The 57,671-nt window shown below is 42.0% G+C and carries 53 protein-coding genes and 1 riboswitch (2 of these 54 running past the window's edge); of the genes, 37 read left to right on the top strand and 16 right to left on the bottom strand.

From position 1 onward, the window contains the following. Nucleotides 1-470, bottom strand: the 5' portion of a protein-coding gene (locus AC3ISE_RS19905) for a DUF6944 family repetitive protein (RefSeq protein WP_489222317.1). Its footprint begins 64 nt before the window's first position; 470 of the gene's 534 nt are visible here — the first part of the coding sequence; it begins with the start codon at nt 468-470; its stop codon lies off the left edge, out of view. A 208-nt stretch (nt 471-678) separates the two neighbouring features. Between AC3ISE_RS19905 and AC3ISE_RS19900 the strand changes: the two genes are divergently transcribed. The 9 genes from AC3ISE_RS19900 to AC3ISE_RS19860 all read left to right on the top strand — a co-directional run bounded on the left by AC3ISE_RS19900 (nt 679) and on the right by AC3ISE_RS19860 (nt 10,284). Continuing rightward, nucleotides 679-1,293, top strand: a complete 615-nt coding sequence (locus AC3ISE_RS19900; RefSeq protein WP_489222316.1) for a PH domain-containing protein — start codon at nt 679-681, stop codon at nt 1,291-1,293. Between the two features lie 312 nt (nt 1,294-1,605). Continuing rightward, nucleotides 1,606-2,799, top strand: a complete 1,194-nt coding sequence (locus AC3ISE_RS19895; protein ID WP_489222315.1) for a hypothetical protein — start codon at nt 1,606-1,608, stop codon at nt 2,797-2,799. Nucleotides 2,800-2,878: 79 nt separating this feature from the next. After that, nucleotides 2,879-3,826: a GDP-mannose 4,6-dehydratase gene (locus AC3ISE_RS19890; protein ID WP_489222314.1), complete on the top strand. Its 948-nt coding sequence runs from the start codon at nt 2,879-2,881 to the stop codon at nt 3,824-3,826. Then, a complete protein-coding gene (locus AC3ISE_RS19885; RefSeq protein WP_489222313.1) occupies nt 3,780-4,733 on the top strand; it encodes a lysylphosphatidylglycerol synthase transmembrane domain-containing protein in 954 nt (317 codons plus the stop codon). The genes AC3ISE_RS19890 and AC3ISE_RS19885 overlap by 47 nt, the downstream gene beginning before the upstream one ends. Beyond that, nucleotides 4,721-6,199, top strand: coding sequence for an alkaline phosphatase family protein (locus AC3ISE_RS19880; protein WP_489222312.1), 1,479 nt, complete (start codon nt 4,721-4,723; stop codon nt 6,197-6,199). The genes AC3ISE_RS19885 and AC3ISE_RS19880 overlap by 13 nt, the downstream gene beginning before the upstream one ends. Further along, entirely contained in the window at nt 6,196-6,960 is a 765-nt protein-coding gene (locus AC3ISE_RS19875; protein ID WP_489222311.1) for a glycosyltransferase family 2 protein, read from the top strand. Before AC3ISE_RS19880 ends, AC3ISE_RS19875 begins: the two co-directional genes overlap by 4 nt. Nucleotides 6,961-7,033: 73 nt before the next feature. Continuing rightward, nucleotides 7,034-7,786, top strand: coding sequence for a hypothetical protein (locus AC3ISE_RS19870; protein WP_489222310.1), 753 nt, complete (start codon nt 7,034-7,036; stop codon nt 7,784-7,786). Between the two features lie 28 nt (nt 7,787-7,814). Then, the gene (locus AC3ISE_RS19865) at nt 7,815-8,738 is read left to right on the top strand and encodes an FTR1 family iron permease (RefSeq protein WP_489224394.1); all 924 of its coding nucleotides are present in this window, start codon (nt 7,815-7,817) and stop codon (nt 8,736-8,738) included. Between the two features lie 103 nt (nt 8,739-8,841). Beyond that, nucleotides 8,842-10,284, top strand: a complete 1,443-nt coding sequence (locus AC3ISE_RS19860; RefSeq protein WP_489222309.1) for a hypothetical protein — start codon at nt 8,842-8,844, stop codon at nt 10,282-10,284. Between the two features lie 263 nt (nt 10,285-10,547). Here AC3ISE_RS19860 and AC3ISE_RS19855 read toward each other — a convergent pair whose 3' ends face one another. Beyond that, a complete protein-coding gene (locus AC3ISE_RS19855) occupies nt 10,548-11,213 on the bottom strand; it encodes a haloacid dehalogenase type II (RefSeq protein ID WP_489222308.1) in 666 nt (221 codons plus the stop codon). Between the two features lie 187 nt (nt 11,214-11,400). Between AC3ISE_RS19855 and AC3ISE_RS19850 the strand changes: the two genes are divergently transcribed. From AC3ISE_RS19850 to AC3ISE_RS19840, 3 genes are read left to right on the top strand one after another with little or no spacing between them, the layout of a single operon-like run. Then, nucleotides 11,401-12,207: an SGNH/GDSL hydrolase family protein gene (locus tag AC3ISE_RS19850; RefSeq protein ID WP_489222307.1), complete on the top strand. Its 807-nt coding sequence runs from the start codon at nt 11,401-11,403 to the stop codon at nt 12,205-12,207. Then, nucleotides 12,200-13,117: an ABC transporter ATP-binding protein gene (locus AC3ISE_RS19845; protein ID WP_489222306.1), complete on the top strand. Its 918-nt coding sequence runs from the start codon at nt 12,200-12,202 to the stop codon at nt 13,115-13,117. The genes AC3ISE_RS19850 and AC3ISE_RS19845 overlap by 8 nt, the downstream gene beginning before the upstream one ends. Next, nucleotides 13,110-14,090, top strand: a complete 981-nt coding sequence (locus AC3ISE_RS19840; protein WP_489222305.1) for an ABC transporter permease — start codon at nt 13,110-13,112, stop codon at nt 14,088-14,090. Before AC3ISE_RS19845 ends, AC3ISE_RS19840 begins: the two co-directional genes overlap by 8 nt. Nucleotides 14,091-14,548: 458 nt before the next feature. On the opposite strand, the gene katA is transcribed toward AC3ISE_RS19840, so the two are convergent. Beyond that, nucleotides 14,549-16,006, bottom strand: a complete 1,458-nt coding sequence (gene katA, locus AC3ISE_RS19835) for a catalase KatA (RefSeq protein ID WP_489222304.1) — start codon at nt 16,004-16,006, stop codon at nt 14,549-14,551. 266 nt (nt 16,007-16,272) lie between these two features. Between katA and AC3ISE_RS19830 the strand changes: the two genes are divergently transcribed. Beyond that, a complete protein-coding gene (locus AC3ISE_RS19830) occupies nt 16,273-17,193 on the top strand; it encodes a cation diffusion facilitator family transporter (protein ID WP_489222303.1) in 921 nt (306 codons plus the stop codon). 753 nt (nt 17,194-17,946) lie between these two features. Here AC3ISE_RS19830 and AC3ISE_RS19825 read toward each other — a convergent pair. Continuing rightward, nucleotides 17,947-18,267 carry an ArsR/SmtB family transcription factor gene (locus AC3ISE_RS19825; RefSeq protein ID WP_489222302.1) on the bottom strand — a complete coding sequence of 107 codons (321 nt, stop codon included), beginning with the start codon at nt 18,265-18,267 and terminating at the stop codon, nt 17,947-17,949. 147 nt (nt 18,268-18,414) lie between these two features. Between AC3ISE_RS19825 and AC3ISE_RS19820 the strand changes: the two genes are divergently transcribed. Further along, entirely contained in the window at nt 18,415-18,798 is a 384-nt protein-coding gene (locus tag AC3ISE_RS19820) for an ArsR/SmtB family transcription factor (protein ID WP_489222301.1), read from the top strand. Beyond that, the gene (locus AC3ISE_RS19815) at nt 18,776-20,917 is read left to right on the top strand and encodes a heavy metal translocating P-type ATPase (RefSeq protein ID WP_489222300.1); all 2,142 of its coding nucleotides are present in this window, start codon (nt 18,776-18,778) and stop codon (nt 20,915-20,917) included. Before AC3ISE_RS19820 ends, AC3ISE_RS19815 begins: the two co-directional genes overlap by 23 nt. Before the next feature lie 203 nt (nt 20,918-21,120). On the opposite strand, the gene AC3ISE_RS19810 is transcribed toward AC3ISE_RS19815, so the two are convergent. Next, on the bottom strand, nt 21,121-22,071 hold the full coding sequence (locus AC3ISE_RS19810; RefSeq protein WP_489222299.1) for an L-lactate dehydrogenase: 951 nt from the start codon (nt 22,069-22,071) through the stop codon (nt 21,121-21,123). A 271-nt stretch (nt 22,072-22,342) separates the two neighbouring features. Between AC3ISE_RS19810 and AC3ISE_RS19805 the strand changes: the two genes are divergently transcribed. The 10 genes from AC3ISE_RS19805 to AC3ISE_RS19760 all read left to right on the top strand — a co-directional run bounded on the left by AC3ISE_RS19805 (nt 22,343) and on the right by AC3ISE_RS19760 (nt 33,254). Further along, a complete protein-coding gene (locus AC3ISE_RS19805) occupies nt 22,343-23,608 on the top strand; it encodes an ammonium transporter (RefSeq protein ID WP_489222298.1) in 1,266 nt (421 codons plus the stop codon). A gap of 27 nt (nt 23,609-23,635) precedes the next feature. After that, a complete protein-coding gene (locus tag AC3ISE_RS19800) occupies nt 23,636-24,616 on the top strand; it encodes a DUF294 nucleotidyltransferase-like domain-containing protein (RefSeq protein ID WP_489222297.1) in 981 nt (326 codons plus the stop codon). Continuing rightward, entirely contained in the window at nt 24,613-25,344 is a 732-nt protein-coding gene (locus tag AC3ISE_RS19795; protein WP_489222296.1) for an exonuclease domain-containing protein, read from the top strand. The genes AC3ISE_RS19800 and AC3ISE_RS19795 overlap by 4 nt, the downstream gene beginning before the upstream one ends. Before the next feature lie 113 nt (nt 25,345-25,457). Next, on the top strand, nt 25,458-26,348 hold the full coding sequence (locus AC3ISE_RS19790) for a YegS/Rv2252/BmrU family lipid kinase (protein ID WP_489222295.1): 891 nt from the start codon (nt 25,458-25,460) through the stop codon (nt 26,346-26,348). A 12-nt stretch (nt 26,349-26,360) separates the two neighbouring features. After that, nucleotides 26,361-26,672, top strand: a complete 312-nt coding sequence (locus AC3ISE_RS19785) for an iron-sulfur cluster biosynthesis family protein (RefSeq protein WP_489222294.1) — start codon at nt 26,361-26,363, stop codon at nt 26,670-26,672. 137 nt (nt 26,673-26,809) lie between these two features. Beyond that, nucleotides 26,810-27,829, top strand: a complete 1,020-nt coding sequence (locus AC3ISE_RS19780) for a LacI family DNA-binding transcriptional regulator (RefSeq protein ID WP_489222293.1) — start codon at nt 26,810-26,812, stop codon at nt 27,827-27,829. A gap of 102 nt (nt 27,830-27,931) precedes the next feature. Beyond that, nucleotides 27,932-30,046: an amylo-alpha-1,6-glucosidase gene (locus AC3ISE_RS19775; protein ID WP_489222292.1), complete on the top strand. Its 2,115-nt coding sequence runs from the start codon at nt 27,932-27,934 to the stop codon at nt 30,044-30,046. A gap of 71 nt (nt 30,047-30,117) precedes the next feature. Next, complete coding sequence (locus tag AC3ISE_RS19770) at nt 30,118-31,368, top strand: ABC transporter substrate-binding protein (RefSeq protein ID WP_489222291.1); 1,251 nt, start codon at nt 30,118-30,120, stop codon at nt 31,366-31,368. 143 nt (nt 31,369-31,511) lie between these two features. Next, nucleotides 31,512-32,411 carry a carbohydrate ABC transporter permease gene (locus AC3ISE_RS19765; RefSeq protein WP_489222290.1) on the top strand — a complete coding sequence of 300 codons (900 nt, stop codon included), beginning with the start codon at nt 31,512-31,514 and terminating at the stop codon, nt 32,409-32,411. A 15-nt stretch (nt 32,412-32,426) separates the two neighbouring features. Continuing rightward, complete coding sequence (locus AC3ISE_RS19760; RefSeq protein ID WP_489222289.1) at nt 32,427-33,254, top strand: carbohydrate ABC transporter permease; 828 nt, start codon at nt 32,427-32,429, stop codon at nt 33,252-33,254. Nucleotides 33,255-33,442: 188 nt separating this feature from the next. Here the strand turns inward: AC3ISE_RS19760 and AC3ISE_RS19755 are convergent, their stop codons facing one another. Both AC3ISE_RS19755 and AC3ISE_RS19750 read right to left on the bottom strand, forming a co-directional pair. Next, nucleotides 33,443-33,883 carry an SRPBCC family protein gene (locus tag AC3ISE_RS19755; protein WP_489222288.1) on the bottom strand — a complete coding sequence of 147 codons (441 nt, stop codon included), beginning with the start codon at nt 33,881-33,883 and terminating at the stop codon, nt 33,443-33,445. 179 nt (nt 33,884-34,062) lie between these two features. Then, nucleotides 34,063-34,386, bottom strand: coding sequence for a hypothetical protein (locus AC3ISE_RS19750; RefSeq protein WP_489222287.1), 324 nt, complete (start codon nt 34,384-34,386; stop codon nt 34,063-34,065). A 109-nt stretch (nt 34,387-34,495) separates the two neighbouring features. Here AC3ISE_RS19750 and AC3ISE_RS19745 point away from each other — a divergent pair, with 109 nt between their 5' ends. After that, nucleotides 34,496-34,975, top strand: a complete 480-nt coding sequence (locus tag AC3ISE_RS19745) for a TlpA family protein disulfide reductase (RefSeq protein ID WP_489222286.1) — start codon at nt 34,496-34,498, stop codon at nt 34,973-34,975. A gap of 33 nt (nt 34,976-35,008) precedes the next feature. On the opposite strand, the gene AC3ISE_RS19740 is transcribed toward AC3ISE_RS19745, so the two are convergent. The 3 genes from AC3ISE_RS19740 to AC3ISE_RS19730 all read right to left on the bottom strand — a co-directional run bounded on the left by AC3ISE_RS19740 (nt 35,009) and on the right by AC3ISE_RS19730 (nt 38,104). Next, nucleotides 35,009-36,022, bottom strand: coding sequence for a YeiH family protein (locus AC3ISE_RS19740; protein ID WP_489222285.1), 1,014 nt, complete (start codon nt 36,020-36,022; stop codon nt 35,009-35,011). A gap of 419 nt (nt 36,023-36,441) precedes the next feature. Continuing rightward, nucleotides 36,442-37,665, bottom strand: coding sequence for an MFS transporter (locus tag AC3ISE_RS19735; protein ID WP_489222284.1), 1,224 nt, complete (start codon nt 37,663-37,665; stop codon nt 36,442-36,444). Nucleotides 37,666-37,669: 4 nt separating this feature from the next. Then, on the bottom strand, nt 37,670-38,104 hold the full coding sequence (locus AC3ISE_RS19730) for a MarR family winged helix-turn-helix transcriptional regulator (RefSeq protein ID WP_489222283.1): 435 nt from the start codon (nt 38,102-38,104) through the stop codon (nt 37,670-37,672). Between the two features lie 137 nt (nt 38,105-38,241). Here AC3ISE_RS19730 and AC3ISE_RS19725 point away from each other — a divergent pair, with 137 nt between their 5' ends. After that, on the top strand, nt 38,242-38,544 hold the full coding sequence (locus AC3ISE_RS19725) for a hypothetical protein (protein ID WP_489222282.1): 303 nt from the start codon (nt 38,242-38,244) through the stop codon (nt 38,542-38,544). 37 nt (nt 38,545-38,581) lie between these two features. Here AC3ISE_RS19725 and AC3ISE_RS19720 read toward each other — a convergent pair whose 3' ends face one another. Continuing rightward, the gene (locus tag AC3ISE_RS19720) at nt 38,582-39,931 is read right to left on the bottom strand and encodes a GntP family permease (RefSeq protein ID WP_489222281.1); all 1,350 of its coding nucleotides are present in this window, start codon (nt 39,929-39,931) and stop codon (nt 38,582-38,584) included. A gap of 149 nt (nt 39,932-40,080) precedes the next feature. Beyond that, complete coding sequence (locus AC3ISE_RS19715) at nt 40,081-40,926, bottom strand: MurR/RpiR family transcriptional regulator (protein WP_133312592.1); 846 nt, start codon at nt 40,924-40,926, stop codon at nt 40,081-40,083. Between the two features lie 144 nt (nt 40,927-41,070). Between AC3ISE_RS19715 and gnd the strand changes: the two genes are divergently transcribed. The 3 genes from gnd (at nt 41,071) to AC3ISE_RS19700 (ending at nt 44,838) form a co-directional block, all read left to right on the top strand. Next, nucleotides 41,071-41,970, top strand: coding sequence for a phosphogluconate dehydrogenase (NAD(+)-dependent, decarboxylating) (gene gnd, locus AC3ISE_RS19710; protein ID WP_489222280.1), 900 nt, complete (start codon nt 41,071-41,073; stop codon nt 41,968-41,970). Between the two features lie 98 nt (nt 41,971-42,068). Continuing rightward, nucleotides 42,069-43,601: a gluconokinase gene (gene gntK, locus AC3ISE_RS19705; RefSeq protein WP_489222279.1), complete on the top strand. Its 1,533-nt coding sequence runs from the start codon at nt 42,069-42,071 to the stop codon at nt 43,599-43,601. 430 nt (nt 43,602-44,031) lie between these two features. Then, nucleotides 44,032-44,838, top strand: coding sequence for a 6-phosphofructokinase (locus tag AC3ISE_RS19700; protein WP_489222278.1), 807 nt, complete (start codon nt 44,032-44,034; stop codon nt 44,836-44,838). Nucleotides 44,839-45,113: 275 nt separating this feature from the next. Here the strand turns inward: AC3ISE_RS19700 and AC3ISE_RS19695 are convergent, their stop codons facing one another. Next, on the bottom strand, nt 45,114-45,551 hold the full coding sequence (locus AC3ISE_RS19695) for a GNAT family N-acetyltransferase (RefSeq protein WP_489222277.1): 438 nt from the start codon (nt 45,549-45,551) through the stop codon (nt 45,114-45,116). A gap of 238 nt (nt 45,552-45,789) precedes the next feature. Between AC3ISE_RS19695 and AC3ISE_RS19690 the strand changes: the two genes are divergently transcribed. The 5 genes from AC3ISE_RS19690 to corA all read left to right on the top strand — a co-directional run bounded on the left by AC3ISE_RS19690 (nt 45,790) and on the right by corA (nt 50,028). Then, nucleotides 45,790-46,425 carry a lysozyme family protein gene (locus AC3ISE_RS19690; RefSeq protein ID WP_489222276.1) on the top strand — a complete coding sequence of 212 codons (636 nt, stop codon included), beginning with the start codon at nt 45,790-45,792 and terminating at the stop codon, nt 46,423-46,425. Between the two features lie 286 nt (nt 46,426-46,711). Beyond that, the gene (locus AC3ISE_RS19685) at nt 46,712-47,263 is read left to right on the top strand and encodes a DUF3231 family protein (RefSeq protein ID WP_489222275.1); all 552 of its coding nucleotides are present in this window, start codon (nt 46,712-46,714) and stop codon (nt 47,261-47,263) included. 124 nt (nt 47,264-47,387) lie between these two features. Continuing rightward, nucleotides 47,388-48,305: an ABC transporter ATP-binding protein gene (locus AC3ISE_RS19680; protein WP_489222274.1), complete on the top strand. Its 918-nt coding sequence runs from the start codon at nt 47,388-47,390 to the stop codon at nt 48,303-48,305. Continuing rightward, nucleotides 48,289-49,056 carry an ABC transporter permease gene (locus AC3ISE_RS19675; RefSeq protein ID WP_489222273.1) on the top strand — a complete coding sequence of 256 codons (768 nt, stop codon included), beginning with the start codon at nt 48,289-48,291 and terminating at the stop codon, nt 49,054-49,056. The genes AC3ISE_RS19680 and AC3ISE_RS19675 overlap by 17 nt, the downstream gene beginning before the upstream one ends. A gap of 15 nt (nt 49,057-49,071) precedes the next feature. After that, on the top strand, nt 49,072-50,028 hold the full coding sequence (gene corA / locus AC3ISE_RS19670) for a magnesium/cobalt transporter CorA (protein ID WP_489222272.1): 957 nt from the start codon (nt 49,072-49,074) through the stop codon (nt 50,026-50,028). A 50-nt stretch (nt 50,029-50,078) separates the two neighbouring features. Here corA and AC3ISE_RS19665 read toward each other — a convergent pair whose 3' ends face one another. Continuing rightward, entirely contained in the window at nt 50,079-50,963 is an 885-nt protein-coding gene (locus AC3ISE_RS19665) for an ABC transporter permease (RefSeq protein ID WP_489222271.1), read from the bottom strand. Further along, nucleotides 50,960-51,892, bottom strand: coding sequence for an ABC transporter permease subunit (locus AC3ISE_RS19660; RefSeq protein WP_489222270.1), 933 nt, complete (start codon nt 51,890-51,892; stop codon nt 50,960-50,962). The genes AC3ISE_RS19665 and AC3ISE_RS19660 overlap by 4 nt, the downstream gene beginning before the upstream one ends. A 224-nt stretch (nt 51,893-52,116) precedes the next feature. On the opposite strand from AC3ISE_RS19660, the gene AC3ISE_RS19655 reads away from it, so the two are divergent. Then, nucleotides 52,117-53,448 carry an FAD-dependent oxidoreductase gene (locus tag AC3ISE_RS19655; protein ID WP_489222269.1) on the top strand — a complete coding sequence of 444 codons (1,332 nt, stop codon included), beginning with the start codon at nt 52,117-52,119 and terminating at the stop codon, nt 53,446-53,448. 446 nt (nt 53,449-53,894) lie between these two features. Here the strand turns inward: AC3ISE_RS19655 and thiC are convergent, their stop codons facing one another. After that, nucleotides 53,895-55,604: a phosphomethylpyrimidine synthase ThiC gene (thiC, locus tag AC3ISE_RS19650; RefSeq protein ID WP_489222268.1), complete on the bottom strand. Its 1,710-nt coding sequence runs from the start codon at nt 55,602-55,604 to the stop codon at nt 53,895-53,897. 121 nt (nt 55,605-55,725) lie between these two features. Continuing rightward, a riboswitch (TPP riboswitch) is annotated at nt 55,726-55,835 on the bottom strand. A 309-nt stretch (nt 55,836-56,144) separates the two neighbouring features. On the opposite strand from thiC, the gene AC3ISE_RS19645 reads away from it, so the two are divergent. Further along, nucleotides 56,145-57,671 carry the 5' portion of a spore germination protein gene (locus AC3ISE_RS19645; protein ID WP_489222267.1) on the top strand. The gene runs 18 nt beyond the window's last position, so 1,527 of the gene's 1,545 nt are visible here — the first part of the coding sequence; it begins with the start codon at nt 56,145-56,147; its stop codon lies beyond the right edge, outside the window.

Genomic DNA, 57,671 nt, shown 5'->3' with positions numbered 1-57,671 from the left:
GTGTTGATGTTTCCGGGATCTTCATTTCGAAGCTGCATGCCGCCTGCAATGGCCTGCAGGGAATTTCCTATTGCCTGAAGAAGATTGCCGTATATACTGTACAGCTGTTCGATCGACTTCTCCTGCTCTAATGAATATGCAATGCCTAAACCCCCTCCAGTCGCCTGAAGGAGATTGCCTTGAACATCAAGAAGTGTCTGAGTGCGTTCGCTGAAATCAATGATAATTCCTGTGACAACTGTTGAGTTCCCAATTGCCTGAATCATATTGCCGATTTTATTTAAGTTAAATGAGTCAATTGTATCTGCAAGGATTGCATTGCCAGTCCCCTGCAGAACATTCCCCCATAAATTTAAGTTTTCAAGCTGCTGATCTGTGAGGACTTTTGAGGGTGTGCTCCCAACAGCCGCAGTTACTGTTCCAATTGCCTGAATCCACGCTCCAAATACCGCTTTCTCTTTATTGCTCATCGTTTGACCGCCTACTGTCTTGTTCTCCGTTACTATTTTATAAGATATGCAAAGCCAAAATGAGTGTAACATTTCGGTCAATAATTTGGCGCTTGTCTCATTTTTTATTAAAGAAAAGTGTTTCCTGACAAGCAAAGAAAAGAGTTTTCAATCTCACAGTCTCTTGTTAAAATTAGGGAGATGCTAAACAAGGAAGGATGAAAAAGCCATGTTTAAAAAACTAGCTTCAGAGGCATTAGGGTTATCCGATATTGGTACGATTATTAGTCCGGCTGATTATGACAAAACGGACGCAGATGATTATGTGATGCATGAGGATAATGAGAAGATCTATTTTTTAATTAAGACAAAAGCAGATGAATATTGCTTTACAAATCTTTCTTTTATTCACGTAGATGGGGCAAATGCCGTTTCTTCTAAAAGAACTCTCAAACGCTATCCTTACGCACAGTATAAATTTTCAGATGTACTGCTGGAAACAGCCGGTAAAATCGATATGGATGTAGAAATAAAATTCAGCCTCGGCAGCCAAAGGTTTGATATTGATGTAAGAAAAGATCAAATTGAACAGCTGAAAGACTTATATAAATCTCTTCTTCGCATTGCGGAAATTACACATGAAAATGCTATATACATAGATATGGCATCAAACAGTCTTGATAAAGCCGTAAACATCCTTCAAAACTCAAGAACAGACAACAATAAGCTCTCTGATACATACAGAGACCTGACTGATTTTGGCTTTACTTGGATGACTTCTGTCCGCGAGCAGTATCATATTAAAGATTTCGGCGAAGTTTTTGAAAAATATATTAATAACTGATGATAGAAAGTCTGCTCATATTCGGGCAGACTTTTTTATTGTTTGGCTGTTTTCGTAAACTTTGTTTCTTTTAGAATTGTTTAAAACCTTAAGTGGATTGCAGCGGAAGGCACTTGACTCCTGCGGGGGAAAAGAGGGAAATGGGAGACCCATTGTGGGACCATGCAGAGAAAGTCGCTGAAAGCTTTGAAATAAGGCTTAGCCCCATTGACAGAATATCAAAATTATATTGACAATGAGAATCGTTCTCTATTATAATGACGAAGGACTTATTGAAAATCATTATCAACGACATTACAGGGGGAAAACAGCATGTCATTTAAGTGGACGATTCTATCTGCAGCACTTGCATCAGCACTACTAATCAGCGGTTGTTCAAAAGAAACTGCGCCTGACGATAAAGAGGAAAAAGCGGGTACCGAAGAACAGACTAAATCAACTGCTGAAGAAAAAACTGAAAAAGAAGCATCATCAGAGCCGGAAGCGGTTGTGAAGGCATATACAGATGCTGTTGCTGAGCTTGATAAAGCGAAAGAAAATCAAGAAGTTGATTTTTCAAAAGTAGAAGAATTATATAAAAGCGAGCTGCAAACGCTCGTAAAACAGCGTGATGCGGAATTTGGCGAGGATATCGATCAAACCATTACTGCTGCTTTAGAAGCAGGAAAAAATGAAGAAATGAATCCTGTCGTTGTCAGACAGCTTTTTGATAAATTGATGCAAAAAGAATTCTTCCAGACGATGCGCCATGAATTCACAGAGATTGATGAAAACTGGGGCAATAAAGAAGAAGTAATGGAAGAATACGAAGAAGCAATGAGTTTTTATGGAGCTATTGAAGGAACGGTTGAGAAAAGGGATGCTGCCTATGAATCAAATATGCAGGATGTCATCTCAGGCGGCTTTGATGAAATGAAAAAAGCAATTGAAAGCGAAGATAAGCTATCGTTCTCACTTGGAAAACAAGTGGTTGATAAAACATTAATGAAGACATTCTATTATGCAGTAGGCGCTTTGCCGAACGGATATGCAACAAAGGCATCTGAAGCGGCTAAGACAGATGAAACAGAAGCAAAAATCGAACAGGCTGAAGGATGGGCATTTTATCAATCCGTTTATCCTTACCTGCAAAAGCATGCAGCTGAAGATGCTGATTACATCCTGAAACAGCTTGATTTGCAGACAGACGCTAAAACACTTGATGCAGAAATGATCAACAAAGCATTTGTACGTGGCTTTGCAAAGATTGCCCTTCATGAGTATGAAGAAAGCAAAGAAGCCTTCGGTGAGGAAAAAGGTTCGATCACAGCCATTGAAGGTGCATTATTCATTAACATCATTGAAAATGACATTAAAACGATTCTTGGAGAAGAAGAAACAACTAAGCTTACTGAAAATGCTCAAGGCTATTTAGATGCTGCCAAAGCAAATGACAAGGAAGCTGCAGATCAATACATGCCGCTTTTAGAAGAGAGCTTAAATAATCTCATTGAAAAAGCAAAATAATATGTTATAAAAGAAGGAGCCTTGTTTGCGGACAAGGTTTCTTCTTTTTACACAAAAACGCAAGGTATAAGGAGCAAACATGAAAATACTTATTACTGGCGGTGCAGGGTTTATCGGCAGCCATCTTGCCATTCGGCTTTTGAAGAGCGGAAACCAGCCTATTCTGCTCGACGATCTGGACCGTGCGGAACAGAATCCAAGAAAGCTTTATCAATTACAGCAAGTAAAAAATAGCGGAAGTGTCCCTTATTATGATTGTGACTTGCTGGATAGAGAAAAGCTTATGAGCATCATTAAGATGGAGAAGCCTGAGGCGATTGTCCATTTAGGAGCGCTTGCCGGAGTCAGCCCCTCCCTGCAGAATCCATCCGCATATATTGACGTTAATATTCAAGGAACAAATCATATTCTGGCGTGTGCAGGTGAACATCAGGTTAAACATGTCATCTTTGCTTCCTCCTCATCTGTCTATGGGGAACAGTTTGATGTGCCGCTGTCTGAAGATATGGTTACAGGAAGAGTTCTATCCCCTTATGCAGCCTCAAAAATGGGGGCAGAATCTCTCTGTCACGCCTATCACCACATGTATGGTTTTCAAATGAATATTCTTCGTTTTTTTACAGTCTATGGACCTTGGGGAAGGCCGGATATGGCATTTTCCACTTTTATTAGACGAATCATGAACAATCAGAACCTGTCCATTTTTGGACAAGGAACAGGGCGTGACTATACATATATTGATGATATTGTGACGGGAATTATGCTTACGCTTGGGTCTTCTGAAAGTGATGTATATAATCTCGGTTCAGGACGTCCTGTGCTCATGACGGAGGTTATTAATCAGCTGAGATCACACTTTCCGAATTTTGAGCTTCAATACGAAAAAGCGAGAAAAGGCGATGTAACCTCTACTTGGGCAGATATCTCCAAAGCAAGATTAAAGCTTGGATATGCCCCTTCTATATCCTTTAAGGAAGGATTTGAACAAACCGTTGCTTGGGCTAAGGAACATCCCGATATTATTTAATCTGATTGGAATTGCTTTAACCCTGCTGTTTATCTGGTTAAGCATACTGGTTTTTCAGCCGGCTTCTTTATATGGGCAGCTGATGTCGCTTTTAGAAAAACCTTTTGTATTGCTTGCGCTTGTCATTTTTTATTCAGCAGCTTTTGTCCTTCGTGCTTTTGCCTGGAGGCTTTATCTCCAGAATAAAGTCTCTCTGCAAAAATGCCTTGCCGGTCTGCTGTACAGTTTGTTCATTAATCATTTATCTCCATTAAAAGTCGGAGATGCTGTCCGGGCAGCCGTATTTAAAAATGATAAAGAAGTGACGCTTGGGCAAGCGGCACATTCGGTGGTTGTCCTAAGGATGCTGGATATGCTGATTCTTGTTATTTTCTCAGGGACCGGCCTTTTGTACCTGTATGGAAGATTACAGGTGAATTTACCGGTCCTCGCCTTTTTGGCAATGGCGGCAGCAGCTATTTTTATAACTGTAAAGATAAAGTTTCCAGGCTTTCTGAAGGAACAGATCAGTCAATTGAAACAAGGATTCAGAGGTTTGCATGGTGCAGTCATTATCCTTCTTGTTGCCTTAAGCTGGATTTTTGAAGCAGTTGTCATTTATGGCATCGCATCACCTGAAAGCTTATCTTTTATGGAGGCTGTCTGGGTTAATAGTGTAACCATATCCGGACAGGTATTTCAGGTCACACCTGGAGGCGTCGGCACATACGAAACCGTGATGACATTTGCTCTTAAGATAACGGGAGCAAGCATGAAGGAAGCCTATGAATATGCCGTGATCAGTCACGGATTTAAGTTTGTTTTCTCATATGCAGGAGGAATTGCAGCTTTTCTATTATTGCCGCTCCAGATAAGGGAGCTGACCTATTTTATGAAGAGAAAGGAGAGGTTGAAGTGGAGAAAGTAAAACAAGCATCCAAGTTTGAAAAAATAGCTGCGTGGTGCTGGAATTTGTTAAATGAGGGCAAGCCCTTTACTCCTATTTTTTCTGTGGGAACCTTTTTATTGTTTCACTTCTATCTATTAGGGGAGGGCCCGTTTTGGCCTGCTTTTGCTTTATCCCTTATTTTTATCGTTCCATTGCTTGTTATTTATTATCTTTACGATTTTCCATTATTCTTACGAAATTATTTATGGATTCCTATTATGGCTTATTTAATGATGTTCGAAGAGACTAATATCGGACTTCTTCTGTTTGCAGCCGGTTTATATTTCTTTTTCACGGTTTTTTTCTGGGGAACGTTTTATTATCACTTGCGAATCGGAACGTCCTGGATGAATTTCACCCGTTTTTGGAAACTGGTTCTTAAAAACAGTGATTCTACCAGCGGAAATGCTCAGGAGCAGCTTCCAAAATTCATTCTGATTTTGTCTGTATGGGATTATTGCTTCAGCATCCTTTCAAATGGAGGTTCCGTTCAGGATGTAAACTGGCAGTCTCTTCTCCTGTTTTATGGATCACTGCTGATTTATACGTTCATTCTTCATAAATACCTGTTTGACTGGAAGCCAAAGCCGGTTTCATCGTACACCCATAATGCGGAAGTGCCTGAAAAAGGAGTCAATGACAAGGTAGTGGTGATTGTCATTGATGGAATGAGAAAGGAACGATTTGAAGAAGCGGATACCCCCTATTTAGATTATCTCCGTAAAAACGGAACAGAATTTGCGAAAATGGAGACGGTCTATCCTGCGAGAACGGTCGTCTGCTTTTCATCAATGTTTACCGGAACCTATCCGTTTGAGCATGGGATCAAATCAAATATGGTCTGGCGCTTCGGAGTCCGTACAGAAAGCATCTTTGATTCGCTAAGACGTGTTAAGAAAAAAGGAAAGATGCTTGCTGTTGCTCATTTAGTCGATGCGTTCGGTGATGAAGTGGAGACATTCACGGCTGTGATGAAAAACGATGTTGTGGACTATAAAATTATGGAAAAAGCGAAGCAGATCATGGATGACCAGGATCCTGAGCTCTTTATTGTCCAGCTGATTTCAACCGATCAGACAGGTCACAGCAGAGGCGTATTTTATGATGAATATCTTCAAAAAATAAAAGAGGCCGATCAGCTGGTCAAAAACTTTATAGAGCATTTAAAAGAGACCGGCAAAGCTGAGAATACGACCTTTATTATTTGTGCCGATCATGGACAGGCTGATGGAATTGGCGGACACGGTCATCTTGATGAAGGCGAGCGGATTGTGCCATTTTTCATGTATGGGCCAACCATTCAAAAAGGCAGGGTGGTAGAGGAGAAACACAGCCTCGTCTCTATAGCGCCGACACTTGCTTATTTACTTGGAGCGCCATATCCATCGCATAGCAGGGGGCCAGTTCTTACTGAGGCCTTTGAGAAGGAAGGGAACGCTGAATGAAGAAACAGAAAGTAGTCGTCTTTTTGCCGGCTTACAATGAGGAAAAATCAATTGGGCCTGTCATCAAGAACGTGCCGCGTCATTTTCATGAAGAAGTCGCAGTAGAAGTGCTCGTCATAGATGATGGTTCAACGGACAATACGGTTAGAACAGCCAGAGCAGCAGGTGCAGACCATATCCTCTCTTTGAAGAAGAATGGGGGGCTGGGTGCTGCTGTCCGCACCGGTCTCAAGCATAGCTATGAGCTTGGGGCAGATATTGCGGTGATGATTGATGCTGATAATGAATATCCGGCGGATGAAATCCCGAGCGTGCTTCAGCCGATCTTTGCAGGTGAAGCGGATTATACGATGGGATCGAGGTTTCTCGGCTCAATTAAAGGGATGAAGCTTCACCGCAGATTGGGAAATTACTGTTTTACCCTGCTGCAGTCACTGCTACTTAAAAAATGGATTTACGATGGCCAGTCAGGAATGAGAGCATTTTCCCGCCAGGCTATAGAGCATGCTGAGATTATTCATGACTATAATTACGCACAGGTAGTCACCCTGAACCTTGTCCGCAAAGGGTTTCGCGTTCAGGAAGTGCCGATTACCTATCAAGTCAGAACTGAAGGTCAATCCTTTATCAAATTCAGAAAATATCTGTCATCTGTCATTCCGGCCATTATAAAAGAAATGCGCCGTCCAGCTAAAAAAGTGTCCATAAATAAAAGTGCACATGTTTTACATTCATTTAGAGAAAATAAGAAATGCTCCTAGAGTATTTTTTATTTTCTTATTTTTATTGACAATAAAAATGAGAATCATTATCATTATTTAGGGAGGGCAGACAATGAAAAAAACTTTTTTATCACTAATTGTACTTATCCTTATCAGTTTACCTATACATAACAGCGCATCTGCTTATTCATACGGAGATCCGAATGAAGAAAAAATTGCGGAAGCCTATAAAAACATGCAGGTTCAGCTGGATGAAAGTCCCCCTGACTTTGCTGAAGCAAAGAAAATCTATGAAACTGTTCAAGAAGAGATTGATATGCACATGGGGCCGGAACCAACAGAGGTCATCATGGACAATATTGAAAATGAGAATAAAGAAGAACTCGTTCAAAACATGGAGAAACTTCTTGCAATGAATATCAGCCGCCGCCTTGAAAATGTCGATGAAAATTTTAAGGACTATGATACAAGCAAACGGCTGCTTGCAAAAGGATTTGCGACTTACGAGGCACTTTCTCCGCGCGTAGCTGAAAGCAGTAAAGAGATGGACACTGGGATTAGAGACGAATTCAATAAAGCATTGGAAGCTCTAGGCAATCCAGGCTTGTTCGGAGTCGGGAAATCAGAAGCAAGTCAAGATGCATTTAACGAAAGCAAAGAAATCATTTTAACTGATCTTAAAAAAGAATTTGACATAAAAGATTTTACATCCGGTCATTTCTCAGCTGATGAAGGGGAATCAACAGCTTCAGATACGACAGACTGGACGGATTTAGCGAGCTTAAAGAACTGGCTTCCGATTGTCATTATAGTGGCAGTCCTGGCGCTTGTCGCTGTCTACGCAATCAGAAAAAGGAAGCAGTAGCCATATATATTTTAAGGAGGGGATGAACGTGCAGCTTCAGGCATTTCTTATTACATTCCGTGAGGTTTTGGAAGCCTTATTAATTGTAGGTATTGTTACAACTTACTTAAAGCGTACAGATAATCAAAAATTTGTGAAGTTCGTCTGGCTTGGAGCAGGTCTGGCGGTCTTTGCAAGTTACCTTGTGGCTCTTGTTTTTCAAGTGGTATTCACAGGGTTTGCGGCGATGGGCAGTGAAATGTACCTGAAGATTTCGATTATTTTCATCTCCTCCATTCTTTTAACTCAAATGGTCTTTTGGATGGCTGAGCACAGCAAAAATATTAAATCGACCGTTGAAGGAAAGATTAATCATTTTATTACGGCAGGCAGTGTAATTGGAATGGTTATTCATTCATTCTTAGTTGTAGTACGCGAAGGGGTAGAAACGGTGTTTTTCTTCGCTGCTATTACAGGGGGAAACATTGGAGCGGCTCTGCAGGGATGGGGAGCTATTTCAGGGCTTATTGCCGCTTCACTCGTCAGCTACCTATTCTTTAAAGGAACAATGAAAATTTCGCTTAAAGCTTTCTTTAGAATAACGGGAGCATTTATCGTTTTAATTGCAGCCGGTCTTCTCGTTCAGGGAATATCCATGCTGCAGGATTTAAAGATAATCGGCAGTGTGATGCCGCACGTTTATAATATTACCTGGTTTCTGCCTGAGCATCCGATTGACTATGCTCACTACTTGCGAGATCACGGTACAGCACCGCTGCTGTCCGGTGATATCGGCATTTTCTTAAAAGCTTTCTTAGGATATTCATCCATGCCTTCATTGGAAGAAGTCCTCGCGTATCTGGGCTATTTCGCGACAATCTATTTGCTTGTCTTCACAAAGAAGCCTGTAAAAGCTGAGAAAGCAGCACCTAAAGATAAAAAAGTACTGAAGCCTGAGGCTCGTATAGGATAAAAAATACAAGGCGATCCGCCTTGTATTTTTTTTAGAGTTTATATGAAATGCTGCACATCTGACCTGGCTGCTGCGCTTTTCTACTTAGTAAGGGAGTTTTTGCATGAGCACGATCCTTAAGACAATTAGCGCTGCAGCCATCCTGCTGGCAGCCGTTTATTTTAGATTTATATACAGCAGTCCGTATGCTGCCACATGGGATCAGGTTGATTTTGCGCTGGCGCTGGACAGATACGATCTGCTAGCCATGCAGCCGCATTTTCCAGGATATCCTTATTTCATTCTCGGCGGAATGATTACACATATATGGGTGGATAACCCTGCGCAGGCACTGTCTATTTTTAATCAGACGATTGTTTTGTCTGCGTGTATTCCCATCTATTTTTTAGCAAAACAGTACATCGGAGCTTTGCCGTCCTTAATGGTCGTCATGCTGCTTCAAACGAACAGCTATTTATCCGTTCTCTCCGCTCAGCCAATGTCTGAAGGGGCCGCGATCGGAGTTTTATGGTGGTATTTATGGGCTGTTTATCTCGCATTCAAAAAAAACTCGATTTGGATGAAGCTTCTTCCGCTGTTCCTGTTCAGCCTGCTGATGGGAATTCGGCTTTCATACGCGCCGTTTGGGCTCGCCATCGTTTTTTTATGGATTCAGGATTATAAAGAAAGCAAGAATATGAAAAGGATTGCTGTTTTTGCGTTTGCGGCCGTGCTTTTTCAAAGTATTTGGATTGCTGGGCTGATTATGAGTGAAGGCAGCCTTCCTGGATTTATCAAACTCTCTTATAGCTTTATTGCCGGCCATTTTACATCCTGGGGAGGAGCGGTTACGGAATCTGGGGAACCGATCTGGTCCCGTCTATACCGATTAACGGTGCAAAATGTTGGCTTTACAGGGATGATGTCGCAATCCTATCTTTTGCTCGCTGCAGCAGCAGGTGTGGTTGTGTGGTTTTTCATGAGTCTGAACAAAGAAGCAAGGACGGAATTTTTCAATCGTCATAAGCTGCTGCTAAGTTTGATGCTGGTCTATTTTCTCTGGAACTTGTTTGCACAGAATATCGATAAACCCCGTCATTCTTTTCCGATTGCGATGCTGCTTCTGTTTGTCATATTTGTCTATTTGGCAGGAAAGACAAAAAAAGGACAGATTGTTTTCATTATGCTTGCAGTCTTGCAGCTTGGTGTAAGTGTCCCTCTTTTAAAAGAGCAGGCCGAAAGCAAGCCTGCCGTCTATCAAATGGCTGAGTACCTGGATGAGCAGGGGGAGCCTTTAATCGTCTATACATGGGAGGAGACACGGGTATTATCCTATTTATCTGTCCCATATGATCATAAACGCTACTACTCGTATCCTTACTTTCAAAAGGATGTATCCTATCAGGAAGGGAAGACCATTTATTTGACCAATCATCTTGCAGAAGGATTTGAAAAGCAGGGAATTGATTTAGCGGACCGGCTTGAAAAAACTAAGGAATTTCATTCGAACCCTCTTTTTGATCCGGTTTATGGAGAAATTGTTTTATACAGGCTCAAGGAGCGGTAAAAAGAAGGCTGTTTTCGCAAAGATTGTTGTTTTTGATTATTAATGTTGTCCGTTCCTCTCCGCTGCAGGAACTTGCTTTCCGCGGGGAGCGTGGGAGCCTCCTCGGCTTTTTGCCTGTGGGGTCTCCCACTTCGCTCTATTGCCCGCAGGAGTCAAGTTCCTTCCGCTACAATCCACTCATGGTTTTAAACATATCTAGAATAATAGCAACATAGTTTACTAAAAGACCAAAAAGAAAGACTTGCTGTCAGCAGGTCTTTCTTTTATATCCACTCAAGAATCCCATTTAAATCAGAATAAATACTGTCAGGCCTTAAACCAAGCTCCTCCTCCGGCATTTCGCCGCGGTTGATCCAGGCCGTATTGAATCCAAAGTTTTTTGCACCTGAAATATCCCAGCCGTTTGATGACATAAAGAGAACTTCTTCACGTTTAACTCCAAGCTCCTTCAGCACAAGTGTATAAGAGGCCGGTGAGGGTTTATATTGCTTTCCTTTATCGACGCTGATCACATGATCAAAGAAGGGAGAAAGTCCTGATTGTTCGATCAGCGGATCCAGCATATCATGTGATCCATTTGAAAAAATGGCGAGCTTTTTATGGTTCAGCTGAGATAGCACCTTTTCAGTCTCAGGATAATGCGATAGCTTTGTATATTCTGCTATTAAGGCGTCCTCATGTACTTTCGAATCCTTTAACTCAAGTGAGTGAATAGCATATCTTAACGAATCTCGCGTAATCGTCAAAAATGATTCATAGCTGCCCATGATTTGCCGTAAAAAGGAATATTCCAGCTGCTTCTGACGCCAGATTTTGCTTAATTCCTCTCCCTTGCCCTCGAACAGTTCGTCTCCTTTTTTCTTCACGGAATGCACATCGAATAATGTTCCGTAAACATCAAAAACAAATGCCTTTATTTCTTTTTTCATAGAGAACCGCCTTTCTCGATTTACTGGGACAATACCCTTTCACTTAGTAAGTATAAACAGAATCTAAATATGGCGATTACTTGAACAAGACTTCTAATTATCTGAAAATGGAAGCATTCATAGTTGCTTATTTGTTTTGAATTCATGTAAATTGATGGGTAACAAGTTTTTAAGAAAAGGTGATCGTTTGAAGATAAATACAGCGAAGTTTATTGCAATTTTATCCATACTTGCGACAGTCTTATGGATTTTTGGTTTGGGCTGGACGATTAACAGCTATTTTTTCAGCAAGCCGGATGCCAAAGTACAATCGGATTCTGCTAATGAAGCCGAAGTCAGCAAATCAGATGAAGACTATCAAATTGTAGCACTTGGCGATTCATTGACGCGCGGAACAGGTGATCAGTCAGGTAAAGGGTACATTGGCTATTTAGTGGATGAGCTTAAAGAAAAAACAGAGCGGGATATTAAGCTTTCGAACTTAGCGATTAAAGGCCAAGTCTCAGATCAGGTAGTGAAGCAGCTTCAAAAACCGGAAATCAGAAGGCAGGTCAGCTCAGCCGATACAATTGTCATGACCATTGGAGGCAATGATCTTTTTCAAGGCGGACAGGCACTTGAGAATTTGTCATCAGCGGAAAATGATCGGGCTAAAGCAAAATATTTAGCTAACTTAAACAAAATCATTGGGGAACTTCGCAAGGTAAATCCTGAAGCATCTGTATATTATGTGGGTCTTTACAATCCCTTTAATGACCTGGAGGATGCAAAAACAACTTCTGCCATAGTAAGGCAGTGGAATTTTGAATCTGCTGAAATTGCAGCGAACTATCCAAAGGTTGTCATGGTTCCGACATTTGATTTATTTGAGCAGAATGTAAACGATTATTTGTACAGCGACAAGTTTCATCCGAATTCAGAAGGCTACAAGCTGATTGGTGAGCGGCTGGCATCTTTGATCGTGTTCAGCGGGGAGGGAAATCAGGATGACTAACTCAAATGAAACACTGGTGGTTGAAAATCTCCGGAAGAAAATAGGCAAAAAAGAAATCATCAAAGACATCTCATTTCAGCTTGAAAGGGGAGAAGTGTTTGGATTTCTGGGGCCGAATGGCGCAGGCAAAACAACAACGATCCGCATGCTTGTCGGATTGATAAAAGCAACGTCAGGCAAGATTACCATCTGCGGTCATGATCTTAAATCTGATTTTTCAAATGCCATCAAAAATATCGGCTGCATTGTTGAAAATCCTGAGCTGTATCCTTATTTGACAGGACTTGAAAACCTTCACTATTTCTGGAGAATGGTTCCCGGACTTCCTAAGGAGCGCATCGATGAAGTCGTAGAGCTTGTCGGTCTGCAAAACCGGATTGGCGACAGGGTGAGTACTTATTCGCTGGGAATGCGCCAGCGCCTTGGAATCGCACAAGCATTATTAGGCAAGCCGAACGTGCTGATCTTAGACGAGCCGACGAACGGACTTGATCCTGTCGGCATCAGAGAGATGCGGGAATTCATTCGCTTTTTAGCAGAAGAAGAAGGATTGAGTGTTCTTGTTTCCTCCCATCTGCTCAGTGAGATTCAGTTAATGTGCGACAGGGTCGCGATCATTTCTAAAGGGGCCATTCTTAAAGTAGATACAGTTGAGCACCTTCTTGCTGAAAAAGAACGGGTCATCTGGAGACTCGATCCTTTTGAAAAAGGAAAGGCCATCTTGGCGGGAGAAACAACCCTGATTGCCGAATATGATGACCGAATCGTTACCTATAATGAGGAAGAAAGCATTCCCGCATGGAATAAGAAATTAGTTGGAGCCGGTGTAAAAGTGCGTGAGATTCAGACAAAACTGCCTACACTTGAAGATTTGTTTATCGAGCTGACTGAAGGTGAAACCATTGATTAATCTTGTCTATAATGAAATGATCAAAATCATCCGGAAAAAGCGCCTTTTTATCATTGCCGGCATTTTAGCCGTACTCGTCGGACTCTTCACATATGCACAAATGAAAGAAGCGAAAACCCTGCAGGAAGAATTGGGAACAACCGACTGGCGTTCTCAATTGCAGCAGGAAATTATCAATGCGCAAAACAGATTGAGCTCTAGCGGCATCTCTGCAGAATGGAAAAAATATTTGCAAATCCGGATGGAGCAGCAGCAGTACTACCTGGATAATGACATTAATCCGAGCGCTCCAGGAGCCCCAACCTTTATGAGGATGTTTGCCGAGAATTCAATTGACCTCCTGCTGCCGCTGATGGTGATGGTCATTGCAGCCGATCTCGTCTCTTCAGAGGCAACAAGGGGTACAATCAAGCTGCTGTTAACAAGGCCGGTTAAAAGGTGGAAGATCTTATTAAGCAAGTACATCACATTAATATTATCGGTCTCTTTTATCGTCTTATCGCTCGGAGTGCTGTCCTATCTCATTTCAGGAATCGTCTTCGGATATGGGGGATGGAACATGCCGATCCTGACCGGGTTTACCGTTCAGGGAGAGGACTTGAACACCGATCAGGTACGATTGGTAGAACAGTGGCAGTACATTTTAATGGAGCTTGGATTAGTATGGTTCGTGGCTGTTGTTGTCGGAACCTTGACTTTTACACTCTCCGTGCTCATGAAAAGCACTGCCTCTGTTATGGGAGTCATGCTCGCAGCATTGATTGCAGGAGCGATTTTGGCGAATATGGTCTCCTCATGGGAATCAGCCAAGTACTTTTTCATGGTCAACCTAAGACTAACCGATTATGTAGCCGGCATGGCGCCTCCTATCAACGGGATGACACTGGGCTTCTCCATGAGTGTCCTCGGCATCTGGGCAGCAGCCGGACTGATTGTTTCGTTTATCGTGTTTTCACGCAGGGATATTTATTGAATGGCAGCCGCTTGGGAGCGGCTGTTTTTTTATTTTTGCTGTTTTAGCATAGATTGTTGTCTTTCATGATAAATGTCGTCCGTTCCTTTCCGCTCCAGGAACTTGCTTTCCGCGGGGAGCATGGGAGCCTCCTCGGCGTTGCCTGTGGGGTCTCCCAATTTGCTCTATTTCCCGCAGGAGTCAAGTTCCTTCCGCTGCAATCCACTAAGGGTTTTTATTACGCAAAGAGCCTTTATTTAAAAGGGAGAATTTAGCTAGAATAATAAAGTTTCCAATAGAAAATAGCTCGTTCCGCTAAATTCAGTCATTAGCCGAACGAGCTATTTTCGGTTTGACCAATGACAAGAAATCGTTCCGGCAACCTTATCAATCTACAAAAAAAGCACCCGCCAACTAAGCGGGTGCAAAAGTGAGAATATAACCTGAGAACGAATTGTAAAGCTTTTACTTTAAATTACTTAAACTTGCTGCGGAACTTGAAGTCCAAGTCCCTGAGCTACACGCTGGCCAAATTCTGGATCAGCTTTATAAAGATGCTCGATTTGGCGCAGTTTGATTTCATCTTTCGTGACCGGAGCCATTGCTTCAACATAGTTTTGAACAAGACGGGCACGCTCTTCTTCACTTTGGAGGCGATAAAGGTCTCCAGGCTGAGTGTAGTGATCGTTATGATCATAAGAGACGCTGTCTGCAACGCCTTGAACTGGGAATGCAGCCTGTTTGTTTTCAGCTGATTCTGCTGGTCCGCCGTAGCTGTTCGGCTCGTAGTAGACGGAGCCGCCGCCGTTGTTGTCAAAGCGCATTTGACCGTCGCGCTGGTACGTGTTGACTTCATTTTTAGGACGGTTAATCGGCAGTGCCTGATGGTTCGCACCTACACGGTAGCGATGTGCATCATGGTAGGCAAACAAACGGCCTTGAAGCATTTTGTCTGGGGATACGTCGATTCCGGGGACAAGTGTTCCAGGAGAGAATGTCGCCTGCTCGACTTCAGCAAAGTAGTTTTCCGGATTGCGGTTTAGAACCATTCGGCCAACCTCAATTAACGGATAGTCTTTTTGTGACCATACTTTAGTGACATCGAATGGATCAAAGCGATATGTGTCCGCATCTTCTAAAGGCATGATCTGCACGTACATTTTCCATGCAGGGAAATCGCCTTTTTCAATGGCATTAAACAGGTCTTCTGTGTGGTAGTCCGGATTTTCTCCTGCAATTTTAGCTGCAAGTTCCGGAGCAAGGTTTTGGATGCCCTGTTCTGTTTTAAAGTGATATTTGATCCACACGCCGTCTCCTTCAGCATTTGTCCATTTAAATGTATGGCTTCCGAAGCCATGCATATGACGGAACGTTGCCGGAATCCCGCGGTCAGACATTAAGATTGTTACCTGATGAAGAGATTCAGGTGAAAGAGACCAGAAATCCCAAACAGCATCTGGATTTTTCAAGTGTGTTTGAGGATGGCGCTTTTGTGTGTGGATGAAATCAGGGAATTTAATTGCATCGCGAATGAAGAAAACCGGCGTATTGTTTCCGACCAAATCATAGTTTCCTTCTTCTGTATAGAATTTTAAAGCAAATCCGCGCGGGTCCCGCACTGTATCAGCTGAACCGTTTTCTCCGGCTACAGTTGAGAAACGGACGAACATCGGTGTGCGTTTACCCACTTCTGATAAGAAATTTGCTTTTGTATATTTTGTTACATCATTTGTTACTTCAAAATAACCATGTGCCCCTGCACCTTTTGCATGAACGACGCGCTCAGGCACACGTTCTCTATTAAAGTGTGCAAGCTTCTCTAAAAGGTGGACATCCTGAATTAACGTTGGACCGCGAGAACCTGCTGTTATTGAATTCTGGTTGTCCCCGACAGGCGCACCCCAACTAGTAGTAAGATTTTTTCTCTCATTACTCATAAATCGAATCACCTCATAGTTTTATATTATTTAACCCATTCACAATGATAACATCTCTCATTAAAAAATCAATACTATTTTATAATTATTATAAATAAATAGTTTATAAAATAATCAGAATAATCAATATAAATACGAAACCTAACTTTTTTAATGAAAAATATGGGGTATGTAAATCATAAATATATCTTGCAATTGTTGAAATTATTTGAAATAATTAATATATGAACACATACTCATATAATGCGAATTGGGGGGGATTGAGAATGGGGCACTCACATAATCATCATGGCCATGAGGGGCATCATCACCACCATACAAGCAATAAAAAGGCGCTCCTGCTGGCATTTTCCATTATCACTCTTTTCATGATTGTGGAAGTGATCGGGGGATTGCTGACAAATAGTCTGGCGCTGCTGTCTGATGCGGGACATATGCTCAGTGACGCAGCAGCATTGGGTTTAAGTTATCTTGCAATGACTTTTGGAGCAAAAGGAGCTTCAGCCTCTAAAACATTCGGCTATAAAAGGTTTGAGATTTTGGCTGCCTTTATTAACGGTCTCACTTTGATCGTTATTTCACTCTATATATTCCTGGAAGCCTATCAGCGCTTTATCGATCCGCCTGAAGTCATCAGTTCTGGCATGCTCTTGATTTCAAGTATTGGTCTGCTTGTCAATATCGCGGCTGCTTTTATCCTGATGCGCGGTGATAAGGATGAAAATCTGAATGTAAGAAGTGCTTTCCTGCATGTTATTGGCGATATGCTTGGTTCTGTGGGCGCAATTATCGCGGCGCTTCTTATTATGTTTTTTGGATGGGGCCTGGCAGATCCGATAGCGAGTATTATTGTTGCGGTGCTGATTATCATAAGCGGTTTCCGCGTGACGAAGGATTCTTTTCATATTTTAATGGAAGGTGCACCTGGGAACTTGAAAACGGATGATATTCGGGCTGCTCTCCTGACAATGGAGGAAGTGTGCGGCGTACATGATTTGCATGTATGGTCTATTACGTCAGATTTCCCGGCGCTAAGCTGTCATTTAGTAGTAGAGAGCGGGGAGAATCAGCAGGACTTATTGAAAAAAGCCAACCGGATTCTGCATGATCAATTTGGACTGCATCATACAACGATTCAGATTGATCGAAAAGATTCAGCCTGCTGCGGGGATGATCATTGTAATTAAAGGCTGTTTTCGCATAGAATGTTGTTTTTGATTATAAATGTTGTCCGTTCCTTTCCGCTGCAGGAACTTGCTTTCCGCGGGGAGCATGGAAGCCTCCTCGGCTTTGCCTGTGGGGTCTTCCATTTTGCTCTATTTCCCGCAGGAGTCAAGTTCCTTCCGCTACAATCCACTAATGGTTTTAAACATCAAGACTAAAAGCAACAATATTTACGAAAAGAGCCTAATTAAAAAAGAGACACGGCTGTGTCTCTTTTTTGTGGTGTCCGGCTAAAAAATATGGATTTCGACTTAATAAATAGGAATAAGACTAAATTTACAACAAACGGTATATCAAAAAAAGCGTTTGGCTAAATGAAGTCCCAAATCGGGGAGTATCGCATTACATGGTGTCCAGCTCCATCACCCAACTCCTCGGCCAGAACGGCTCCGCCAGTAAAGGCAAAAAGCGCCTTTTCTGTCGGAGGCTTATCTGTCTGTCGGAGCTTAACGGGCGGTTCCGCTTTTCGATTTGTCCAGCTCCACCTCCTAGTCCCTCGGCCAGAACAAATTCCCCCAAAAACTCAAAACCGGACTTTTCGGGTGAATTCTTATCTGTCTGTCGGGCCTTAGCAGATTGATTCCGCATTTACACAGTGTCTAGCTCCACCGCCCAACTCCTCGGCCAGAACGGCTCCGCCAGTAAAGGCAAAAAGCGCCTTTTCTGTCGGATCCTTATCTGTCTGTCGGAGCTAAACGGGCGGTTCCGCTTTTCTATTAATGCCGAGCATGCTCAATCGTCTGTTTCAAAAGGCCGATAACGTGTTCGTCGTCATGTGAATAGTATAAGGTTGTCCCTTCGCGGCGGAATTTGACGAGGCGGAGGTTTTTTAGAAATCGAAGCTGGTGGGATACGGTTGATTGGAGAAGAGATAATGTATCGGCAATTTCATTTACGGATCGTTCCCCTTGGGTGAGCAGGTTTAATATGCGAAGCCGTGTCGGATCTGACAGCGCCTTGAAGGTCTGGGAAGCGATGAAGAGGGTTTCTTCGTCCAGGTCCTGGAACGTGTCTGCGTCTAGGTTTTCTTTTTTCATCGTGAGTCTCCTTCTGACTTCTTATGTAGTTTTTATTATAGGAAAGATTATCTATTTATACAAACATTCAAATTATTGTTTGACTGTTCATGCTGCCCTGCATATACTTTAATCAAATGAACGTTTGAATGAATAGGATGTGATGAAGTGAAGCTGCAGGATGTATGTGAAATAACTTGTGTGGATTCGGAAAAAGTGGAACGGGTTAAGAATAAGCTTCGCGGCCAGGAAACGGCTAATGTGGCGAAAATCTACAAAGCCCTTGCTGATGATACAAGGTTGAAAATTGCTTATGCACTTTTAGAAGAAGAGGAGCTTTGTGTGTGTGATGTGGCGAATATCGTCGGGGCTACGACTGCGACGGCATCGCACCATTTAAGACTTTTAAAAAATACGGGGCTTGCTAAATTCCGCAAAGAAGGAAAGTTAGTCTATTATTCATTGGATGATGATCATGTAAAGCAGCTGATTCAGCTTGCTTTTGAACATCAGGGGGAGATGAGCCAGCGTGGGAGCAGAACAATCGGCTGAAAAAAATGTGTACCGGGTTCAGGGATTTACTTGTGCAGGCTGTGCCGGGAAATTCGAACGCAATGTAAAAGAACTTGATGGCGTAACCGATGCCAAAGTGAATTTCGGTGCCGCTAAATTAACGGTGATCGGCAAAGCGAGCGTTCGCGATATTGAAAAAGCAGGTGCGTTCGAGCATTTGAAAATTCTTCCGGAAAAGGGAGCGGTTCAAGCGCCTAAAGAAACATTCCTAAAAAAATACGGTGCACTTCTGATATCAGCACTGTTCATAGTGATGGGCTATTACGCTTTATTTTCATATGGGGAAGAGAGTGTCCCGTCTATCTTAGCCTTTTTGGCTGCAATCATTATCGGAGGATACTCCCTGTTTATCACAGGGTTTAAAAATTTGATTCGACTTGAGTTTGATATGCGAACGCTCATGACGATTGCCATAATTGGCGCCGCCATTATTGGGGAATGGAGCGAAGGGGCTGTTGTGGTTATTCTGTTTGCCATCAGTGAAGCCCTGGAATCCTATTCGATGGACAGGGCACGCAAGTCCATTCGTTCGTTAATGGATATCGCTCCAAAAGAAGCGTTAATCAGACGAAACGGCGTTGAAAGCTCCATTTCCGTGGATGAAATTGAAGCCGGCGATATAATGATCGTGAAGCCGGGCCAGAAAATTGCCATGGATGGAGTTGTTGTTAAAGGGGTATCGGCTGTTAACCAGGCGTCCATCACGGGTGAATCGCTCCCCGCAGAAAAAGAACCTGGGGCGGAAGTGTTTGCAGGAACTCTTAACGAAGAAGGCTTGCTTGAAGTGAAGGTTACCAAGCTTGCTGATGATACGACGATTGCTAAAATCATTCATTTAGTAGAAGAAGCTCAGGCGGAACGCGCACCATCGCAGGCATTTGTAGACAAGTTTGCAAAGTGGTATACGCCTGCGATTATGGCGGTTGCCTTTTTAGTCGCTGTTCTTCCGCCGCTGTTTTTCGGCGGTATGTGGGATACTTGGATTTATCAGGGATTAGCCGTTCTGGTTGTCGGCTGTCCGTGTGCACTTGTCATCTCAACACCTGTTTCCATTGTCACGGCCATTGGAAACGCTGCGAGAAATGGAGTTTTAATCAAAGGCGGTATTTACCTTGAAGAATTAAGCCGAATCAAGGCGGTTGCCTTTGATAAAACAGGCACCTTAACAAAAGGGGCTCCTGTGGTTACCGATTTTGACGTTTTACAATCGGGAATTTCACAGAATGACTTATTTAAATTGGTAAGTGCGCTTGAATATAGATCACAGCATCCGCTTGCTTCTGCGTTTATAAAAAAAGCAGAGCAGCAGGAGCTCGATTATAAATCTCTGATTGTAGATGAATTCGCGTCCATCACTGGAAAAGGCATTAAAGGAAAGATTGAACAAGAGTGGTACTACGTTGGAAATGTTTCGCTGTTTGAAGATATGCTGGGGCGTATACTTGAAGGTGAATTAAGAAACAAGGTTGATTCTTTGCAGAAACAGGGAAAAACAGTCATGCTCGCTGGTACGGATGAAGTGGTGCTTGCTGTATCAGCAGTGGCAGACGAGGTCCGTGAAAGCAGTGTCCGTGTGGTGAAGCAGCTAAAAGAGCTTGGCATTCAAAAGACCATCATGCTGACGGGGGATCATGCAAGTACCGCGGCAGCAATCGGACATCAGTTAGAAGTGTCTGAGATTCATGCTGAGTTGCTTCCCCAGCATAAACTGGATGCCGTGAAAAAGATACAAGGTGAATACGGGGCAGCCGCAATGGTGGGAGATGGCGTAAATGATGCTCCTGCCCTTGCTGCAGCATCAGTTGGTATCGCGATGGGAGGAGCCGGGACGGATACGGCTCTTGAAACAGCAGATGTTGCCCTAATGGGAGATGATCTGAAAAAACTGCCATTTGCGATTGAACTGAGCCGCAAAACGCTTGTCATTATTAAGCAGAACATCGCCTTTGCCTTAGGGCTCAAACTGCTTGCCCTGCTGCTCGTTGTTCCAGGATGGCTGACATTATGGATCGCGATTTTTGCAGATATGGGTGCGACTTTGCTTGTTACGTTAAATGGATTGAGACTTTTAAGAGTGAAGGAAAAGAAAGACAGCTAGCATGAACCGATTAGTGGTTCATGCTCTTTTTTTGTTAGGATGCCTAGAAATTGAGGACTTCCGATTGAAAAGAAGAATGGCAGCCGAATTTTTGGATAACCGCTAAATCAGAAAATCTTCATTCAGATAAAAAGAAAAACTCCAGCTTTTATGGCCGGAGCAGAATGATCTTTTTCAAACGAATCAGATACACAGCCGATTATCTAATTAAAATGAGGTGCCAGTATCTCTTTTAAAATCGCGGCACTTTTCCTGAATTTATCCTGTTCTTCAGCATTCAGGTCAAGCTCAATAATGTCGCGGATTCCATCGCGGTTAATAACAGCCGGGACTCCGATATAGACATCTTTTTCTCCGTAGTGTCCGTCAAGATGGGCAGAAACGGTCAGGACGCAATTTTCATTGTGAAGGATTGCCTTCGTAATGCGGACAAGTCCCATTGCGATTCCATAGTAGGTTGCCCCTTTTCGATTAATAATCTGATAGGCTGCATCCCGCACGTTTTTAAAGATTTCATCTAAATCTTCTTTTTTATAGTCTTCGCTGCGTTCAATCATCTTCATCACAGGGATTCCGCCGACATCCGCAGAGCTGTATACAGGAAGCTCGCTGTCACCATGCTCGCCGATTATGTAGGCATGAACGTTATTTGGAGCGATTTTAAAATAATCGCCAAGCAGATAGCGGAAGCGGGAAGTATCTAGGATAGTTCCTGAACCTATCACTTGTTCTTTCGGCAGGCCGCTGTATTTCCAAGTTGCGTAGGTAAGGATATCAACTGGGTTCGTTGCTACTAGAAATATTCCCTGAAATCCTGATTTCATCACGCTTTCGGTAATTTCTTTGAATATGGCCAGGTTTTTCGCAACAAGATCAAGGCGGGTTTCGCCTTTCTTCTGGTTAGCCCCTGCACAAATGACAACAATATCTGCGTGTTTGCAATCCCCGTATTCTCCGAGACGGATTGCGGTAGGATTTGGCGCAAACACTTTTCCATGATTAAGATCCATTACATCCCCAAGCGCTTTTTCGGCATTAGCATCAATTAAAATCAGTTCATCAGCTATTCCTTGATTCATGAGAGCAAATGCGTAGCTGGATCCGACAAATCCGGTTCCAACCAAGACTACACGGTTTATCTTTTCTTGTGCCATTGTGCAACACCCTTTCACATAATTGTGAAATACTTCACAATATAATTTTACCTTATTAAGGAAGAAATGTCTATTATAAATACAGATTATCATCGAATTATCAAAATCATTATGTAATTATGAGTGTGTTAGGTTTTTTAACATAAAGTTATAATAATTTTTAGAAAATTGGTTGACTAAAGAGAAAAATACGATAAAATAGAAAATAATTAACTCATGTTATATTTTATAACATACAATGTTATGAAAAGAGCAATAGGGGGACGTTAATTTGGATTCTATCTATTTGTTAAATAGTTTATGGGTGGTTTTAGGGGCGATATTGGTTATTCTCATGCAGGGCGGATTCATTCTGCTTGAAGCGGGATCTACACGAATGAAGAATGCGGGTCATATAGCAGGGAAGACAATCTTCACGTTTGGTCTTGCATCACTTGTGTTTTGGGCAGTGGGATTTGGATTTATTTTTGGCGACAATGCCAATTTTCTTGTTGGGTTATCCCACTTTTTCTATTCAGGCTATGAGCTGGAAGGGATGAATCTATCTTCATCCGTATTCTTTTTGTTTCAGCTTGCTTTTGCCGGAATTGCGATAACAATTGCACTTGGGGGATTTGCAGAGCGTGCTAAGCTGTCAATCTATCTTGTCTTTACGGTGCTTTTCTCAGCACTTGTTTATCCTGTCGTTGCACACTGGATCTGGGGCGGGGGCTGGCTTGCTGAGCACGGCAAACAGGATTTTGCCGGCTCTACGGTTGTTCATTTAACAGGTGCAATGGCTGCATTTGCTGCAACCATTTTGCTGAAGCCCCGTATTGGGAAATTCAATCAGGATGGTTCTGCCAATAACATTTTTGGGCATAATCAGGTGTTTACGGCTTTAGGAGTTTTGGTGCTGTGGATTGGCTGGTTTGGATTTAATGCAGCAAGCACACTTGGGGTAGAAGATGGATTTTTCGGTTATGTTGCGCTGAATACCAATCTTGCAGCAGCAGCCGGTGCGGTTGCAGCACTCATCGTTTCATGGGCAGTGCTTGGGAAATCAGATGTGCCGACAATGCTGAATGGTGCACTTGCGGGTCTTGTAGCGATTACAGCATCATGTGCGTTTGTTGATACGTGGGCAGCTGTTCTTATCGGATTTATCGCTGGAATTCTAGTTTTCTATAGTGTGAGATTTTTCGAAAAGAGAAAAATAGACGATCCAATCTACGCATTATCTGTTCATGGAGCAGCGGGAGTTTGGGGAACCATTTCAACTGGATTTTTCGCAACACCTGAACTCGCGACAGTTGGAAAACCGGGATTATTCTACGGCGGAGGCTTTGAACAATTAGGAGTTCAGATCATGGGTGTCGGCGTATCGGGAGCTTATGCCTTTGCCGTTTCGTTTATCATTCTTTTTGCTGCTAAAAAGCTGATGGGCGGTCTTCGTGTAACAGAAGAAGAAGAAATTATGGGGCTTGATATGAGTGAGCATGGAAGTTACGGCTATCCTGAAGTATTCTTATCAAAAGAGGATAAGATCAGCTCTTAATTACGGAGCGAAAGGGAAGTGCGGTAAATGGGAGAAAGCTACGAATCAATTCGTTCATGGAAAGATGAAGAGATTAATAAATATACATCTGATACGCAATCATTAAATCAATTTCATGATAAAGTCATGCGGGCGGTTTTTGACGCATCTCTGCAAAAGCTGAAGGAGGAAAAAGGGACTCCTCCTTCACCCTTTACATGGTTTGTGATGGGGAGTGCAGGGAGATTTGAACAGGGGGTCATCAGTGACCAGGATCATGGAATGATTTATGAAAAAAGCGGTACGGATGCAGATCAGTACTTTCTGGCGCTTGGAAAAGAAGTTTCCCGTGGTCTTCATCTTGCAGGATATCCTTATTGCGAAGGAAAAGTCATGAGCTCAAATCCTGTCTGGTGCAAATCGCTTGGAGCTTTTGAAGAACAGCTTTTAAAATGGATGGAGGAAGTCAGCTTTGAGTCTATGAGGTATCTGCAGATTTTTGTGGATGCAAGAGTGCTTGCGGGAGAAGAAGCGTTTATACATCATTTAAAACAAGTGATTGATGAATGCCAGAAAAAGTCTCCGAAGCTTTTACAGCGATTTATGGATAATATCATGCATCTGAAGCCTTCTGTCGGTCCCCTCGGGCAAATTTTTACCGAGAGCAGCGGACCGTATCAGGGATCACTGAATTTAAAGCAGGCTGCTTTTTTGCCCTATGTAAATGCAGTAAGAATTCTTGCTATTAAAGAAGGGATATTAGCTGCATCCACATTGGACCGGATTGATGAGCTCAGCAAAGACGAGTTTTATCGAAACGAGCTGAACGACTATAAAACCAGCTTTGCCAATCTGCTGCAGTTTCGAATGTCTAATTTAAAGAGAATCAAAGAATACGATGATGTACATTATCTTCCCATTCAGAAGCTCAGCCGCGCTGAGAAAAAAGAAATGAAAACCATTCTGAAAAATGGAAAAAAACTGCATCACTTTGTACAGGGAATCATTGAAAAGGGTGTTCATAAATGAAGTCGAATCCGTTCGTTCATTTTATAAGAGAGGTGCATGGAAAGTTTCAAACGAGTGTTTTTGGAACGGCTCAAAGCGGGCAAAACTCCCAGCAAATCGCGTTTCTGCGTCAGCTGCAGCGTGAAATGAAAGCAGAAGAGGCGCTGTCGGTTCCACTGGACGCTCTGAATGTAGTTGTCTTTGATATTGAAACAACCGGTTTTTTTCCAGATCAGGGGAACGAAATCATTTCCATCGGTGCGGTGAAGGTGAGCGGGTGTATACTGAAGGAAGAAGAACGTTTCTACTCGCTTGTCAGGCATGAAAATGGGATGTCTGATGAAATCCGCGAGTTAACGGGAATCAACGATGATGATTTAAAGGATGCTCCTTCCCTTGAAGAAGCGATGATTGAATTTTTTAAGTTTGTAAAAGGAGATACTCTTGTTGCCCATCACTCTTCTCATGAAAAAAACTTTATGCAGCATGCAAGCAGGAAACTGTTCCGCGCCCCGTTCAAGCACCGGATTGTGGACACTTCTTTTTTATACCGCATTGCTGAACCAAATGCAGAGTTTGTAAGGCTTGAAGACTGGTGTGATCATAAAAAGATTCCTGTTATAGACCGCCATCATGCATTAGGCGATGCGATTTTGACAGCTAAACTATGGTGTAAATATGTTGAGGACGTAAAAGGGCTCGGCTGCAGAAACCTGCGTGATATTTACGAACGGATCGCCATACTGTGATAAAAAACATTACTTCAGTAAAAGGAGTAATGTTTTTTTTATATGGATGGTTCAAATTGTATATTTTAGGGGTAAGGTAAATTATAGACATTTAAAGTCGAGGGGGAAATGGTTTGAAGCAGGCAATGTTAATTGTAAATCCATCTTCAGGCAAGGAAAAAGGAACTGAATATACGGAACACGCTTTAAAAACAATGAAGAACATGGGCTATGAAACAGAGCTTCGCGAGACTAAAGGCGAGGGAGATGCTATGGATTTTGCCAGAGAAGCCTGTGAACGAAAGCTTGATTTTGTTGCGGCAATGGGCGGGGACGGCACGATTAATGAAGCGATAAACGGGATTGCGGAACAGGATCACCGGCCTTTATTCGGTTTAATCCCCCTCGGTACGGTAAATGATTTTGCGAGAGCGCTCAATATTCCTCTCGATCCTGAAGAGGCCATTACTATTATGGAGCAGCAGCATACAAGGAAAACAGATGTTGGAAAAATCAATGATCGATATTTTATTAATATAGTAGCTGTCGGTGCTCTAGCTGAGGCATCTTTCTCTACACCTGTTGAGCAGAAAACAAAACTTGGTCCGCTTGCCTACATCATTGAAGGAGTAAAAAAGATGAAGGAGAAGCAGCCTTTTGAACTCCGGGTCCAATCCGATGCGGGTGTATGGGAGGGTGAAGCTTTGCTGATGCTTATAGCTCTGACAAACTCAGTCGGCGGATTTGAAACGATCGCACCAGAAGCAGAGGTAAACGACGGCATGCTTCACGTCATCATTATTAAAGATGTTGCCCTGCCGCAATTTCTGCTCCTGCTCCCGAAAATCATGACGGGTGAGCTTGCAAGCAGCGAGCATGTTGAATACTTAAAGGTGCCAATGATAGAAGCTTCCTCCACTTATGAAATGATTGCGAACGTTGACGGTGACGAAGGGGATAAGCTTCCGATAAAAGTGGAAAATCTAAAAAGACACATTGAAATACTGGTACCAAGGGAAGAATAGGAGGTTCGTTATATGAATATAACGATTACGGAACAAGCTAAAAGCAAATTAAGTGAAATACCGGATGATAAGATGATCCAGCTATCTTTTGACCGGGGGAGCTGTGATATTGTGAATACGCTGTATGAAATGAAGGTCATTGGTAAAAGAGAAACGGAATCATACGAAAAAGTGATTACATCAGAAAAGCTGGATTTTATCGTTGATGATGACTTTGAAGATACATACGATCATGAGCTGACGATTGATTATTTGAACAATTTTTTTGTATTTAAAAATAAGAATCAGACATTTAATAATAGAATAGGGCTGCGTTACGTTTAAAAGAAGGAGGGGAGCTTCCTTCTTTTTGTTCTTTTTAATAAAAGACACATGGTTCAGAAAAAAAGATATTGCAAACGCTATCAAGATAAAGTATGATTTCAATCAAAGGGATCCGAAACGTTTTGGAGGAAAGAATTTTGACGACAATTAAGGACATTGCGAAGGCCGCAGGAGTATCCGTTACGACTGTTTCAAGAGCATTAAACGGCTATTCGGATGTGAATGAAAAGACGAGACAAAAAATTTCCAAAATTGCTAAAGAATTAAACTACAGTCCTAATACGCTTGCGCGGGGATTGGTCATGAAGAAATCAAAAACCATTGGTATGCTCGTTTCAGGCATGGACCGCGTCAGTTCGAAGGATAATTTTACCTTTGAAGTACTGTCAGGGGTTAATGAATGCATTTCTGAACGGGATTACGATCTGGTGCTTTTCAGTACAACGACAACCAAACAGCGGGAGAAAACCTATTCCCAGCTATGCAGGGAACGGCGGGTAGATGGAGCCATTCTTCAAGGAATGAAAATCGATGATCCGTATTTAAAAGAGGTTGTTGAGAGTGATATTCCCTGTATGCTCATCGATATTCCCATTGAATCGAACAGTGTTGGCTATGTGACGACAGATAATGTGCTCGGAGCAAAGCGGGCTGTTGAACATTTAATCAGCTTGGGACATACAAAAATAGCTTTGATTAATGGCCATGATCAGGCATATGTCAGCAAAAAAAGGCTGAAAGGCTATCTGGATGCACTAATGGAAGCAAATCTTGAAGTGAATGAAGACTGGATCGTCAGCGGTGATTTTTCCGAGGAGAAAGCGGAATTGGTTACAGAAAGGCTTCTTGAAGAACACCCTGAAATAACGGCCGTTTTTTGTGCAAGTGATTTAATGGCGCTTGGCGCCATGAAAAGTGCGAAAGCATCAGGCATACCTGTTCCGGAAGGGCTATCTGTTATTGGCTATGACAACATTCTGCTTGCTTCCTACTCAAATCCTGCACTAACGACGATCGCCCAGAATAAATTTGAACTTGGCTACCAGGCTGCAAATGCTCTGATCGATATGCTTGAAGAAAAAAGCGGATCGAATGTCATAACCCTTAAAACGGATTTGATCATTAGAGAATCAACTAAAGAAAACCACAGATTATAAGTGGTTTATCCATAAAATCCGAAACGTTTCGGGAGTATTAATGGAAAGTTATATTTTTTTATAGTAAAACCGAAACGTTTCGGAACATCAAGGAGGACAAAGATGGACTACCGTGTGATAAAAGAAAATGACTTATTTTTGCTGACAGATACAAATGGGAATATCCCTGAAAACCATCCTTATGGTTTAGGGCTTTATACAAAAGACACACGTTTTTTAAGTAAACTGGATTTGAAGATTAATGGGGAAGACCCTATTTTGCTCTCATCCGACGCAGATCAAAACTATAAAGCTGATATTCTCCTAACAAATCCCCATATGGAAGAAGACGGAGAACTGATTTTATGGAGAGAATCCGTAGAGATTGAACGGTCACGATTCATTTATGATGATGTCCTTTACGAAGAGATAAAAGTGAAAAACTATTTTCCAAAGCCTGTGAGATTTGAAATCAGCATCCATGCTGATGCAGATTTTCTGGATATGTTTGTTGTCCGCGGATTTCAAAATGGAGATCTTGGCAGCAGAACAGGTCAAACGGCTGAAGGGAATACACTTTCCTTTCACTATGCAGGCGCGGACAATGTGGATCGCAGCACATTGATTACGTGGGATAAAGAAGCTAAAAAAGTTGATGAAAAAGGAAAAGTCGATTTTGAATTTGAATTAGCTCATTCTGAGACAGACAGTGTCACACTTGCGATTCGTCCGCAAATCGGTGAAGCAAAACCAAACACTGCTGCGCAAAAAGATGATGCAATGCGCAAACTTGAAGAATCCTATCAGGTATGGAATGAAAAAGCAGCAAGCATTAAAACAGATTTTGCCCCTCTTCAGCGTCTTGTTGACCGCGGATTGAATGATATGAGGGTTTTGCTGACAGATGTAGGATTTGGTCCATTTCCAGTTGCCGGGCTGCCTTGGTTTGGCGTTCCATTTGGCCGTGACAGCTTAATTGCAGCTTTGCAGATCCTGCCATTTCAACCTGAAATTGCAAAAGGAACCCTGCTTACGATGGCGCATTATCAAGGTCAGAATGTGGATCCATGGAGAGATGAACAGCCGGGCAAAATCATGCATGAGATTCGTTTTGGAGAACTCGCTGCTACAGGTCAAATCCCGTTCACTCCTTATTACGGAACGGTTGATGCCACACCGCTGTTTTTGATTCTTCTATCAGAGTATGTGAAGTGGACAGGTAACACGGAATTTGCTTTGAGTCTTGAGAAAACAATTGAGAACGCTTTAATGTGGATCGATGAATATGGAGACCGCGACAAAGATCTTTTTGTGGAATACCATCAGGAATCAAGCAAAGGCATTGCGAATCAAGGCTGGAAGGATTCAGGCGATTCTGTTGTTCACAGAAATGGAGAATACGCAAAAACGCCTATCGCACTTGCAGAGGTGCAAGGATATGTCTATCAGGCCAAAATGGGACTGGCTGATATCTATGAAACAATGAATCAAACAGAACGTGCAGAACAGCTTCGCAGACAGGCGAATTCTCTCAAGGAAAGATTTGATGAGGAATTCTGGATGGAGGATGTTCAGTTCTATGCCATCGCACTTGATGAAAAGAAAGAACAGGTCGGAACGATTACCTCGAATCCAGGTCACGTTTTATTTTCAGGAATGCTGAATGAGGATCGAGCGAAAGCTGTAACGGAGATGCTTGTCTCACCTAAGATGTTTTCTGGATACGGAATCAGGACGATGGCTGAAGGCGAATCAGGCTACAACCCGATGAGCTACCACGATGGCAGCATCTGGCCGCATGATAATAGCATCTCTCTTCTTGGCATGAGCAAAACGGGTTATCAGCAAGAAGCAGGCAAAGTGATTAGCGGGCTCATTGATGCTGCAGCTCATTTCGAATATGACCGTCTGCCGGAACTTTTCTGCGGATACGACAGCTTGGGCGGCAAAGCAGTGAAATACCCTGTGGCCTGTTCACCTCAAGCATGGGCAGCAGGTACACCGCTTGTCTTTATCCAGTCGATGCTGGGGTTATTTCCAGACAGCTTAAAGAAGGAAATCACACTCTCACCGGTTTTATTGGATGGGATGAATGCTCTGGAAGTTCAAAATATCTCAATTGGAGAAGGACATTTATCAATTGCAGTCACTCGCAGCGGAGAGACCTTTAAAGTGGAAGTTCTAAAAAATACAACAGGATATCCATTAAAATCATCAGGAACACTTGTCCAAAAATAAGCAGGTTTACTTCAATCTTTTGGAAGGCAGCTTCCTTTAGATCATAAAAAGCAATGGAAGGGGAAACGGCAATGAAATCAAGAAAATGGTTAGCGGGGTTCGGAGTTGCTTCTATGTTATTTACAGGGGCTTTGGCAGGATGCAGTTCTGATAAAACATCTAAAGAGGGCGCAGACGGAGAAAAAGTGGAAGTGACGCTTGCTGGATGGGGCGGAAATCCGACGGAAGAAAAGCTGTTAAAGCAAACGATTGAAGACTTTGAAGCGAAGCATCCTAAAATTGATGTCAAGCTTGAGGTTATTACAGAACAATATATGGATGTTATTAAAACACGTTTGATCGGCGGAGAAGGACCGGATGTTTTTTATCTGGATGCATTTGAAGCTCCTGGTCTGATTGAAACGGGCGTTATTGAACCTTTAGATGAGTATGTTACAAAGGATTTTGACGTTGAAGATTTTGAAAAGCCATTATTGGAAGCGTTTATATCTGAGGATAAAACGTACGGTTTCCCAAAAGACTATTCAACTTTAGCGCTCTTTTACAACAAAAAAATGCTTGCTGATGCCGGCGTAGAGGTACCTAAAACGTGGGAAGAGTTCCGCGAGGCATCTAAGAAACTAACGAAAGACGGGCAATACGGATTTGGCGTTGCGCCTGAGCTTGCACGCCAATACTGGGTGGCTGAATCACTTGGCGGCGATGTGGTAAAAGAGGATAAAGCAAATTTTGCATCTGATGAAGTGGTAGAAGCATTAAAACCGATTATTGATATGCACAATGTCGATAAATCAGCGGTTGAAGCAAAAGAAGTAGGCGCAACCTGGGGCGGAGAAATTTTCGGGCAGCAAAAAGCGGCTATGGTGATTGAAGGCAACTGGGCAATCCCATTTTTAGCGGATACATTCCCTGATGTTGAGTACGGAACAGCTGAGCTGCCGGCGATTAATGGCGAGAAGTCAACGATGGCTTACAGTGTTGCTTATGTCATGAATGCTGCTTCTGAAAAGAAAGAAGCGTCATGGGAGCTGCTTTCATACCTGACTGGAAAAGAAGGCATGGAGACATGGACCAGCAAAGGCTATGCTCTGCCGACCCGTAAATCCGTTGCAGAAAAGCTTGGCTATGACAAAGATGAGCTGCGCGGACCGCTTGTAGCAGGCGCTTCTTATGCAACTGTATGGTCAGAAGGCTCAAACCTTCCTATTATCGTGAATAACTTCAACAACCAATTTATGAGTGCGTTCCTTGGCGACCGTCCGCTTGAAGAAGCATTAAAAGAAGCGGAAAAACAGGCAAACAGCGAAATCGACTCAAAATAAGAAAAAGAGGCTGAGAAAAGGGAAATGCTTGTTTCCCTTTTCTTCTTTAAAATCTGCACTGGTTCTTTCTGACGAAGTCCTTTTTACTTCGTCAGAAAGAGTTTGTGCAGGATTTACTTAAAGTGGGGGGCTTGAATAGCAAAATGAAAAATCTATTTTCCAAACGAACATTAAGAGAGGCTGGACAGGGCTACTTTTTCATGTCGCCTACATTATTTGTCTTACTTTTATTTATCATTGGTCCCATTTTTTATATTGTCTTTCTATCGTTTCATAAAGTGCAGCTTCTGGGAACAGCAAGCTATGATTTTGTCGCTTTTGAAAACTTCACAAGAATTCTTGATGACACCAGGGCCCAGATCGCTTTGTGGAACACATTTAAATATGTGTTGATTGTTGTTCCGTGTCAGACGATTCTCGCGCTGATCCTTGCGGCAACATTAAATGCAGGAATGAAGGGTCAAACATTCTTCAGAATTGTGTACTTTCTGCCTACCCTGACATCGTCTGCTGTATTAACCCTGATTTTTATGTGGATGTACAACAAAAATGGATTAATCAACAACGTATTAGACACACTCGGCCTGCCGACCTATAACTTCCTTGGAGACCCGAATATCGCGCTTAATGCGATTATGATTATGAATATTTGGTCAACAGCACCGTTTTTCATGGTAATTTATTTAGCTGCTCTGCAGGATATTCCGGACTCCCTTTACGAAGCAGCGGAGCTTGACGGGGCTAATACCGTTCAGAAATTCTTGAAAATTACGGTGCCGCACTTGCGCCCGGTTACATCATTTGTCGCGATTATGGGCTTAATCGGAACGTTCCAGCTTTTTGATCAGTCCTACATTTTCTCTGCGGGATCAGGGGGACCTGATAATTCAACCTTAACCGTTGTTCTTTTAGTCTATCAGTATGCGTTTAAAAATCTCGGAACAATGGGATACGCAGCGGCTCTTGTTCTGCTGCTTGCGATTGTGATTCTTGTGGCGACATTGCTGCAGCGGAAATTTTCAAAAGAAGAGTCACTCTACTAAAAGGAGGATGGAAAGATGAAAAAGAAATTTGGAATTGGAAAAGCGATTGTATACGTGATTCTAGTACTCTATGCTGTTACGACACTTGTGCCGTTTTTATGGGCTCTTTCCTCTTCGTTTAAAACGCTGCAGGAAATAGTCAGCGGCACCCTAAGCTTTATTCCTAAAAACTTTACGTTTGATAACTATAAGCAGATTTTCATAGAGCAGGAGCTTTTCCCAAGATGGATGTTTAATAGTATATTAATTGCCGTCATTGGAACGATTTTAAATTTATTGTTCAATTCTATGGCAGGATATGCTCTTGCAAGACTCAGCTTTCCCGGTAAAAAGGCGCTGTTCATTACGATTCTTGCTGTCCTGATGATTCCGGCCCAGGTCACGATGATTCCAAACTACTTGATTTTAAAAGAGTTTGGCTGGCTGAATTCGTATCAGGGTATGATCGTTCCGGCGATGATTAACGCAACGTTCATTTTCATGATGCGACAGTTCTTTATCAACTTTCCAAAAGAATTGGAAGAAGCAGCTGAAATGGATGGCCTCAGCAGGCTTGGCACGTTCTTTAAAATTGTTCTGCCGCTTGCAAAACCGGCTCTTGCTGCACAGTCAATCTTCGTATTTATGGGCTTCTGGAACGATTTCATGAGACCGCTGATTGTGATGACAGATATTGAAATGTTTACTCTCCCGCTTGGACTGAATACCTTTAAGGGTCAGTTCGTCAGCTACTGGAACTATATTATGGCAGCATCCATGGTGTTTACGCTGCCGGTTCTGCTGATTTATGCGTTCTTCAATCGCTATTTCATTAAGGGAATTTCATTTACAGGCGGTAAATAAGAAAAGCGGAATCGCCCGTTTAGCTCCGACAGACAGATAAGGCTTCGCCAGAAAAGGCGCTTTTTGCCTTTACTGGCGGAGCCGTTCTGGCCGAGGAGTTGGGCGATGGAGCTAGACATCGAAGCGCAAAATTTTATACTTTCTTATCTCTTAAAAAAGAAGCTGGTGCATGTGCATCAGCTTCCTTTTTACTTTGTTAAAGCATCTTCACAATATCTTTTTAATTGCTGCAGCAGCGCCTGCGCTAATTTTTCGGTCAGTTTGCTTGAAAGCTTGCCCATGATTTTTGCGAATGCCGATAAATAGATCACCTCATAGGTCTGGGTAACCTTTGTTTCACCCTGCAAATCTTCAAGGTGATAGGAGATCACCATTTTAAATGCCTTGCTTTCTAAGGAATACGAATAAGTTTCCGGTTCAATCACTGCAACGTTTTTTCCATGAAAAGAGGTTCTCATCGCACCTTCTTTTTGAATCTGGATAAAGGCTGCACCCTCCGCTTTTTCTTTTGGAGGGTGTTCATATCGAATGCTTTCAATTTCCTTTGTCCACGTTTCGCGTGCGGATGGAGTGGATAGTTGTTCAAAGACGAAGCCGGCTGGTGCTTTAATAACGACTGTATGCTTCAAGATATATAATCCTCCGATTTCATTGAATGATGCAAACTTTCTTTTACTATATCAAATATAAGGTGTGAAATTCTCTTTTATAAAAAATCTTCGTGTTGAAGGGACTTTCTAGATAGAAGATGCATCCTGCTTTCAAAATGGCAAAAAGCTGATCTTCATACAGATCAGCTTTTTGTCATTTATTCTACTTTATACTTTAGGTAACTGTAGTTCTCTGTCGGCTTCACGTCAACTGTTTTTCCATCTGCATCTTTAAGGACTTCAAATTCCTGATACGTTTCCACCCGATATCCATCTTTTACTTCGGATGCAATTTTCTTATCCTCGAACACTGTAAACAGCAGCTGCTCCTTTGCCGCAGTTTCTGTTTCTTCATCAGCAGCCATAGGAAAAGTTCCGGTTTCCGTATTATGTGCCTGAAATGAATCTAAATAGGCCATCATTCCAATCAGGAGAACGAGGAAAAAGAGGGTGAAGATTTTTGAACTTGTTTTAGACAGCAACACCAGCCGCTCCTTTCAAAAACTTCTTAATTCATATGTACGCTCGTCTTACAGGAATATGTCCAATCTTCAAGGAGAATGATAAGGTTAAAAAAGGAAGGTGATCTTTATGAGGGGAATGATCCTGCTTGTTGTTCTTTTCTGTTTTTGGATCCCGCTGGAACAATCTGATGCAGCAAAAGCACCTGAACTTAAACTGACGGATATCAACCAGAAAGAACATGAATTAAAACCGCCCTACGATCGGACCATTGTCCTGAATTTCTGGGCATCCTGGTGCGGCCCGTGCAAAATGGAAGCTCCTGACTTAGTGAATCTTGCCGAGAAATATAAAGGTCAGGTGAAGATTTATGCAGTGAACATGACGAATCAGGATTCCGCGGAAGGAGCGTATATGTTCGCTAAAGACTATGGATTTTCATTTCCGGTTTTGCTTGATCAAACAGGAGAAGCTTCATCCATGTACAGAGTAGCAGCGGTGCCGACCACTTTTTTTGTAGACAGGAATGGAGAAATAGTGAGTGTTCTTACTGGGTACGGCGGGGCGGAATTGCTTGAGAAGAGGGTAAGAGAGTTGATAGGTAAATGAAGAGCCGGTCATCCATAGACCGGCTTAGTTTTTTTAATTCAACCCCAATAACAGAACCAATCCATACCCCGCCACAGACAGCACCACAGACCCTGTCAAACCGGCAATCAGCGGCTTAGCGCCAAGCTTTTTAAAAGATTTTAAGTTGACGTTCAATCCCAGTCCGGCCATGGCCATGCCAATTAATAGGTAGGATAAGAAGACAATGAAAGCAGCCGTTTCCTCTGATGCAATCCCGGCTGTATTCAATCCGCTCATGAAAAGAAATCCAAGAATAAACCATGGGATTGGCAAGGATGAGGGAGCCCCATCTGTCTTTTTTTCACTAAATAGGATTCCGACTATTAAAGCAGCGGGTACAAGCAGGGCGACACGGGTTAATTTTACGATTATGGCCATATCCTCTGCTTCGGCTCCTCCGATCGATGCCGCAGCTACGACATGTGCAACTTCATGAAGCGTTCCTCCCGAAAAAGCACCGAACCCATAGGGTGTTAGATTAATAAATGAATAGATAAAGGTGTAAAGCAGGGTAAAGGCCGTGCCTAAAATGGCAATGGTTCCTGCACTCACAGCAGTCTCCTCGTCATTCGCTTTGACTATTGGGGCAATTGCTGCAACTGCTGCGGCACCGCAAATCGCTGTTCCGCAGGCGGTGAGGATGCTGATTTTCTTATCCACTTTGAGAAAGCGTGATAGAACATATACAAGAGGTATGGTAAAGAGGATGACGATCAGGGATAGGACAAATACATTGAATCCTGCTTGATAGAGGTCTGATAAATTCAATCTCATTCCGAGCAAAATAATGCCGAATCGCAATAGCTTTTTGCTTGAAAATGCTGCTCCTGCAAGCACTGGTTCACTTATACCAGCAGAAGCTCTCCACATGATTCCAATCATCATGGCGATAATAAGCGGTCCGATTATGGAGAATAAGGAGAAGCTTGCTATATAAGAAGCTGCAGCTGCAAAAATAAATGTCAGCAAAATTCCCTGCATAAATGGAAAAAGCTGCTGTTTTTCCTTTGTTTGACTTTTTAACATGATGTACACTTCCTAAGCAATTCGTTCTCCTTTTACTTTATCAGTGAGTTTGTTATTAGTAAAATAAATATTCATTATCATTATTATTAGTATTTTAAATGATTAAAAGTCGGATGTTCAAGGAAGTTAGTTGAAAAGTTCAATCATAGTGTAAAAGAAATGCTCTTTTCGTAAACTTTGTTGCTATTAAAAAAATGTTTATCCTCTAAGTGGATTGTAGGGGATAAACTTGACTCCTGCGGGAAATAGAGGGAATTGGGAGACCCCACAGGCAACGCCGAGGAGGCTCCCAGCCGGACCGCTGAAAGCAAGTTCCTGTAGCGGAAAGGAACGGACAACATCTATAATCGAAAACAACAATCTATGCATACACAGCCAAAAGAAAAACCATCACTCCTATTTGAAGTGATGGTTTCGAATTATCCATTTGCTTTTAAATAAGTTGCTGGTTCTGATTTCTCTTCTTTAGCAGAAGCTGCGGTTCTGCCATGCAGAAAATAATACACAGCCAGGCATCCCAGGATGAAAAATGAACTGAAGAAATACAGAGAACTGAATGCAATTTTAGTCGTGATGACACCTACAAGGAAGGAGCCAATTCCGATTCCGATATCAAAAATGGATAAGAAGGTTGCGGTGGCAAGCCCTCTCCGTTTAGGTTCAGCAGACTGAATAGCAATCGTTTGAAAACTTGGAAACAGCGTTCCCCAGCCTAAGCCGATAAGTGCTGCAGACAGTAAAAAGGTAAACGATGTATCCGCCATACTTAAAAGCACCATGCCAGCTGCAAAACAAACAATCGCAGGATAAATAATGACGTTTGCCCCGTATTGATCAAACCATCTTCCTGTGAATGGTCTTGCAATCAGCATAACGATGGCATATACGACGAAGAAGTAGCTTGCTGCCTCAATTAAGCCTATTTCTTTTGCATAAACCGAAACAAACGAAAGAATAGAAGCATAGACAAGGGCAAATAATCCTGCAACAAGGGCAATCGAAATCGCTGTTGGTTCAAATAATCCTTTCAAACCTTTGCTGCCGGCTGAAGGCATCACTTTGCTGCTTGCTTTTACAGCCTTTGGCAGCTTGATTATAAGACCTGAGAACAGAGAGAAAAAGGCAGTAAAGATACAGATGCCGAACATCGCTGCTGTTCCCCATTCTTCCATTGCGGTAAGTCCTAGAAAAGGACCAATGACCATGGCAAGGTTCATTGACATCGCATAGTAGCCCATTCCTTCCCCACGGCGGGTTTCAGGGATAATGTCTGCAACGATCGCTCCTGCAGCTGTTGTAGCCATGCCGAATCCAATCCCGTGAAAAAAGCGGAGAAGAAACAATCCGTTCATTGTATTTGTAAAATAGTAGAGAAGAGATCCTAAAGCAAAGATAGAAAGAGAGGATATCAGCACAATCCTTTTTCCATAGCGCTCAATCCACTTTCCCGCAAAAGGGCGGATGACAATCGCTGCAAGCAGAAAAATGGTCACAATCAGACCTGCTTGAGATGGCTTGCCGTTTAAGTCATGAAGAGAATAGATCGGAAGTGTGACAAGCAAATAATAAAATGTTAAAAATAGAAAAAAGCTGCTTAAAGATATAGAGAGAAAATCTTTCGTCCATAGTTTTTGTTCTTTCATTCTTTCATCTCCGTTCTGTCTTTCTTATGTGCTGAAGCCAATGCTGGATGTATGTCCGGAGAGGATCTTGCATGTCATCAGGAATTCCTTTGAGTAAATCATTCTCCATTTCTAAAACGGATTTTTCCCATAGAGCATAATCATTTATTGCTTTATCTGTCAGCTTAATATGCTTTGTCCGTTTATCTGAACCTGGAGTTTGAAGAACATATCCTTGCTTCACAAGCCTCTGAATGGTTCGTGTCATAGGCGGAGCTTCAATTGAGAGATAGTCACACAGCTCTGTCTGTGTCAGAGTTCCATATTTTTTTAATGTGAATAAGACAGTCCACTGCGCACTGAACAGGCCATGAGGCTGCAGGACCTCATTCAGCCGTTTTGTAAGCTGCCTTGAAAGCTGCTGAATGGAGTGGAAAAGATTCTGATCGATTTCTGACATATCATTTCTCCTTGAAAATTAGTTACCTAGGTAATTATAACATAAAGTCATAAAAAGTTACCTGGGTAACTATTGGATAAATTTCTTTAAAGAGGACATCAATTGTGAGAAAATGAAGGGGAGGAGCGTGATCATGCATGTTTATTATGCTCGTTGTTGTTTCTATTATTTATGCGCTTCTTGCGGTCGTCTATACGGTCTTTTTTATTGAGGCAATAGCTGAGCGAAAGAGATACAAGCTTCAGCATCTCCTGCATATTATCTTATGGTTCACGGCTGCGTTTGCCCTGAGCATCAATCATGCTGGGACACATCTGTACTGGATGATTTATTTGCTTGTCTCTATATCTATTACCGCTGCTGTCTATTCTGTCAGTTTTTTTCGCGGGAAACAAATATGTGAGAAGACTGTGTTTCAATTAATTAAAACCAGGCCATAAAAAAATCCTCAAGCAATCGCTCGAGGATTTTTCTTTTTTATACAAACATACTTAGAATCAATATGAACACAAGTGCTGCCACAGAAATGATCGTCTCAAGCACTGTCCATGTTTGAAGCGTTTCTTTAACAGTCATTCCAAAATACTCTTTAATCATCCAGAAGCCTGAATCATTCACATGAGACAGAATGAGTGAGCCTGCACCGGTTGCTAAAACAAGAAGCTCAAGGTTTACACCTGGAACCACAGCTGCAATTGGAGCTACGATACCGGCTGCTGTCATCATAGAAACAGTGGCAGAACCTGTTGCAACACGAATCATTGCAGCAATTCCCCATGCAAGAAGAATCGGTGAAACGTTTGATTCTTGTGCAAGCTGTGCGATGTAATCGCCAATGCCTGAATCGAGAAGAACTTTATTAAACGCGCCTCCAGCACCGATAACTAATAGAATTGTAGCAGTAGGAGCAAGGCAATCGTTTGTCAGCTTCAGGATCTTATCACGGTTCATTCCGCGGAAGAAACCTAGACTGAAGAATGAGTAAACGGTTGCGATTAATAGAGCAACAACAGGATCTCCAAGGAATCGGAAGACTTCAAATGCAGTGCTTTCTTTTGATAAAAACAGTTCTGCGATCGAAGCAGAAAGCATTAAGAAAACAGGAATTAATACTGTAATAACTGTATTTAAAAAGCCAGGAAGCTCTTTTTCATCTTTTTGTTCTGTCAGCTGGTCGCCAATTTCCTTTGGAACGGTTTTGTGGATGCGTTTTCCAATCCATTTACCATAAACAGGACCTGCTAAAATGGCAGTCGGAAGACCGACAATAATCGAATAAAGAATGGTCATGCCTACATCAGCTTTGAAGATCCCGACAGCTGCCATTGCGGCAGGATGCGGAGGCACTAAACCGTGTACAACCGATAAACCGGCTACAAGCGGAACGCCAAGACTGACGAGTGAAACTCCAGTTCGGCGTGCAATTGTGAACACAAGCGGAATCAAAAGAACGAAACCAACCTGGAAGAATACAGGTATACCAACGATGAAAGCAACAAACATCATCGCCCAGTGAACATTTTTTTCTCCGAATTTTGCAATCAGAGTGTTGGCAATGCGCTCGGCACCGCCTGATTCTGCCATCATTTTGCCAAGCATTGTACCAAGTGCAAGAACGATTGCAAGAAACCCTAACGTATTTCCCATACCTGCTTTGATCGAGTCAATGATACCAGGAACCTCGGGATTTGTAGAAATAAGCGGCATTCCAGTCGCAAGACCAACACCGATAGCGGTTACAATTAAAGCGACAAAAGGATTCAGCTTTGCCACAGTTATGAGCAGTAGAAGAGCAACGATTGCTGCAAAGACGATAAGTAATAACATGGATAAAATCCTTTCTTGTTTGAAGATTTGAAAGCACTTTCAACTAGTGATTCTGATTATATGAAAAATATTTTTTAAAATCAATACATTTATGAAAAAATATTTTATTTTATTGAGCCAGAAAAAAAGAGAACCCAGGAGGCTCTCTGTTAAACGCGTGTTTCCGAGATGGCATCCCGGACTTTTTCCAATGATTTTTTTGCATCATCTTTATTTGAAATCATCATGTTTACATACAAAGCATCTATAAGACTGAGCTGGCCAATTCTAGAAGCGAGCGCCTCTGACCGATACTCGGTTTCTTCTGAGCTTGTATAGAGGGAGACGTCCGCATTTTGACCGATTGGAGATTTCGGAAATCCAGTAATGCCAATGGTTTTTGCCCCGTTTTTTCTGGCTGTATTCATCACCTTAATGGTATCCTTATTCGTTCCTGAGTGAGAAATCACGACAGCAACATCGCGGTCGGTCAGCTGTGAAGCCGACATCAGCTGAAAGTGTGAGTCAATAAACGCATAGGCCGAAATTCCAGTTCGAATAAACTTATGATAGGCATCCATCGCGATAATGGCTGATCCTCCCGTTCCATAAAAGTTAACGCGGTTTGCGTTTGAGAGGATGCGGGCAGCCTTTTGAATGGAGGAAAAATCCAAGATTTGAAGGGTGTTTTCAAGTGTTCGGATATTGGAGTGAAAAACTTTTTCAGCAACAGCCTTTTCATTGTCATTGTCATTAATTTCTTCGTAAATCTGCTGAACCGGGCTCATAATTTCAGAAGCAAGCGCAATTTTCATCGCCTGGTAGCCTTTAAAATCTATGCGCTTACAAAAACGGAAAACAGTTGCTTCTGCAACACCAAGATTATCTGCCACTTCATTGATTGTGCTATGAATAATTTCTTTCGGGTTCTCCAAAATATAATCAGCTATCTTTTTTTCTTTTTCACTTAACCTTGCATAATGAGAACGAATACTTCCTAAACAATTTTGCCCCATAAAGTATGACCTCGCTTACATTTTCTAAAAAAAGTATAGCATAAAAAGAATGTGAAAAAAAATTTCTTGGAAACGATTGCATGAGAAAAAAATTTTCGTATAATGGTTATAGGACAAAAACAAGATATAAAGGAGTTTTACAACATGCAAGTAGGTTTAATCGGTTTAGGGAAAATGGGATATAATCTTTCACTTAATTTAATAGATCATAAACATGAGGTTGTCGCATTTGACATCGACTCAGATGCTGTAAATAAAATTGCTAATATGGGTGCGGCTGGTTCATCTTCTATTGAAGATCTAGTTTCTAAGCTTAAAGCACCAAGAACGGTATGGATGATGGTGCCTGCAGGCGTTATTACAGAAAACGTGCTTTCAGAATTAAAAGATCTTCTTGCTCCTGGCGATATCGTCATTGACGGCGGAAACTCTAATTATAAGGAATCCATTCGCCGCGGAAACGAATTGAAGGAACTTGGCATCCACTTCTTTGATGTAGGCACAAGCGGGGGAATGGAAGGCGCAAGAAATGGTGCCTGCACGATGATCGGCGGAGAAAAAGAAGTGTTTGCTTCAATCGAACCTCTGTTTAAAGATATCTGTGTTGAAAATGGATATCTTTATGCAGGAGCTATGGGAAGCGGCCACTATTTGAAAATGGTTCATAACGGCATTGAATACGGCATGATGCAGTCTATTGCAGAAGGCTTTGAAGTCCTTGAGAAAAGCCAGTTTGACTTTGATTACGAGCAGGTTGCAAGAGTATGGAACAACGGTTCAGTTATTAGATCATGGTTAATGGAGCTTTCTCAAAATGCATTCTCTAAAGACTCAAGACTTGATGGCATTAAGGGAGTTATGCATTCATCGGGCGAAGGAAAATGGACAGTTGAGGAAGCACTGGATCTTCAGACTGCTACGCCGATTATCGCTTTATCCTTAATGATGAGATACCGCTCGCTCGATGAAGATACATTCTCAGGAAAAGTAGTCGCAGCGCTGCGCAATGAGTTTGGCGGACATGCTGTCGTAAATAAAGATTAATACGTTTAGGCATTGAAATGATAAGGGAAGAGGCTTAGTAACAAGCATCTTCTTTTTCATTTTTAAAAATGATTTGGGCACTGTAAGGAGGAGTCACCATGAATCAGAAATTTGTAATCGGAGTAGATATTGGAACAACAAGTACAAAATCCGTATTGTTTAAAATAGACGGAACAATCGTTTCAACATTTGGAGTGGAGTATCCCCTATACTCGCCTAATCCTGAAACAGCAGAACAAAACCCGCATGAGATCTTTCAAGCTGTGATTAAAACAATTAAGGAAGTAAGCAGCAAAGTGAATCCAGCTGATTTGCTGTGCGTGTCTTTCAGCTCTGCGATGCACAGTGTCATCGCTGTTGACCGTGATGGCACACCGCTCTCAAATTGCATGACGTGGGCAGATAACCGCAGTGCCAAATGGGCAGAAACAATTGCAAAAGAAATGAATGGCCATGAGATTTATTTACGCACGGGCACACCTATTCACCCGATGTCCCCTCTGTCTAAGATTACGTGGATCCGAAATGAACAAACAGACTTATTTTTGAAAACGTTTAAATTTATTTCCATTAAAGAGTACGTTTTCCATAAGCTGTTTAAGCGTTTTGTTATCGATTATTCTATTGCTTCTGCAACTGGGCTGTTTAACCTGGAGTCTCTAGACTGGGATAAAGAAGCCCTTGAAGTCGCAGGGATAACGCCTGAACATCTTTCAGAACCTGTAAATACTACATTCTCATTGTCGGGACTCGATGCTGTATATGCAGCAGAAATGGGCATTCCTGCAGAAGTTCCGTTTGTAGTCGGTGCAAGTGACGGAGTATTGTCAAACCTTGGCGTTAATGCAATTCAGCCTGGAGTCGTTGCCGTTACAATCGGTACAAGCGGCGCCATCCGGACAGTTACGGACAAACCTGTGACAGATCCAAAAGGACGGATCTTTTGCTATGCTTTGACGGATGATAAATGGGTAATCGGCGGTCCGGTTAATAATGGCGGAATGATTTTCAGATGGGTACGCGATCAATTAGGATCTTCTGAAATGGAAACAGCCAAGCGTTTAGGCAAAGATCCATACGAAGTGCTGACTGAGATTGCATCACTTGTGAAGCCGGGATCTGACGGCTTGCTCTTCCATCCGTATCTTGCCGGCGAGCGAGCGCCACTTTGGGATGCAAACGCGAGAGGTTCCTTCTTCGGGCTATCTCTTCACCATAAAAAAGAACATATGATACGCTCTGTATTAGAAGGCGTTATTTTTAACTTATATACTGTGCTGCTTGCCCTTGAAGAGCTGATCGGCGAGCCGAAAAAAATTCAGGCAACAGGCGGATTTGCCCGTTCAGAATTATGGCGCCAGATGATGGCGGATATTTTTGATCAGGAGGTTTCTGTTCCTGAAAGCTTTGAGAGTTCATGCTTAGGTGCTGCGCTTCTTGGTTTATATGGACTTGGACATGTGGAATCTCTTGATGTAGTATCAGAAATGGTTGGCGGTACCCACCACCATAAGCCGATCTCAGAACATGTTGAGGTTTATAAAGAATTAACACCAATTTATATTCGCCTTTCACGCCTTCTGAAAGAGGAGTACGCAAGCATAGCGGCTTATCAGCAAAAGCATATTTAGAAAGACTCAGTTCGCATTAGTTGTTGCTTTGCGTGTTATTTCACGCGAAGGAGTTCTCTGTCGTGCTCTTTTCCTGAATTTGAGGTTACAGAGCTATTTTATAGGACGTAAGGAATGTGAAAAATCCAACATCTGAATTTTTCACTTACTGCTTCCAGCAACAAAGTTTACGAAAGGCTCATTTCGTAAACTTTGTTGTTATTAGACTACATGTTAAAATTCTTAAGTGGATTGTAGCGGAAGGAACTTGACTCCTGCGGGAAATAGAGCGAAATGGGAGACCCCGCAGGCATGCCGAGGAGGCTCACACGCTCCCCGCGGAAAGCAAGTTCCTGGAGCGGAAAGTAACGAGCTACATGTATTATTTAAAAAACAATCCATGGGAAAACAGACTTATGAAAAGAGCCTATAGAAAAGAAAGAGGGATAGCATGCGCATCGGAGTTCTCGGCATCGATACTATAAATGAAACGAAGTCTATCACCCAGGCCATTACCCAGTACGCCTCTGAAACGAACAGCGTCATAGAAGGGCTTGAATGGCATGCAGCATTATCAGAACTTCAGGCAGAAGCTCTGGAAAGCTGGGTTCGCTCTGTATCTGAAAAAACAATCATTGAGAACAAGGAAAGTTTTCTCAAAGTCATCGAAACATATGACGCTGTCATCGTATTCGGCGGAAGCAAGAAGGCTGTCGACTTATTGTCTTTGGCACAAGTGAAGCTGCTTTTTCTTCCAATCTCTATTTTAGCTGACAGCTCACTGGGATACGATACCGCTTTAAATGAAGTTGTAACAAATGTACTTAAGGTAAAAGATACAATCAGCTCTCTTTTATATATGAAGCAGAGAGTGTGCTGTGTTCAGCTCCCTGGTGAGGAACTGTCTGATTTAATGCGGGATGCGGCGTCAGCCGTTGATGGTCTTGTTGTTACAGGCGGAGAATCTGTGTGGATGCACGCTGCAGATTATCTCAAGAAAAAAGATCAAAAAGGAGTGACTTATTCTTTCTTGATTATTAACGAGTCCATCCGCCCGGAGCAGCTTGGTGCATTCCTGCAGCAGCAGATGGATCTTGATTTTAAAGAGCTTATCTTTGATGAATCCCAGTGCATGAGCTCTCGTCCGACTGCCGCAGACCGGATTATTGAGAAAAACCTGTCTCAGTCTGTATACGAATGGCTGAAAAGCACTGATGGCACAAGGCAGCTGACAATCGAAAATAAAGAAGTAAAATGAAGAGAAGCCTGCAGCGGTCGAATGCTGCAGGCTTTTTTAGATGGAAAAAATAGCAGAAGCAGCTGTTTTTCAGCTGATAAAAGAGAAAGCCGACTTTATAAACAAGCATGCTAATGAAAAAAAGCCGAAATCTATATGGACTTCAGATTCGGTTAAATGATCGTTAAAAACCGTTAATAAAATGCTCATTTTCAAAATGATTTGCTCTTTGCCAAGTCAGCATATGATGATAAACAGCCGACTCCGCAGTATGCAAAAAAACCGCCGGAGCGGTTCTACAAAGGTTTTACCATCAAAACATTTAACCCTTTTGAAGGCAAATGAAAACGGTGATCCGTTTCTTTAAAGCCCAGGTGCTGATAGTACTCAACATTCTTCACGCTTGTTGTGCACCAAAGCATGGCTGCATTCAGCTGTGTGAGTTTATTTTCAGCAAATAAAAGCAGTGTCTGCCCTCGGAGCTGGTTGCGGTGCTCAGGATCGATTGCTAGGCCGCGGAGACGGTAGACGTTTTTTTGTTTTATTTTTTCATGTGTTTCTTTAAAAAAAGATGCGGTTCCAATCAACGTTTCTTCCTTGAAAGCACCAATGTGAAGCGTATCTTCTTTTTTATCACGCGTATACCCGCATTCATCAATCGAATGGTCAGGCATAAGCACTTTTTGCCTTAAGGCGTATGTATGTTCTGCTTCAATTTGTTTTATTTCAAACATGCAGTATCCCTCACTTTGATGTACAAGAAGTTTCATAGAGTTAAGACGAAGGCAAGGTCAAAAAAGTTTCATATCAGACTCTGGCCTTATGGATAGAAAGACTTCAGGCCGTATCCTTCCCTCCCATTCTACCTTATTCTTAGATTGATTAGAAGCAGGCAGAAAGCTCACTATTGATGAGATTGCTAGAATCATTATAATGATAGATACAAGGGGAAAAGGGAACGGAGTATGAATAATGATAAAATTCCTTAAAAATAGTATAGGCTTTATTCTGGTTTTGTTTCTTGCATTTTTTGTGCTGACCATTTTTTATTCTGCAGAAAATAAACTTCCTGTTACCTATCCGAATGACGGATTTGAAAATGTAAAGAAGTATGAGCAGCTGATTACACAGGAGCTTGCAGAGTATCAGCTTGAAGAATATACGCCGCTTGTTCTTGCTCTGATGCAGCAGGAAAGCAAAGGAGTGGGCGGGGATCCGATGCAGGCCTCTGAATCTGCCGGGCTTCCGAGGAATACGATTGAAGATCCGGCTAAAAGCATTGAGCAGGGCGTCAATTATTTTCAAAAAAGCTTGCAGTATGGTAAAGAACGAAATGTGGACGAGATGACAGTCATTCAAGCTTACAATATGGGAATTGGCTACATTGATTTTATTGTGAAAAATGGCGGCAAACACAGCGAGGACCTCGCAAAAGAATTTTCGATGTTACAGGTCAAAAAGCAGCCGGAAATCTACAATTGCGGCGGAGATAAAGAGAACTTCCGCTATCCATACTGCTATGGCGATTTTACTTACAGCACGAAGGTGCAGGAAAACGTGAATACTCTGACTGAAACAGCATCTGCAAAAAAGAATGATCAAATGTAATTTAAAGAGACTCAAGACTGCGTGGAGTCTCTTTTTTCATATATGTTAATAAAAAAAGACCTTGACGCTATTTAAGGAGAGAGTTATTATAAAGACAGTACTTTATTACTTAAAAGCATAAACGCTTAAAAGTGAAACAGAGAAGAGCCTAGCCGAGATAAAGTTTAGATCAGGGAGTATGCTAATGTCATTTAGATGACGGAGCATGCTCCCTTTTTAGTTTTTTACATGTATAAGCAAATACTATTTAGTTAAATGGGAAATATATGGATTGGAGGTGTTCACAATGTTAAAAGTCATTGAGACAATCAAAAATATGATTAAATTATCTGCTGATGGTGAGCCAAAGGCGCCTCTGCATGTGGGGGAAGTAATGGCACTTTGGACATTATCCACTTTAATGGAAGAAGCCGTGGTGTTTTATGGTGTGTTTTTAAATACAACAACAGATACAGAGCTGATTAAAAACATTAATACAGCAAAAAAAGAAACGTCAGACGTGATTCAGAACCTCAAAGAGTTTTTAATAAAAGAGGGAATCCCGCTGCCGCCTACTTCAGAAGAGAAGCCGCTATCAAATCCAGGAAATGTTCCATATGGAGTCCGGTTTACTGACAATGAAATCGCCAATTTCCTGAGTGTGAAAACGGCAACCTATATAACCTTTTGCGGAACGGCACTCGCTCAGACTGTCCGGAACGATGTTGCCGTCATGTTTTTATCCTTTTTAACGGCTGTCATTCAATATAGTGTCAATTTAAAGAGTTTGATGGTCGAGAGAAGCTGGCTTAAGGTGCCGCCATATTTTCAGCCTCCGGGGCATCCGCAAGATACATAAATATTCCTGAAAACTGTCTGAGGCATTCTTATCGGCAGTTTTTTTCGTTTACCGTTCCTCTGCCATCCTTCTTTCCGAATCTTCATCTTCCGGTATATACTGTTGATAGGAGGAGGGATGCTGCATGAAGAAGGTCATTCTCAGCGTAAAAAATGTGGACAAGTCAATAGGTCAAAAACAGCTGCTTCATCAAATTTCCCTGGACGTATATGAAGGAGAAATATTCGGGCTTCTGGGTCCCAATGGCTCAGGAAAAACGACATTAATCAGGTCCATCCTTGGACTCGTTAAGATAGATTCCGGAGAAATCACAATCAATCAGCACTCGGTTCACAGAGAATTTGAAAAAGCGATTTCACATGCTGGAGCCATTGTTGAAAATCCAGAATTCTATCCCTTTATGACGGGTTATCAGAACCTATCGCATTTTGCCCATATGCACAGAGGCATCAGTAAAAAGAGGATTGATGATGTTGTCAGTCTTGTTCATATGGGGAATGCGATCCACGACAAAGTAGAAACGTACTCTCTTGGGATGAGACAGCGCCTTGGAATTGCACAGGCCATTTTACATAAACCTAAGCTGCTCATTTTGGATGAGCCGACAAACGGACTGGATCCATCTGGCATCAGAGAGCTTAGAACCTATTTAAGAGAGCTTTGTGAAAAAGAAAATGTTTCCGTTATTATTGCATCTCATCTTCTTAAAGAAGTTGAGGAACTGTGTACAAGAGCTGCCATTATTAGAAGAGGGCAGATCGCTGCAGTAAATGAGATTGGCAAGCAGAAGGATGAACTGCTTAAAGTGGGGTTTGAATTATCAGAGGGCAAGCGGGCTATGCAAATTTTACATCCCCAATACTCTGCAGTCATTCACGATAATGGCATCTCTTTATTAATCAAGAAAGATGAGATTCCAAAAATCAATCAAATACTCGTGCATGGAAAGATCGATGTCTATTCCATCCAGCCTGTTTATAAGTCATTGGAAGACTCCTTTATCGAGCTTACGGAGGAAATGTTCCATGATGAAGTTAATTAAAATCGAGCATATGAAACTGCTTTTTCAGAAAAGCACCAGCGCTCTTTTTATTACACTTGCTGTGGTCAGCATCTTAATGTCAGTCATATCAAAACGAATGTTTTCCGGTGCGGGAACCAATGAATTTGTACTGGGATATGTATCACTGACTACAGGTTTCTTATTTGTACTGCCTTTCTTTGCACTTGTGATTGCCGGGGCTATTGTGGCAAATGAATTTACGTGGGGCACAATTAAATTTCTGCTCATCCGTCCTGTAGTCCGCACGAAAATTCTTCTGGCGAAATACATCACATCTGTTTTGTTCGGATTGTACTTTTTACTCTTCTATTTTGCACTGTCTGTCTTATTAGGACTAATTTTCTTTGGGACAGCGGGCGAAACGTGGGAAACAGAGTTAATAAAAAGCATCGGTCTGAATTACCTTACCGTATTCATTGAAATGATCATGATTTCAACATTTGCTTTTATGATCTCTGCTGTATTCAGGAACAGCTCTCTTGCTATAGGACTGTCAATGTTCATCACGTTTTCAGGGAAAACCTTCGTCCAGCTCCTTGCACATTACAATTTGGAGTGGGGAAAGTACATCCTGTTTGCCAATACAAGCCTCAAGCAGCATCTTGAAGGGAACAGGCCGTTATTTGAGGGGACAACAATGGGATTTTCCATTGCTGTTTTGTGTATTTATTTATGCCTCTTTTTCGCAGCAGCATGGGCAGCTTTTACGAAGCGCGATGTGTCGATTTAAAGGAGATGGAACATTTTGATTAAAACGATGGCAGTCGATCATAGCGGCAGCATCATTCACTCAGTCGATTTAAAGAATTTTTCACTTGATTCATATAAAATGATCTGGCTTGATATTTATCCTGAAAAAGATGAGGAAGGGAAAGTGCTGAAGGATCTTTTCAACTTTCATCCTTTAGCTATTGAAGACTGTTTTCACTTTCTCCAGAGGCCGAAGCTTGACTATTATGACGGGTATCATTTTTTCGTTCTTCATTCTATTAATAAAGATACGATGGAGGCCGAGGAAGTGGATGTTTTCCTGTCTGAGAAGTATATAGTAACCTTTCATTTACATCAGTCGGAAGAAACAGAGCTTCTTTATGAAAAAATAAAGCAAATAAATAATGTGAAATCTCTTACACCCAACTATGTCTTTTATGAATTGTTGGATAAACTTGTGGATTTCTATTTTCCGCGCATAACTGAGATGGAAGAGACGCTGAATGCGCTTGAGAGCGGGGAATTCAGAATCAAGCAGATCATGAAGCAGGTGTTTGAAACGCGTTCAGGCTTGCTTAAGTTAAAGCGGACCATCTATCCTATGAGAGATTTGCTTTACCGGCTATTAAATTCAGAAAGACTGAATATCCCAAAGAATGAAAGAACCTATTTCATGAATGTGTATGACCATCTGATAAAACTGTCCGAGCTGATTTCTGCCAATATGGATTTCACTGCTGAAATAAGGGAAAATTATATCTCGGTTAACTCTTATCGGGCAAATACTGTGATGATGACACTGACTGTCATTACAACTATTTTTATGCCGCTGACCTTTATAGCAGGGGTTTATGGCATGAATTTTGACAACATGCCAGAACTCAGATGGGAATACGGCTATTTTTATGTACTTGGAGGAATGGGCTTCCTAAGTTTCATGATGTTTATTTGGTTTAAACGGAAAGGATGGTTTGATAAAGACCAAATATAAAAGAGTGCCTGACTGTTTCTGCAGTCAGGCATTTGCTTTTTTAAAACCGGTTATACACGGCTGAAATGCTGTCTAAGTCCTTCACCGATGAAGTTGAAGGTGAAAATCAGGAATGTCAGGGCAAGCGCCGGAAAAAATGGAATCCAGAAGCCTCTTAATATATCAGATCTAGCCATCCCAAGAAGAGTTGACCAATTCAGGCTTGTATTTTGCAGTTCACCGTATCCATAGTTCGTCTGAACAAAAACCTGTGTAACAAAGATAGATAGAATTCCGAGCTGTCCAAGTAAAAGGGCCACTTTTCCGAGGTCCATAAAAAATTGGACGATCAGCTCCGGCAATAAATTCGGAAGGTAATAGCGAGTGAAAAGACCTAATGGTTTATTGCCGACGGTCACTCCTGCTTCTACAAATTGAGAATGCGAAAGGCTGCTCATTGATTGCTGAAGGATAAACGCAACTTTGCCGACATCAATCAGCGAGAGAAAGAGAATGATCCAGATGACGCGATTAGGGCTGAAGGTAAACATGGGCATCGTAATAAAAAGAATGGCTGCAAAAATTAAGGGAAGACTTGCAGCAAAGCCGTTTAAGCCGTATATCAGCAGCCTGAACGGACTTTTTTTACTGGCGCCTAAAAATGCAAGCACAATGGCGGCAAGATAACGTATGACTGTAATGCTGAAAATAAGGAGCAGTGTATCTTTTGCTCCCATGATAATGAGGCTGATGATGTCTCTCCCGTCATCATCCGTTCCAAAAGGATGCTGCAGTGAGGGAGGGAAAGGCGCCCGTTCATAGGTCGTGCTGTTTATAAAAACCATTCTCTGTTCTTGGGTCCCTTCCTGCACATTTGGGAAAAGGGGACCAACCAGAGAAATCAATATAATGCCAGCAAGCATAATGGTTCCCAACAACAGTGTTTTATTTCTCATACCCCTCCCTCCCTTGGATCTATCATTCTTTTAATAAGTAAGCTCGTGATTTGAACAATAAGCACGAGCATCATGAAACAAGTGCCAAATGCAATAATGACGTTTGGCTCGATTGCTGTGTTCAAGCCAACACTTAAGGCAGGCATTACATTAAATGCTTCGAATAGACGGTATGCAGCCCCTTTGTAATCAAGCAGATATTCCACAATTAATAAATTGGAAAGAATATAGATCATCATGGAGCCGGCATGATTTAAGATTGGACCTGCACTGTTTTTAAGAACATGCTTAAATGTGATAACAGCTTGCGGCAAGCCTTTTGAATGGGCTACCGTAATATATTGCTTGCCTGACTGTTCCTGAAAGGATGCAGCAGTAATGCGGCTTATGTACAGGGCAGGATAAATGGACACCAGCAGAGCGGGATACAAAAAACTGTACCAGTTATCGTGTCCAAATAGGTCGACATAGTCCTTAAAATAGATGATGAGAACCCACTGCAGACAGAGAAACAGGAAGAAATCAGGAAAGGCCTGCAGCACCCATGTGAATCCTTTTCCAAAAATCATTCCGAGCGGACTAGGGTGCGCTGCATCATATACTCCTTTCAGGATTCCAAAAATTGAGCTCAGGAGGAAAGCAGTCATAATGATTTTTATGCTTCTTGAAAAATACAGTTTCATTTCTTCTTCTACGGGGCGTTCATATTTTGTCAGTCCAAGGCTTTTATCCTTATAAACGCCGCTGAAAAAAGATGTTATGTTTTCTTGATAAACAGACCATGAAAACTGATAGTCAAATATAACTGTCTGTGCTCTGCCCTCAGCTCGTATTTCAACATCTCTTGGGAAAAGAACGACTAGAATGAGAGATAGAACAATTAAGAGAAATAGTAGAATGTGCTTGCTGATTTCTATGGCAGATTTCATTTGAAAACCTCGATTTTTTTCAGAGTATTGTAAAAATTCTACCATGACGATTGGCTGATGAATAGATAGTAACAGGGAAAAAACATTATGTGAAAAACTTCACAATATCTCTTGCGTTTTTGAAAATAGGGGAATATAATATGAATTAAGCAACATATGTGAATAACTTCACAATATTATGTGAAAACATTCACAAATGATAATCTCAAGGAGGAACTACTTTTATGAAAATCGCAGTGATTGGATGTACACATGCTGGAACAGCAGCTGTTTCAAATATGACGAAGCTTTATCCGGAAGCAGAAATTACGGTTTATGAAAAAAATGATAATGTTTCATTCTTATCTTGCGGCATTGCGTTATATGTAGGAGGAGTTGTTCAGGACGCACAGGGCTTATTTTACTCTTCACCTCAGGAACTTGAGAATATGGGAGTAACGATGAAAATGAAACATGCCGTGACATCTATCGATTCAGAGGCGAAAACACTGACGGCTGAAAACCTTGAAACAGGTCAGGTCATTGAAGATACGTACGACAAATTAGTGATGACGACAGGATCTTGGCCGATTGTTCCTCCTTTAGAAGGAATTCAATTGAATAATATCGTCCTTTCAAAAAACTATACTCATGCAAATAATATCATTGAAAAAGCAAAGGATGCCCAGAAAATTACAGTCGTTGGGGCAGGCTATATTGGAATTGAGCTTGTAGAAGCGTTTGAATCTTACGGAAAAGAAGTTACTTTAATAGACAGTTCAGACCGTATTCTAAGCAAATATCTGGATCCAGAATATACAGAAGTCATTGAAAACGAATTTGAAAATCGCGGCATTACTCTTGCTTTGGGTGAGACAGTCAGCAAATTTGAAGGCGAAAATGGCCATGTTTCAAAAGTAGTGACAACAAAGGGCGCATACGAGACAGATTTAGTTGTGCTCTGCATTGGATTTAAACCGAATACGGGTTTGCTGCAAGGGCAGGTGGATATGCTGGATAATGGCGCTATCATCGTCAATGAGTATATGCAAACAAGCAATGAAGATATTTTTGCAGCAGGCGACAGCTGCGCGATTCTCTACAATCCAACTGGGAAGCATGCGTATATTCCACTGGCTACAAATGCCGTCCGCATGGGAACTTTAGCTGCAAAAAACTTAGTAAAGAAAACAATCAAATATATGGGAACTCAAGGTACATCAGGCATTAAGATTTATGAAAACAATATCGCTTCAACTGGAATGACAGAAACAGTCGCTTCTTTTATGGATATGAATGTGAAAAGTATCACAATCTTAGAGAATGATCGTCCTGAATTCATGCCATCTTACGAATCTGTCACTTTGAAGGTCGTTTATGAAGAAGAAACAAGAAGAATTGTGGGTGCACAAGTGATGTCAAAAGCGGATCTGACTCAATCAATCAATACGTTATCTGTCTGCATCCAAAATGGCATGACGATTGATGAGCTTGGCTTTGTCGACTTTTTCTTCCAGCCGCATTACAACAAGCCCTGGAACTTTTTGAACCAGGCAGGTTTGCAGGCAATACAGTAAGATATTATGAAGGGGCTATCCATAAAGTCATTTTTTCTGACTTATTGGACAGCCCCTTCTTTTGGGACCTTGCGCCATCAAAAATGGTAGCACTAAGGAGGCTGGCGCCAGTTTTAAGCTTTGAATCGTTAAAAATGGCAGCACTACTGGGATTGACGCCAGTTTTTAAGCTTTGAACCTTCAAAAGTAGTAGCACTAAGGAGAATGACGCCACTTTTTAAGCTTTGAACCGTCAAAAGTAGTAGCACTAAGGAGAATGGTGCCAGTTTTTAAGCTTTGAATCCTTAAAAGTGGTAGCACTACTGAGACTGATGCCAGTTTTTAAGCTTTGAACCGTCAAAAGTGGCGGTACTACTAGGACTGACACCATTAATTATTTTCACAGAAAAAAGCAGGCACAGGCCAGATAGCTGTAAACCGCTGCAGCATTCGCAGCATAACTCATCCTACTGATAAAGAGCCGAACCCTTTTCAACAAATTCTTTCGACTTTTGCTTCAGTCCTTCTTCCATTTCCTGTTCTTTTACCGTGTTTCTTAAATCGTGGGATATTCTCATCGAACAGAACTTAGGACCGCACATTGAGCAGAAATGAGCAGTTTTAGCTCCCTCAGCCGGCAGCGTTTCATCGTGATATTCTTTTGCCCGGTCAGGGTCAAGGGATAGATTAAATTGATCTTCCCACCGGAATTCAAATCTGGCTTTAGACAGGGCATCGTCTCTATACTGTGCATTTGGGTGTCCCTTGGCCAGGTCAGCGGCGTGAGCAGCAATCTTATAAGCAATGACTCCCTCGCGGACATCATCTTTATTAGGCAATCCCAAGTGCTCTTTCGGCGTCACATAGCATAGCATCGCCGTTCCGAACCAGCCGATCATCGCTGCACCTATAGCTGAAGTGATATGATCATACCCCGGTGCGATATCAGTTGTTAATGGTCCAAGTGTATAAAAAGGCGCCTCATGGCAAATTTCCTGCTGCTTTTCTACATTGTCCCGAATCATGTGCATCGGAACATGTCCAGGACCTTCGATCATCACCTGGACATCATGCTTCCATGCGATTTTCGTGAGCTCACCCAGGGTTTCTAGTTCTGCAAATTGGGCTTCATCATTTGCATCTGCAATCGATCCGGGACGCAGGCCATCACCTAAGGAAATGGAAATATCATATTGCTTTAAGATCTCGCAAATCTCCTCAAAGTGGGTATATAGAAAGTTTTCTTCGTGATGGGCTAAACACCAGCCAGCGAGAATGGATCCTCCTCGTGATACAATTCCGGTTGTTCTTTTAATGGTTAAAGGAATGTACCGCAGCAATACACCAGCATGAATAGTAAAATAATCGACCCCTTGTTCTGCCTGTTCGATTAAGGTATCTCTATAAACTTCCCAGGTCAAATCCTCAGCAATGCCATTCACTTTTTCAAGCGCCTGATAGATGGGAACTGTGCCAACAGGTACTGGAGAATTTCTGATGATCCATTCTCTGGTGGTGTGAATATCTTTGCCAGTCGATAAATCCATGATGGTATCAGCCCCCCATTTAATCGCCCATGTCATTTTTTCCACTTCTTCTTCAATGGATGAAGTGACGGCTGAGTTGCCTATATTGGCATTGATTTTGACATGGAAATGTTTGCCGATGATCATCGGCTCACTTTCTCTATGGTTGATGTTTGCCGGAATGATGGCTCTGCCGGCCGCGACTTCACTTCTAATGAATTCATGGTCCATGTTTTCACGAATGGCTATGTACTCCATCTCCGGTGTAATGATCCCTTTTCTGGCGTAATGAAGCTGAGTGACATTAGCATTCTTTTTTGCCCGGAGTACGTTTCTGTCACCAGTAAAGACGTTTCCATGTGGAGTGACATTCTCTTGGCGGCCGTTATCCTCAGGCTTTACGCTGCGCCCTGAATATACTTCAACATCCCCCCGATCAAAAATCCAGCTTCTTCTTACTTCAGGCAATCCTTTTTTAATATTAATGGCAGCTGCTGAATCTGTGTATGGACCGCTCGTATCATAAACAAGCACAGGCTCATGATTTTGCGCGAGTTCAATTTCCCTAAAAGGAACACAAATGTCCTCTCTTGATCCTGTTTTGTACCTCTTTTTGCTGCCCTCAAACGGTTTAGTAAATGCGAAATCCAATCTTAACTCCTCCTCATATCGTTTAGTAGAGTTTTGATCTGCACCCGCGAAAGAATAGAAAAAGGGTTCTGTTAATGAACAGAACCCTTGGAACAGTATGTGTAAAAAGCCAAAAAGAACGGCCTACGCCACACCGCTTCCCTACGCTGGTATCATCCAGATCAGGTTCAAAGGGTCAAAGACTCTCGTTCTTTTCTCAGTCCAGCATCATGGACTCCCCCAGCAGAATGAATAAAATATTCATTTGTTAGCAATATAGCAGGAAAAGCAGCAGGCTGCAAGTGATTATTTTCACAATTAAAAATGTTGAAAATAATCCAGGTACAAGGTTGTGGTTCCTTGTACCTGATTACAGACTGAGATAAGAAAGTATAAAAATTTGCGCTTCGATGGCGAGCGGAATCGCTCAGGCTCCTCGGACCCTTATCTGACATGCCAGCGCCAAACGGGCGCTTGCGCTTTTCTTTCTAAAATATTCGGATGCATACTTTTACCAACATACTAAGAAACTAATAAAGATTCTAGTGGAGGGGTGAGTCTATGTTTTCTTTATTCAAGAAAAAAAAACAATCAAAGCAAACGCCACAGCAGCCTATGAATACGGCACCTCCCAAAGATACCAACATACCTGTTTCTTCCCATTTTAATGTGAATATCGCAAAAATCCTGACTCACCTGGATCATACGGATGATTTAGGCCAAAGAAAGGTTATGTTCAAAGGGAAGCAAGGGTTATTGCTTTATTTTGTGCCGCTTATGATGTCTGAAAAAATCAATCAGGATATTTTAGGACCCTTGCAGCAAGCAGAGTCGGGAGAGGTTGAGGATGTTGTTGCAATTGCCTCGATTTTGAAAACGAAGGATATTCATGAAGCCATTCATTTTCTTTGTAAGGGTGCATGTTTATTTCTGATAGAAGATTTGGATTGCATTTATGCCATTGATTCTGCGCTCAATAAGGCAAGATCTGTTGAACAGCCTCAAAATGAAAAGGTTGTCCGCGGATCTCATGAAGGTTTTACGGAGAATATGGATATAAATCTCAACTTAATCAGACAAAGAATATTAGATGGAAGTCTAGTTGTGAAATACTTGGAGATTGGAAACATATCAAGAACAAGGGTAGCGGTTCTTTATATAAACCATCTAACAAACAAAGAATTAATTGAGAAAGTTCTCACGAGATTAAAGTCTATAAAAATTGATGCTGTTGATACACCCGGAATTATAGAAGAATCGATTGAGGATTCACCATATTCTCTGTTTCCGCAAATTTTAAGTACTGAGCGTCCGGATAAGGTTGTATCTAATCTATTTGAAGGAAGAGTAGCCATATTGCCGACGGGAAGCTCATCTGCCCTGATTGCACCTGTTAATTTTTTTGCATTCTTCCAAGCAACTGAAGACTACAACAGCCGCTGGATTTTCGGATCCTTTTATCGTTTTATTAGAATAATAAGCTTCTTTATTGCCATAAGCTTGCCGGCTTTGTATATAGCAACCATTTCATACCACTATGAACTCATTCCGAATGATTTGATTCTGACTGTTAAAAGTTCTCTTGAGAATGTGCCTCTTCCTCCTATAGCTGAAGCACTCCTGATGGTCATCATTTTGGAACTGCTGCGCGAAGCGGCATTGCGTCTGCCGACGTCGATTTCGCAAACCATTGGTGTAGTTGGCGGTTTAGTCATCGGGACAGCCATTGTAGAAGCAAATTTAGTTTCTAATATGATGATTATTGTGATTGCTTTGACCGCTATCGCTTCCTTTGTTGTCCCTTCAAATGAGATGAGCACAGCACTGCGGCTTGTGAGCTTCCCAATGATGTTTGGTGCAGCGATATTCGGCTATCTGGGAATTGTTTTTATATTCGTTATCATTCTCATGCACCTCACACTGCTGGAATCGTTTGGTACACCTTACTTTTATCCGCTTGCTCCGATGCAGTTTGGAAACATTAAAGATTCTGTGCTGAGAATGCATCATTGGTATATGAATGATCGTCCGAGAGAAACATCTCCTCAAAAGATCAGAAGACAAAATTCGTTAAGGAATTGGTCGAAG

The sequence above is a fragment of the Metabacillus sp. KH_069 genome (genome assembly GCF_057838075.1).
This window is presented reverse-complemented; position numbering and strand designations above follow the sequence as displayed.

Excerpts from the sequence above, each read along its gene's own strand:
- AC3ISE_RS19900 (WP_489222316.1), top strand. The coding sequence starts at position 679 with ATGTTTAAAAAACTAGCTTCAGAGGCATTAGGGTTATCCGATATTGGT.
- AC3ISE_RS19895 (WP_489222315.1), top strand. The coding sequence starts at position 1,606 with ATGTCATTTAAGTGGACGATTCTATCTGCAGCACTTGCATCAGCACTA.
- AC3ISE_RS19890 (WP_489222314.1), top strand. The coding sequence starts at position 2,879 with ATGAAAATACTTATTACTGGCGGTGCAGGGTTTATCGGCAGCCATCTT.
- AC3ISE_RS19875 (WP_489222311.1), top strand. The coding sequence starts at position 6,196 with ATGAAGAAACAGAAAGTAGTCGTCTTTTTGCCGGCTTACAATGAGGAA.
- AC3ISE_RS19870 (WP_489222310.1), top strand. The coding sequence starts at position 7,034 with ATGAAAAAAACTTTTTTATCACTAATTGTACTTATCCTTATCAGTTTA.
- AC3ISE_RS19860 (WP_489222309.1), top strand. The coding sequence starts at position 8,842 with ATGAGCACGATCCTTAAGACAATTAGCGCTGCAGCCATCCTGCTGGCA.
- AC3ISE_RS19855 (WP_489222308.1), bottom strand. The coding sequence starts at position 11,213 with ATGAAAAAAGAAATAAAGGCATTTGTTTTTGATGTTTACGGAACATTA.
- AC3ISE_RS19845 (WP_489222306.1), top strand. The coding sequence starts at position 12,200 with ATGACTAACTCAAATGAAACACTGGTGGTTGAAAATCTCCGGAAGAAA.
- katA (WP_489222304.1), bottom strand. The coding sequence starts at position 16,006 with ATGAGTAATGAGAGAAAAAATCTTACTACTAGTTGGGGTGCGCCTGTC.
- AC3ISE_RS19830 (WP_489222303.1), top strand. The coding sequence starts at position 16,273 with ATGGGGCACTCACATAATCATCATGGCCATGAGGGGCATCATCACCAC.
- AC3ISE_RS19825 (WP_489222302.1), bottom strand. The coding sequence starts at position 18,267 with ATGAAAAAAGAAAACCTAGACGCAGACACGTTCCAGGACCTGGACGAA.
- AC3ISE_RS19810 (WP_489222299.1), bottom strand. The coding sequence starts at position 22,071 with ATGGCACAAGAAAAGATAAACCGTGTAGTCTTGGTTGGAACCGGATTT.
- AC3ISE_RS19800 (WP_489222297.1), top strand. The coding sequence starts at position 23,636 with ATGGGAGAAAGCTACGAATCAATTCGTTCATGGAAAGATGAAGAGATT.
- AC3ISE_RS19795 (WP_489222296.1), top strand. The coding sequence starts at position 24,613 with ATGAAGTCGAATCCGTTCGTTCATTTTATAAGAGAGGTGCATGGAAAG.
- AC3ISE_RS19785 (WP_489222294.1), top strand. The coding sequence starts at position 26,361 with ATGAATATAACGATTACGGAACAAGCTAAAAGCAAATTAAGTGAAATA.
- AC3ISE_RS19775 (WP_489222292.1), top strand. The coding sequence starts at position 27,932 with ATGGACTACCGTGTGATAAAAGAAAATGACTTATTTTTGCTGACAGAT.
- AC3ISE_RS19770 (WP_489222291.1), top strand. The coding sequence starts at position 30,118 with ATGAAATCAAGAAAATGGTTAGCGGGGTTCGGAGTTGCTTCTATGTTA.
- AC3ISE_RS19765 (WP_489222290.1), top strand. The coding sequence starts at position 31,512 with ATGAAAAATCTATTTTCCAAACGAACATTAAGAGAGGCTGGACAGGGC.
- AC3ISE_RS19760 (WP_489222289.1), top strand. The coding sequence starts at position 32,427 with ATGAAAAAGAAATTTGGAATTGGAAAAGCGATTGTATACGTGATTCTA.
- AC3ISE_RS19745 (WP_489222286.1), top strand. The coding sequence starts at position 34,496 with ATGAGGGGAATGATCCTGCTTGTTGTTCTTTTCTGTTTTTGGATCCCG.
- AC3ISE_RS19740 (WP_489222285.1), bottom strand. The coding sequence starts at position 36,022 with ATGTTAAAAAGTCAAACAAAGGAAAAACAGCAGCTTTTTCCATTTATG.
- AC3ISE_RS19735 (WP_489222284.1), bottom strand. The coding sequence starts at position 37,665 with ATGAAAGAACAAAAACTATGGACGAAAGATTTTCTCTCTATATCTTTA.
- AC3ISE_RS19730 (WP_489222283.1), bottom strand. The coding sequence starts at position 38,104 with ATGTCAGAAATCGATCAGAATCTTTTCCACTCCATTCAGCAGCTTTCA.
- AC3ISE_RS19725 (WP_489222282.1), top strand. The coding sequence starts at position 38,242 with ATGTTTATTATGCTCGTTGTTGTTTCTATTATTTATGCGCTTCTTGCG.
- AC3ISE_RS19720 (WP_489222281.1), bottom strand. The coding sequence starts at position 39,931 with ATGTTATTACTTATCGTCTTTGCAGCAATCGTTGCTCTTCTACTGCTC.
- AC3ISE_RS19715 (WP_133312592.1), bottom strand. The coding sequence starts at position 40,926 with ATGGGGCAAAATTGTTTAGGAAGTATTCGTTCTCATTATGCAAGGTTA.
- gnd (WP_489222280.1), top strand. The coding sequence starts at position 41,071 with ATGCAAGTAGGTTTAATCGGTTTAGGGAAAATGGGATATAATCTTTCA.
- gntK (WP_489222279.1), top strand. The coding sequence starts at position 42,069 with ATGAATCAGAAATTTGTAATCGGAGTAGATATTGGAACAACAAGTACA.
- AC3ISE_RS19700 (WP_489222278.1), top strand. The coding sequence starts at position 44,032 with ATGCGCATCGGAGTTCTCGGCATCGATACTATAAATGAAACGAAGTCT.
- AC3ISE_RS19695 (WP_489222277.1), bottom strand. The coding sequence starts at position 45,551 with ATGTTTGAAATAAAACAAATTGAAGCAGAACATACATACGCCTTAAGG.
- AC3ISE_RS19690 (WP_489222276.1), top strand. The coding sequence starts at position 45,790 with ATGATAAAATTCCTTAAAAATAGTATAGGCTTTATTCTGGTTTTGTTT.
- AC3ISE_RS19685 (WP_489222275.1), top strand. The coding sequence starts at position 46,712 with ATGTTAAAAGTCATTGAGACAATCAAAAATATGATTAAATTATCTGCT.
- AC3ISE_RS19680 (WP_489222274.1), top strand. The coding sequence starts at position 47,388 with ATGAAGAAGGTCATTCTCAGCGTAAAAAATGTGGACAAGTCAATAGGT.
- AC3ISE_RS19675 (WP_489222273.1), top strand. The coding sequence starts at position 48,289 with ATGATGAAGTTAATTAAAATCGAGCATATGAAACTGCTTTTTCAGAAA.
- AC3ISE_RS19665 (WP_489222271.1), bottom strand. The coding sequence starts at position 50,963 with ATGAGAAATAAAACACTGTTGTTGGGAACCATTATGCTTGCTGGCATT.
- AC3ISE_RS19660 (WP_489222270.1), bottom strand. The coding sequence starts at position 51,892 with ATGAAATCTGCCATAGAAATCAGCAAGCACATTCTACTATTTCTCTTA.
- AC3ISE_RS19655 (WP_489222269.1), top strand. The coding sequence starts at position 52,117 with ATGAAAATCGCAGTGATTGGATGTACACATGCTGGAACAGCAGCTGTT.